Genomic DNA, 57,440 nt, shown 5'->3' with positions numbered 1-57,440 from the left:
GCTGATATTGGGATAGTACATACAGCAGCAGTAATGGCTTATGTGGTGCACGCTGATCGCCTTTGCGCCACATAGTCAGATGAGAGATGGCGGTTTGCAGTTCCTGGCTGGTTTTCATCGGTGCATCCTGCGGACAAAGGTAAAGGTTGCGATCATGCTCGCAAAACGAAAGGGATTCAACAGCTTCTAGGCAAGCATCAGCCGTTCAGCTTCCACCTTACTGACTTTCTGACAGGGGCAGCGGGAGTCTTTATTTCAACGCGTGATCGGTTTGACAAGCTGCCATTCGGCCCTCAGCCTGATGGCATGTCTGGCATTGGTCACACCCATCTTTTTCACAATATTGCCGATATGGAATTTTATCGTACGGATCTTCACGTCTAAAATAATGGCAATTTCCTGGTAGGTTTTACCCATGCTGGCCCAATAGAGCACTTCGTTCTCCCGCGTTGTCAGGGGATCTTTTTCTACGCTGGAGTTATCGCGATTATTTCGCGCGGTTTCCCGGTGCCGGGTGGTGATCCTTTCGTGGACGTTAGCCAGCAACATCTGCAAACGGGCCTTGTTTGGGTGTATTTGGTCCTCTATATCGATGGATTTGTTATCATTAATCGTTAGCGTCAGCATCGCCAAATTATGATCTTGGTCATGCAATACAAAGGTATAGCCAGTGGTAATATTATAGTTCTTTGCATGGCTGAATATATCTGAGGGCTTTAGACTTGGATTTATTGGCGTGCTTTCATCCCAGGGAAATGGCGAGACTCTTTGCAGGGCGCAGAGCACCACGGGATCGATGCATTGGTAGTTCCTTTCTTTATAGATATCAATCCATTGGCTTGGGTAGCTGGAGGTTATCACTGTCTCCATAAGGTCTTTCTTGTTAAGTATCATATAGGCGTATTTGAAATCGCCAAATTCCGCTATTTCTTTATCCAGATGGTTTTTAAATGCATTTTTTTCATCGTGGCTAGCAGAAAACAATGTAGACATCAAATTACCTCAGCCTGAAATAATAACGCTACTAACATAACTTGTGGAACAATAGTCTAGCCTAACCGTTATTGAACACCAGATAATATACTGGCTTGCCGGCGATTTTCGACAAAATAGTAAAAAAAAAACCTGACCTCGTTGGGTCAGGTTGCCACATTGGCCAACACCAGGGAAATTTTTACTGCCATTATCTTAAAGCCATTTTCTTGGTTGAGGCAAGCGCTCTATGCTGGATTTTGGCTATCTATCACCATTATCCGGTCTAGGATTAGTATTGCCTTACGTTGATCATTGCAGCGACATGGTATCTGCATTGATATTCTTGCTGCTAACTCTTGGCATTATCTGAGAGGGTTACTCAGAGTTGCGTTGGTCACTTACCACTATTTGATCATTATTTGATCAGTCTTGGGCCTGCTGTTATAACGAAAAACGCTTGTAAGACCTCAATATAACCATATTGAGTCCGCATTATTGCCGTTTACAGCCTGCTATAAGACGCTAATCGAGCTGTTGATATCATTGGGTAGAACAGGTTCGTCATGCAGGACTTCTCTGGATACATTCTGTATCTACAAAAGCAGGTGGGGCTGGCTCGTGCCGAAGGGGAGCTGTGCTATGCAGCCAGCCGTTGATTTTTCCTTGTTCCCGAGTGGAGGAGGCGTCTGGCATCTCTTGTCGGGTGAGATCATTGTGTTGCTCAATAGATTGTTGTCACGGTAATCCGAAGCTTGATCTTCACCGATAGCTAAAAATTGAGGTCTCAGCAGTGGGCTGGAGGCCTTGAAACCGCTCTCAGACGGGTTCTCATGAGATAAAACGGATTTTTTTCAAAGAAAAAGTGATGATAATCACAAATAAACACCCTTAAATCGCTCATTAAATGGTCATTCTGTTGCCATTATGTTGCATTGTCGTGTCTGGTAAACGGGAGAGGGTGAGACTATTCTGGTTCATGAGCTAAGCAACACGTTATAGCGCTCCTTTTATGGAAATGTTCTTGATCATCCTTGCGTATTATTTGCCCGTTAATACCCTTTATCTACTGCTGCGTCAGCATTTTTTAAGATAAAGCTTATTTGTGATGCGTGGATTATTGAAGAATATTCTTAGTCCGTTGCGAGCTTCCTAATTAACGTTTTAAACTAAAATATATACTGTTAATCCTAGGAATCGTCAGAATGAATAATAACAACTTGATAGGTATTATCGATGAATATGGTCATTCGCGATCGTTTTAACCGATTTTGAATAATTGTTTTTAGCCATTAATATTGTTTTGGAAATTAAGAAATAACTTAGTTTCAGTAAATGGTATTCTGCTCATCCAACGGCGTAATGGAGTTGGTAAATGATGAAGAAAGGAAGGGAGTCTTATGCTAAAGATATTAGATTGTGGGTATCCACCACAGAGCGGTGCTCGCTCCAAAAGACCTTTAACCTGGCCAGATACCAATAAGTATTTCCGTGAAGGTATCGTAGGCTACTGTGACTCAGTTAATACTTCCCCAGAGCAGCTAAAAGTCGTATTTATTGACTTTCAATTGGCTAACCTGCGCCTTTTTCTGGAGCAGGACTGGCTAATGTATTCTGCTTGTAATCGCATTGTGCTGGTCACCGATAGTTACCTGTTACCCTTGGCAAATTACTATAAGAGCATGTTTCGGCAGGTTGATTCTGTGATCCAGAGAACGGGGGCATCCAGTGACATTTTTGCTAAAATCGATCATGTTATTGCCGGGGAGCGGGTTTCTTCAACATCGCAAGTCAGGCTGTCTTCGCGTGAGATATGTTTATTACGCACTCTGATCCATGGTGTCACCGTGGGCGATCTCGCCAACAGGTTGCGTCTTAGTCCTAAAACAGTTTATGCCCTGCGCCATAATATTTTGGGCAAAATGGGGTTGACTAAAATGAATGATATCTTCACTCGTGCCTATCACTCTGTTAGATAAACTATAAATACCTATTGTCATAGGGTTATCTAAAGGAAATAAAATATGCGGTGATTTTATATCGCAGGATTTTCATTATTTAATTGCCGTAGGACCTTTTCGAAAATGTTAGTTTTCGAATGCGCCCTTGTGTCGCATTTATTGTGCCACGCCAGTAAATATTGGCGGGAAATTAATTGATATAAATAAAGGAAGAAATTTTATGAAGAAGTTAGCTCTGGCTTTGATTGCAGCTTCAGCGTTGGGAACAATTAATCTGGCTAATGCGGACACTCGTACTGCGAACGCGACAGCGTCTTGGGATGCAAAAGCTATTAAAGATACCAGCAGTATGCTGGTTGTTACCCCGATAAAGTCACTGACCTTTAATTACGCAGAAGGTCTGGAGCGTTTTAACTCTCAAGACGGCGCGTTCGATATCACCATCGCTGGCCAGTCTGGCGCGAGTGATTTCAAACTGACCTCTAAAATCATCTCCAACACCCTGAGCCGCGCAAGCGATGACTCTGCACTGACCGTTGGCGTTAAGTGGAACGGCAAAGCACTGTCTGAAAGCAGCGAGATGGTGATGATCGATACTTCTGCAGGTATCAGCGCAGGTCTGTCTGCACTGGCCGTACCAGGCGCTTATGCTGGTGCTAACCGTACCAGCACTCAGGGCGTGTTCGCCTTTGAGATCGCTAAAGCAACCGTTGCCGGCACTGACACTGCATTCAAAGACCTGACCGACGGTTACTGGGATGGCAACGTAAACGTTGAATTCACAGCGACCTGGGACGGTACTTTCTCCACCCTGTAAGCGATTTTGTAGTCTTAACGTAGTCAGGATCGGGGTGAATAGCCCCGGTCCTTATGGAACGCATGATGAACAGATGGTTTCCTACGCTGATGTGCTCAGCACTATTTTATTGTACTCACGCCGGTGCAATTAACGTTGGCGAGATTACATCAATCATTTCCCCTGGCCAGAGCGTTATCGCCAAGGAGGTGATTAATACTGTGGATGATGCCCGTCTGGTCAGCCTGAGGGTCGAGCGTATTTCCTCCCCGATGGAAGGTGGCAAAGTGATCCCAATGGAGAGCAAGCAGGAAATAATGGCCACGCCATCCAACCTGATTTTGCCAGGCAAAGGTAAAGATGTTTTCCGCGTTTTCTATTCCGGGCCGAAGGACGATAAGGAGCGTTATTACCGTTTAATCTGGAATGATAATCCGGTTACCGAAGAGGGGCTGTCAAAGACCCAAAAAGCCGCTTCGGCAACCACCTCGGCAACCATAAGTACCATTATGGTCGTCACACCACGGAGGGACAAGTTCGATTATCAGTACCGAGATGGTGTTGCGTATAACACCGGTAACAGCTCTTTCCGCGTGGTGGCATTTGGCCCCTGTAAGCAGGCACAAACCAGTGAAGAGAAAACGAAAGGATGCCGTGAGCGTTATTACGTCATGCCAGGACTCGGCGTGCATTTGAAATTTGTTGATATCAATAATCAAAAACTCAGCGTTGGCATTTGGCACAACGAAGATTATATCAACGTGAAATAGCCTCTTTACCCATTGCCTGCATCGTACGTGTTTTCCAGGTGTGGAGTAGGGAAGCTATTTGGGGAAGCAAATGGGTAATAATTTCATCTTAAGGACAAGAACCAAGGCCGTAGCGCTATGTATCGCTGCGGCTCTGATGTCTATGCAGGCTAACGCCAGAAACCTACAGGATGTTCGTTTAGGAAATTATCTTATCCCGGGGGTATTTGGTCAGGCGCTGACCGAAGGTATGACCATTCCTGTACTGCTACGTTACAAAGGCGGCGATCAACAAGAAAAACAAAAGGTAGCGGATGCGCTGGTGGTGCTGGAAAAAGGCCGCCTGATGATAAGAGATATTACGCTGGCGGAAGAGTCTGAAGGGGCAACCTTGGCGGAGACGACCCAGACATTGATCCGCGGTCTGAAAGATCGTTTCTTTGATCAAAATACCCATATTGCCGTTTCGTCCGATGCCGATCTGAACCTGAATATCCGTTCATTTGTACTGACGCTGGACGTGAGTGAAAAAAGCTTGGGGACTTCCATTATCCCAAGAACGAGTTTGCTGGGGATCTCTTCGGTGCCGCATTTCAGTTCGGTGCTGAATTACGATCTCGGTGTTTACCGCTCGCAGTTAAAAAAGGGTGAGAACACCTCGAATAACTATTTGACCCTCGATAATACCTTTGGCTTCGCGGAGCATCATTTCAATGTGAACGGCTCGTTTTACGGTATTGGGGAGTCTCAACAGGATTCTCAGCTTTATCGTGCCATGTATGAACGGGATATGAGCGGGCGCCGTCTGGCATTTGGCTTGGTTGACACCTGGAACCTGCAATCGTTGGGGAGCCTGTCGGCACTTAACTCCAGCAAGGTGTATGGCGTCACCTATGGCAATAAGTCCGCTACCAAGATCCAGAATACCCAATATTCGCTAACGCCAATTACCGTATTCTTACCTAGCGCGGGTGAAGTCCATATTTACCGGCAAGGGCGTCTGTTGAACATCCAGAACTTCCCGATGGGCAGCTTTGAGGTCGATACCAGCCGCCTGCCGTATGGGATTTATGACGTTGATGTCGAAGTGGTGATCGACGGCAAAACCCAGTCGCGTATGCGCCAGACAATCAACAAAGCCTTTTCTGGCAATAATGGCGTGGCGCAAGAACTGAACTGGCAGCTATATGGCGGATATGTTAATTACGACAACCGCAATAACCGCACCAACGACAGCACCACCAACGAAACCTATCTGGCTGGGGCGTCGGCGGCGATGTCGATCCCGGAAATTCTCAAGATCGCCTCGGTCCCGGCGATATTTGGCCTAGCAGTGCAAACCTCGACCTATACCTTCGACAAGAAGGTGGTGAATGAAACCTCGGTTAACCTCAACGTGAACCAGTTCGCGAGCTTGGGCTGGCAGGGGTTGCTGTCACAGGGCGGGCGTTACCGCAATATTTTAAGCGCCAGCCTGATGCTACCGAAAGGCTTCGGCAGCGTGTGGGCCAACCGGGAAAAGAGCCATATCGGTAAGGGGTTGCCGGTCTATGAGTCGGACAGCTATTCCTATGGCGGCACCCTTAGCCTGAGCCGGTTCTTTGAACGTGGTGGTCAGCTTACGCTGAGCCGCACGGTAGATAAGCGCGATCGCAGCACCTCTAACAACCTGGAATACTCCACGGCGCTGTTCTCCGGGCGTTATGGCACGGTCAACCTACGCGCCGGTATCCAGCGTTATCGCTATGATTACCAGTCCAACAGCACCAACCAGCGCTATATCTCGCTGGACTTCTCGTTGCCGCTGGCCGCCTGGTTAAGCACCGGTGTGTCTTCCAACAATGGCAACGTGCGGGCCAATCTGGCCGCCAACAAGAGCTTCGATGACTCGGCGTTTACCTCTGCCGGTTTCAACCTGGCCAAGCTGGTCAAGGATAAGCACAACGGTGACAGCGCTTATTCGGCCTCTGGCTATGCCGCCTTCGATACCAAATACAGTGTGGGCACGTTGTCGCTCTCACGGCCGGACAACAATCGCCTCAATGGCAACCTGACTGCGCGCGGTGCGGTGGCCTACAGCGATAAGAACTTCGCCGCCAGCGGTATTCAGGAGAAGTCCGGGGTGTTGGTAAAAACCGGCTTCATCGACGATGCGGTGCTGTCGGCTCAGATCGATGGCCGCAGCTATCCGCTGAGCGGTGCGAATAACTTTATCCCGTTGCCGCCGTACTCAAGCTACAAGGTTGAACTGATGAACGACAAAAACTCGATGGACAGCTTTGACATCGTCAAGGGGCGCACCCGCAACGTCACGCTGTATCCGGGCAACGTCGCCGTTTATGAGCCGGAAGTGAAACAGTTAGTGACGGTGTTCGGCCGGATGACCATGGAGAATGGCCGGGCGATCGCCAATGCCGCTGTGCGTAACCACATCGGTAAAACCATTACGGATGCGACGGGCGCCTTCCAGATGGACGTTGATAAACGCTACCCGAGCGTGTCATTGACCATGCCAGATCATGGCATTTGCGAGGTCGATCTGGATTTGGCCAAGGCCAAGGGCGTGAAGTGGGTCGGCGATGTGGTGTGCAACGTGCAGACCATTCTGGCACAACGATGAGGAAAGGGTTTGACATGAAACGGCGTAATATTTGCCAGTTGGCTGGGGTGCTGATGTTGGTTTCCTTCTCTAGCCAGGCGGCCAACGTGAGCAACAGTTATTTCTTTATCGAAAATCAGGTGGATGGAGAGTATTTCATCACGCCTCAGAGCACCGATCCCCGTTTCAGCGGTGCCAACGCATTTACCAAATATGCGTCAGGCGATCAACGCAGTTTGGGCTATATGGGCTATACCGGGCTGATCCAGACCAATTCGTTCGCCGATATCTGGCTGGAGGATTCTCCCATCGCTCGGCCATTTATCGGTAACCGCTGTATGAATAATGGTAGTGCTTGCCCCTCGAACGGTTATCTGCCGGGCTATATTGGAGATAATGGTGTTTATCACGTGGCGGTTAACACCAGCAACGGCGAAGCGCGTTATGGGCGTGGTATTTTCTCTGATTCGGCTTATGAGTATTTTAAAAATGTGTCGGTAGGCTTGACTGAGACGTATAAATACCGTTTTTGCTCTACCCGCACGGACTACAACCCTGCCGCAGGGCAAAGCTGCGTCAGCGTTGGCGGCTCGCAGACCAGCCATGAGTTCACCATCACCAAAGCGGGTAATTTGCGGTTGGAATCTACCAACGCACTGCAGGAAATTTTTATCGACAGCAATGGCAATCCGGTGATGGGAACGGGTTCTCAGTTCTGCTCTGTGGGCTACATTGGCTCACTGAGCGGCGCGATCTGTAAGCTGGTGTTTTATCAGATGCAGGGGAGTACCCTTTCGCCGATGCGCATGAACATGAAGCTCAACACTGCTGCGCTTGGGTTTACGCCTGCGGCAAATGCCATTCGCCTGAGTGCCGATGGTGCCAGTGGTTGGGTGAACTACAGCGCCACGACCAACGCGGCGAATTTGATCAAAGCCGGTAACGGCGGTATTTATGTCTTTTTATCGCAGACTTTCCTGAAGAACCTGATCGATCGGGGAGTGGATCTGAGCCACAGCAAGGATTTCTTCACTTTCCTGTTCACCAGTACGGTGGCACCGCAGTCAGGATATTACGAATTTTCGCCTTCGAACACTATCTTGCTGGTTCCGCGCGATTATGGGATTAGCATTATCTCCAAGGACTTGGTACTTAATCCCAAGCGTGAAGGCAAAGTCGGCAGCACAGAACCGCCGATCGTGTTCGACTATATTTTGACTACCTCTGGCCCAAGGCAGGCCGATAGCATTACCGCGCAGGTTTACGGTCCGGCAGGGCAGGTTAATGGGCGCCCGTACTGCGTCTTTTCCTCCACCGACGGTAAGCTTAGGGTGCCGTTCTCGGCCTATCTGGCTTATACCGATAACGTCGGGCAAGTGGTCCGCACGCGTGCCAGCTGTGATGATGTTCCTATCAGCCTGGATGCGGCGCGTTGGGTAAGAACCGCCTGGCCGGTTCCCTCACAAAACGACGGCAGCTTCTATCGCACCGAGTTGTCTCTCAGCTTCCCGATGAATGAGGGCAATTCGATGTGGACCCTGGATGGGCGGGATTGGATGGGGATTGTCAGCGCCACCGGTGAGGTAAGGGTCAGGGCGGTCTGGACCGGCCCTGATATCCATTAGGATTGAAAATGACGATAAGACTAGGGGGGTGGCTAGCGGGGCTGATGCTGGCGTTCCCGGCGCAGGCGGTTTATCTCTCTTCCGGCGTATTTACTCTGGAGAGCGATCGTCCCTTCTTCTCGCGCCAGTTTGTTAACAACACCAAAGAGACCAATCTGTATGTGATCGGCGCCTATCGGATAGCCAAACCGGGGGTTGACGAACAGCCTCAGCCGCTAGAACAGGGCGAACTGCTCTATACCCCACTGCGCAAAATACTGGAGCCGGGGGCGTGGGAATATTTCAAGATCTTCTATCGCGGCCCGGCGGACGAGCGCGAGCGCTATTATCGCATAGTGATCCAAGAGATCCCGGCCAACTTAATGGAGATGCAGGGGGAAGACAAGACACCGCTGGTATCCCCGACCATGGCGCTAGATACCATCATGGTAGTTCGCCCGCGCAAGATGCGTTTCACTTATCACTATGATCCGCAGGCCGGGGTGTTGAAAAACACCGGCAATACCTATTTCCGCGTGATGATCCATCAAGGCTGCGACGGGCAGGATGACACCGCCAAGGTGTTCAATCTGTTGCCGGGGGAAAGCTACAGAGGTGCCGATCTGCGTGGGCAGAATCGCAAGTTTATTGTTGGCTTTAACAAGTACCTACGGCTGGGGGAGCAGTGCTTCGAACAGGGGCAGGGATAGTACCCCCACCCCAGTTCACCACCAAAGCTAAACTTCCTTGCGCCCCAAATAGCGCTCTTTCATCAAAGAAACGCCAATCGCAATATCCAGCACCGGGGAAGGCGGCAGGTAATTTGCCTTACCGAGTTCCTGCATCGCGCCAATCAGCGGATGGTCGATCCCCAGCGCATAGTCCGCCAATAACGTCCCGGCAATGGTTTGCTTGGACACGCCTGCGCCGTTACAACCTCCGGCGGTATAAATACCTTTCTTCAACTCGCCCCAAACCGGCGCGCCATTGCGGGTGACGCTGATGGTGCCAGACCAGGTACTTGTCAGCGGCACATCCCTCAGCTGCGGGTAAATCTTGTTGAAAATCTGCTGATGTAACAGGGTTGCCTGATAGGTCTGCGCAGCGGTGATCCGACCATTCAAGGCTGGCGTCACATGTTGGCGGATCAGGAAACGGTGATCCTGGGTATAGCGCACCGTTGCCCCGGCGATTGCGTTGACCGGCGTTAGCCCCCAACTGCTCATGGTTGGCAGCTTTTGGCGTTGCTCTGCGGTTAATGGCGCGGTGATACTGGCGAAGGTGGCCATTGCCGCCTGCTGACTGGTGACCGGGGCCAGCTCTCTGGAGAGGGCGTTGGTGGCTAACATCACGTTGGCCGTTCTAATCGTGCCAAAGGAGGTGACTACGTGTTTCACGCTACCGTGGCGGATCGCCATCACCGGGGTATGGTTATACATCGTTACGTTGTCCGGCAGATTATTTGCCAGGCCAACGATCAGGCTGGCAGGATTAACCAGGATCGAGCTTGGGGTATAGATGCCCTTATTATAAAAACGCGTGCCCAATTTTCTATACAGCGCTTCCTTATCCATTATTTGATAAGGCTCGTTCATGGCATCGAGATTATCGGTGTACTCTTTGAGCACCCGCTGATTAGCGGCATCAACCTGGCAGTGATATTTCCCGGCATTCTCCCATTCACATTCGATCCCCTGTTGCTCAATTTGCTGGGTTAATTGATTGATCCCTTCTTGTAATAAAGATCGATACGACTGGGCTTTTTTCAACTCCGCCGTCGAGCTGCCAATATTATGAGGTAAGCCGATAATAAACCCTGAATTTCTGGCCGAAGAACTTTCCGCCGCACAGGCCGCATCAACGATGATGATTTTCAGTTTGGGATCGTGGTTAGCCAGCCTTCTGGCGAAGGAAATCCCGGCGAAACCGCAGCCTACCACTACCCAGTCGGCCTCGGTATCGCCGATCAGCGTTGGGTAAACGGTGGGGCGCAGATCGGGTTTTAACCAACCATTTTGGTTTTGATTTAACGGTACCGATGCATATTTCAAACTCAAGGTCCTTTTCAAAATGTTTGCCACTCAAGGTCACTAAATAGGGTTATAAAACATTTCGCTAGCCTGAACCAGCAGATTCAGCCGTTGGTCATTTACTCCCTTTTATTGACGGTAAGTTATTTATAAGCAACCGTTAAGCATTGAGGCGCCTCATTGGATTGCCGCAGTTTGCCAATTGGCCGGAGAGTACAATCTGGGCGAGCCTCTATGGCAGAAATTAAGGTCACTCAGCAGATTTATTTCTGATTTTTTCCTTTATTCCCCAGCCATAGCTGTTTAGTATCGGAATTGGTGAGAATGACCCATTTTCTGAGGTTTTGTTCTGAAAATCGGCTATCCCTTCCCAAAATAGCAGAGTTGTTAACTACATTATCATTGTAACTTAGTGGATTTAACTATCCTAAACGGATTTCTAAAAAATATAAGAACGGAAATATTCTATGTCACAGATGTTAGCGCTTTTGATTGTAATGGTGATTTTATACCTGGGAGATGCGGTATCCGTGCGTACTAAAGCCTGGATCCCTTCTGTATTTGTCTGTGCGGTGTTGTTCCTGTTCGGCTACTGGACGTTTTTCCCGAAGGATATCGTCAGCCTGGCCGGTATCACACCGGCGGTAGCGGTGATGCTGATGTATCTGCTGATCACCAACATGGGGACGCTGCTCTCGGTGCCTGAGCTGATGCGGCAATGGAAAACCATTGTGATCTCGCTATCGGGGATCGCTGGCATTATCGCCGCCGTGTTTGCGGCCTGTATGCTGATGTTTGATATGAATACTGCCATCGTGACCATTCCACCATTGGTTGGCGGCATCGTTTCGGCGTTGATCATGTCGAAGGGGGCAGCCAGTGCGGGCCTGGTCGATCTCTCGGTATTCGCTATCCTGATCTACGTAATGCAAGGGTTTGCCGGTTATCCGTTAACTGCCATCATGCTGCAACGGGAAGGTAAACGCGTGCTGCAAAAATATCGCAATGGCGAATGGCACGAGTCTGCCACGCAATTGCCAGCCGATAAAATGCCAACCACGGTCAGCGCGGAAGAAAAAATGCCGCGTATGTTTGGCCTGATCCCGGCCCATTACAATACCAGCTACTTCAAGTTTCTGCGCCTGGCGCTGGTAGGCTATCTGGCTTATCTGGTATCAGACCTGCTGGCCCCGGTGGTCACCATCAGTCCGTTCGTGCTGTGTTTGCTGTTTGGCGTAGTGGCCGCCACGATCGGCTTCCTGGAAAAACAGCCGCTGCAGAAGGCCAACGGCTTCGGATTTGCGGTGATGGGGCTGATGCTGTTTATCTTTGACACCCTGAACAGAGCAACCCCGGAAATGCTGCTGCGGCTGGTATTCCCGATGCTGGTGCTGATCGCCGTGGCGGTGGTGGGCATGTTTATCGTCTCGTGGATTGTGGGTAAATTCCTTGGCGTCAGCATGGAGATGGCCTTCGCGATCTCCCTGACGGCGATGTATGGCTTCCCGGCGGATTACATCATCACTAACGAAGCGATAACAGCGCTGACCAAAGACGAAAAAGAGCGTGAGATCCTGACGCACCATATGTTGGCACCGATGCTGGTCGGCGGATTTATTTCCGTGACGATGGTTTCCGTGGTGCTGGCGGGCGTTATGGTCGGTTACATCACCCCAATCGCAGGATAAGTCATGAGCTATGCAAATCAGCTGCGTATTCAGCAGCACCTGGAACAACTGGCCGAGTTCACCGCTACGCCGGGCGAAGGCACGACGCGTATGAGTTACAGCCCACAAGGCCAACAGGCGCGGGCTTATATCAAGGCGCAGATGGAGGCGGCGGGCCTCAGCGTACGTGAGGATGCCATCGGCAATATCTTCGGCAAGAGTCAGGCGCAGGACCCGGCATTACCGAGCGTGATGATCGGCTCCCACTTTGACTCGGTGCCTAACGGTGGTGCTTTCGATGGCCCTGCCGGAGTGGTGATGGGGTTGGAAGTGGCCAAGCTGTTCCAGGAGCATCGATTATTGCCGCGTTACCCGCTAGAAGTGGTGGCGCTGGTGGAAGAGGAAGGGGCCAGCTTTGGTCGTGGCCTGCTGGCTTCCTGTGCGATTGCAGGTAAGGTGGATGCTGCAGAGTTGCACCGTCTACGCGATAGCCAGGGGCAATCGGCGGCACAGTGCATGGCCCTGGTGGGGTTTGATGCCGATCGGGTAGCCAGCGTGGTGCGGGAAACGCAAACCCTCAAGGCGTTTATCGAGCTGCATATTGAGCAAGGGCCGGTGCTGGAACAGGAAGGGTTAGACGTTGGCCTGGTAGACGTGATCGTCGGTATCACTCAGTTGGTTGTCACCATCACCGGTAAGGCCGGGCATGCAGGCACCACGCCGATGGATCGCCGCCACGATGCGCTGGTGGCCGCCAGCCAGGTGATCGCCCGCGTTGGCGATTTTGCCCGTGAGGCCGGTGATGAAACGGTCGCCACTACGGGGAAAATACAGGTGTTCCCTAACGGCGCGAACGTGATACCGAGCAAGGTGATTTTCACCGTCGACATCCGTTCCAAGCGCTTGGATAAGCTGCAACAGGTGGTCGAGCAGACCAAAGCCTGTATCCAGCAGCAGGCCGGGGCGGGGATTGCCTGCCAGATTGAACAACCGTTGCTGGTAGAGCCAACGCGTCTGCACAGCGGTATCCACAGCCAGCTACAAAAACACAGCGAAGCGCTGGGTCTGAGCCACCGGACCATGGTCAGCGGAGCCGGGCATGATGCAATGATTTTTGCCGGGATCACCGACGTGGGGCTGGTGTTCGTGCCCAGCAAGGACGGCCTGAGCCATCACCCCGATGAGTGGACCGACTATGAGCAAATTCAGAAAGGTATCGACGTTATTTTTCAGACAGTAAAAGAGATCACAGAGGCCAGCAGTTATGACTAATCAAGCTATCGCGCAATCCATAAAAGCCCACGTGGAGGCGATGATTGCGTTCCGTCGCGATCTGCATGCTCACCCTGAACTGCCTTGGGAGGAGGTGCGCACCACTCAGAAGGTGGCGCAAGCGCTGGAGGAGATCGGTATTCCTTATCGCCTGACGACGCCAACGGGCGTGATTGCCGAGATTACGGGTGGGCAGCCAGGCAAGACTGTGGCCTTACGCGCCGATATGGATGCGTTGCCGGTGCAGGAACTCAACGACTCATTAAGTTATAAATCGCAGACCGACGGCAAGATGCACGCCTGTGGCCACGATGCCCACACCGCCATGCTGCTGACGGCGGCGAAAGCCCTGTATGAAAACCGTGAGAGCCTGCGTGGCAACGTGCGGTTGATTTTCCAACCTGCCGAAGAGATTGCTCAAGGCGCGCGTGAAATGGTGAAGCAGGGTGCAATCGAGGGCGTGGATAACGCGTTTGGCATGCATATCTGGACCACCAGCCCATCGGGCAAGGTGTCTTGTAATGTCGGCTCCACTTTTGCTTCTGCGGATTTGCTGAAGGTGAAGTTCAAAGGGCGCGGCGGCCACGGCTCAATGCCAGAGGCCTGTGTGGATGCTGCGGTTGTCGCTTCTGCCTTCGTGATGAACGTGCAGGCGATCGTTTCCCGTGAAACCTCTCCGCTAGAGTCAGCGGTAGTGACCATTGGCAAAATGGAAGTCGGCACCCGGTTTAACGTGATTGCTGAAAATGCGGTGCTGGACGGCACGGTGCGCTGCTTTAACGTCGAGGCACGTGAGCGTATCAAGGCGGCGATTGAGCGTTACGCCGAGCATACCGCGGCTATTTATGGCGCGACCGCACAGGTGGAATACACCTACGGCACTTTGCCGGTGATCAACGAGGAGCGCAGCGCGTTGCTGGCACAATCGGTGGTGCGTTCGGCCTTCGGCGACGAGGTGCTGTTTGCCGAAAAACCGACGACCGGCGGTGAGGACTTCAGCTTCTTTATTGAAAATATCCCTGGCTGCTTTGCCCTGTTGGGCTGCGGCAACCCGGAGAAAGGCACCGATTGGGCGCACCATCACGGCTGCTTCAATATCGATGAAGACGTGATGTCGACCGGCGCGGAGCTGTATGCGCAGTATGCCTGGAGTTACTTGCAGCAGGATGCGTTTTAAGCCCCTTCGCTTTATTGGGCAACATTGAGTGCGGTGATTGCCCCTCACCGCACTTATCAATCCTCCGGTCCGCTCATCTCGCCGATAAAGTCCATTCTGTCACTGAGCCAGGTGTTCACTATCGCATCTGCGGCTTTGGCCGCATCGCTGGCAGAGAAATGCTTCTCGGTTTGCAACCAGCCCATGGTCGCCAGACGTGCTGGTTCAATGGCGACAAGCAACTGCTCGCGTTGTTCTTTCGGCCAAACTTTATCGTCAGACCAACTGCGGATTAGCTGTGCAGGATCGTCCGTGGCTGGCGTGCGCTGGCTTGGCTTAAGGAAATCCTCGGGGGAGACGGTGGCGCGCAGGCGGAACATGGCCCAATCGGCATAGCTGGCAAAGCGGATGGTACCGGAATTCTCACTGGCCTTGCCAATCATCGGTTCTATTGATTTGGTCAGTTGCTGCCAGGCTGGTCGTTCAAACAGATCGCCCTGCGGTGAACAAATGGGGGCCTGTGAATCACGAGACGATCCATATAATGCCCCAAAGGCTTCATAAGCCGCTGCGCCCTGCTGTTTGAAGATGAAACAATGCACATAGGGGCGGCCATCGGCATTTTCATACCCGGCTCGTTCAATGGTCATGCGCAATAGCGTTAAAACCGCAACATCATGGCCGGTTTTGGGATCGTTTTCGATATCACGTAACACTGATTGGGAGAATGTATCGTCGTTCATCGCCTTGATCACGCTTTGATGCCTGGTTTCTACTTCGGCATCCGTGACCTTGCTGGTGGGGGCAAACTGATGCAGGTAAATCAGCCAGGCGGAGGCCAGCGGGCCGCGATACTGCTGCAACTGCTGTGCCGCTGCAGCCGGGTCTGCCGGAATGCTGGCAATGATGTTATCTAGTGCCGAGGCGGCCTGCTTGGCGGTGTTCTGCAACTGGGCGGCGCGTTGGCTAAATAAATCGCTCAGGCAACTTTCCTGACCGTTGCAGGTATCCCGCTGCTTCAACCAGCTACGCTGCTCGGTGCGTAATGCGTCGGCCTGATCACTTGGCAGGCTTGCCATTGCTAACCGGTAATTTTCGGTCAGTTGGTTATCTAGGCTGCTCAGGTCTGGGCTATTGCAGATGCTATGCTCGATATCGCTGGTGGCTTTCTCACAATCGAAAGAAGCGGCTTGCACCGCCGTATTGGCCCCGAACGCCAGGCTCAGGCAGAGCAACAAGCGCGATAAAGGATGGCCGGCGAATGTTGTATCACGGAGAGAGTTAGCGCGTTGAAGCCTGGCGATCATGCTGAGTTCCTTTTGGTTGGGTCTTTAACTTTGCTCCATATTACTTTATTGCATCTATACAATATATTAGGTGTGCTTTTATTATGTTTATGCAATAACTCCATGGTAAGAAAGACAGCGTTGGCAGTTCTAACACCCAACATCGTCCCCTCAACTTTCAACCCAGCGCAGCAAACCCAGAGCGGATTTCATCTTCCGGCAAATCGATGCCGATAAACACCATCGTGCTTTTGCACTCTTCTTCCGGCAACCATTCACGGTCCCAGTCGGCGTTATACAGACGCTGCACGCCCTGGAACAGCAGGCGGCGCGGTTCGTCCTTAATCGACAAAATCCCTTTGTAGCGCAGCAGGTTATCGGCGAACTTCAATAATAAGCCTTCCATCACTTCGGAAATTTGCATCAGCTCCAGCGGTTGGTCGTGGTACACCACGATCGACTGGATGTTGTTCTGCGCTTGCGGAATGCGGCGGAAAAGCGGGGTAGGCGCTGCCACGTTGAGCTTGTCGTTAAGCACAAAGCCTTCGATATCAAATAGCACGCCGAGATCGATATCACCGTGTGTCACCTTATATACCGGTGCGCGGGCGTTCATCAGTTGCAAACGCTGGATCAGCGCTTCGTTATCCGTTGCCACATCGGTCTTGGTCAGCAGGATACGATCGGCATAACCCACCTGGGCCTGCGAGATAGTGAACTGGTTCAACTGCTGATCGGCATGTACCGCATCCACCAGCGTGATAATCCCGTCCAGCAGGAAGCGTTGGCCGATGACTTCGTGCGAGAAGAAGGTCTGAGTGATCGGGCCGGGATCGGCCATGCCGGTGCATTCAATAATCAGCCGGTCAAACTCCAGTTGCCCCTGATCGACGCCGTCCAACAGATCCAGCAGCGCGTCTGCCAGTTCGTTGGATTTGCTGCAACAGATACAACCGTTGCTGAGGGTAGTGATGCGGCTGGCGCGGTCGCCAATCAGCGCGTTATCGATCGGCACCTCACCGAATTCGTTCTCGATGACGGCAATCTTGTAACCGTGGTTTTCATTCAGAATGTGGCGCAGCAGGGTGGTTTTGCCCGCGCCCAAAAAGCCCGTCAGGATGGTGACTGCAATGGGTTTCATGCCTGGTCCTTGTACTTACTTAACTAGCAACAGCGCATACCGCCTTTGCCATCGCCACCGTAGCGGGCATCCTGGCGTTCGCGGAAAAATTCTTTATAGGTCATCACCGGCTTGTCCGGATGGTTGTCTTTCATATGCTGGACGTAGGTATCGTAGTCAGGCACGCCCACTAACATGCGTGCAGCCTGCCCGAGATATTTACCCGCCTGGCCGAGGTTTCCGAACATGGGTTCACTCCAAAGAAAAATACCCTACATAACGTATTATCATTATGCAGGGTATCCATCAAATCACCATCAGTGGTGCGACGAAACTTTGACGCCACCCTCAGGAACCGGCACGTATGGTGTCTCCTGATCGGTGCGTTTCGGGTTTTTGTGCGCCGCCATGGCGGTTTTAATACCGAAGAAGATGATGCTGTACACCACCAGCAGGAACAGGATGCTCAAACCGGCGTTGGTGTAGTTGTTCACCACGATATGGTTCATGTTGGCAACCTGCTGTACGGTCAGTTCAGCACCGCCCTCGGTGATTTTGTTTCTGTACAGGCTAGCCTGGTAGAAGAAGCCTTCCAGCTGCGGATTGTCGCTGAACAGCTTGAGGCAAATCGCGTAGGTGGTACAGATCAGCAGCCAAACGGCTGGGATCACGGTCACCCAGATGTACTTGGTGCGCTTCATCTTAATCAATACTACGGTGCTCAGTACCAGTGCTACGGCAGCCAACATCTGGTTGGAGATGCCGAACAGCGGCCACAGGCTCTTGACGCCGCCCAATGGATCGACCACGCCTTGATACAGCAGGTAACCCCAAAGCCCAACGCAGCCGGCAGTACCGGCAATACCGGCCACCAGTGAATCGGTTTTCTTCAGGAATGGCACGAAGTTACCCAGCAAATCTTGCAGCATAAAGCGACCGGAACGGGTACCTGCATCCAGAGCGGTCAGGATGAACAGCGCTTCGAACAGAATACCGAAGTGATACCAGAAGCCCATGTTCGCGCCAGGGATGACCTGATGGAACACGTGAGCGATACCGACTGCCAGAGTTGGCGCGCCACCGGCACGGTTCAGTACCGAAGGTTCGCCGATGTCTTTGGCGGTTTGCAGGATCTGCTCTGGGGTAATCACAAAGCCCCAGGAACTGACGGTTGCGGCAGCATGCGCGGAGACATCACGCAGAGAGGCCATGATCATCGGTGCATCTTCGGTGCCCAGACGGTGCAGGTCTGGCATGGTAATGCCCAGTGCCGCTGGTGGGGTGTTCATGGCGAAGTACAGGCCAGGCTCGATGATAGAAGCCGCGACCAGTGCCATGATGGCAACGAAGGATTCCATCAGCATGGCGCCATAACCGATAAAGCGGGAGTCCATTTCGTTGGCCAGCAGTTTCGGTGTGGTACCTGAAGCGATCAGCGCGTGGAAGCCGGAAACGGCACCACAGGCAATGGTAATAAACAGGAACGGGAACAGGGTGCCTTTCCAGACCGGGCCGGTGCCGTCAATGAACTGCGTTACCGCAGGCATTTTCAGCTCAGGGTTGAGGATCACGATACCGATCGCCAGCCCGACGATCACGCCGATTTTCAGGAAGGTGGCCAGATAGTCACGCGGAGCCAGGATCAGCCATACCGGCAGCAGGGCAGAAACGAAGGCATAACCAATCAGCGTATAGGTGATGGTGGTGTCTTTAAAGGTCAGCGCCGGGCCCCAGTATGGGTCGTGGGCAATCACGCCGCCGAACCAGATGGAGGCGATCAACAGCACGATACCGATGACCGATACTTCACCCACCTTGCCAGGGCGCAGGAAGCGCATGTATACGCCCATAAACAGCGCAATTGGCACGGTAGAACAGACGGTGAACACGCCCCATGGGCTTTCGGCCAAGGCTTTCACTACGATCAGCGCCAGCACCGCGAGGATGATAATCATGATCAGGAAGCAGCCAAACAGCGCGATAGTGCCAGGGATTGGGCCCATTTCCTTTTTGATGATCTCGCCCAACGAGGCACCGTTACGGCGTGAGGAGATAAACAGCACCATAAAGTCCTGTACCGCCCCCGCCAGCACCACGCCGCCTAGCAGCCACAGCGTACCGGGCAGATAGCCGACCTGTGCTGCCAGCACTGGGCCAACCAACGGACCCGCACCGGCGATTGCTGCAAAGTGGTGGCCGAACAGCACGTTTTTATTGGTGGGGACGTAGTTCAGGCCGTCGTTGTTTACCACCGCCGGTGTAGCGCGGGTGGCGTCCAACTGCATCACCTTGGTGGCGATGTAGAGGCTGTAGTAGCGATAAGCCACCAGGTAGACCGCTACCGAAGCAACGATGATCCACAGTGCACTAATACTTTCGCCACGGCGCAATGCGATGACACCCAGGCAGGAAGCCCCGAGTATCCCCAGCAGCATCCATGGGAGGTGTTTTAAAATCCCCTCGCGTTTCATGAGGTATCCTTATCCTATCTGCAAAAATTGAGTGATAAATCCGATTCTTAGATGTCGGACATTTAGCTGTAGCGTCTTCCCCTGGTTAGGGTCAGGTTTAGGAACAGCTCATCATTGCCAGGCTGGATAGGGAAAGACATCTGAATTTCAGCCAGCGGTTTTATACGCTGGCGAACGGTTGGAATGGCGGGGTGAGTGGTTTAGGCAGAAGTGTGAGTGGCGAAGGCGATCAGGTTTTGCTCCGTTTTGGCATTCGTCAACTGCTGCCCCATCCAAGGGCTGAAGGCCCAGGGGGCTGCCGTTACCGCAGCGATCAACGCGCGTAAATCAACCCAGTGGAAGTCCATCACTTCATCTGCTCTGGCTGCAACGGCACCCGTAGCCAATGCCGCGTAAACCGGGCAGATTTCGTTTTCCATAATGCCGGAGGCGTCTGTCTCGCAGTAGCGGAAATCGGGGTCGATGGCGGTGATCTGTTCCACGCTCAGGCCCACTTCATACAAACAGCGTTGCTCGATAGCGTGTTCGGTGCTCTCCTGCCACTGCGGATGGCCACAGACCGAGTTAGTCCAAACGCCTGGCCAGGCTTTTTTGCTCAGCGCTCGGCGGGTGATCAGCAACTCGCCTTGCGGGTTGAAGATCCAGGAGGAGAAAGCCAGATGCAGGGGCGTTTGTCGCTGGTGGGCCGCATATTTTTCCATCACGCCGGTGGGTTGACCTTGTTCATCAAGTAAAACGACATGCTGCTGGGTCATGAAAATTCCAATTTAATCGCGATGTACGACTATTACTATAACACCCGTGTCTTAATGTAGGGGGCACTTCATGCTGCGTCCATTCAGCCTCTATTTCGCACCTCGTCCCAACTCAGACCGAAGCGCGCCAGGTATTTACGCAGCCGGTCTGCATCGTTGGGCTGCTTTTTCTGCTGGCGCGAGACGGCAAACAGCTGTCTACCCGCTTCGGAAAGTGATGTGGAAGCTCGGCACACGTTAAGCACCGTCTCCAACTGGCTTTGCTCGAACAGATCGATATCGGCAAGCTCGACAGGTAATTGCACGCTGGTGTTCCCCTGCCAATGGGATTTCAGCCGGGCGATTTCTTCATCGACCAAAGGCTGGTTGATGCGCCCTTGCTCTGCCAACGTTGCCATGCGTGCGATGGAAGATCCCAGCTCACGGAAGTTGCCGCGCCAGACCGCCTGTGGAGAACGGGCAAAAGCCAGGTAACGCTGTCTGGCGTCTTTATCGAAACGGACCTGCGTCTGGTTACTGCGAGCAAAGCGTTGTAATTCGTAATCGATGTTCGGCTCGATATCTTCGCGGCGTTCAGCCAGGCCGGGCAGTGGGAAGGTCCACATATTGATACGGGCGTATAAATCCTCACGGAAACGGCCTTGAGCTATCCAGTCGCGCATATCACGATGGGTGCCTGCAATCAGCTGGAAGTCGCTGCTGGCTTCTTTATCGGCACCAAAGGGGAAGAAGGTTTTTTCCTCGATAGCTTTCAGTAACATCGCCTGTTCGTCTAACCCCAGCTCGGCGATCTCATCAAGGAACAGTACGCCGCCGTCGGCTTCACGCAGTAGGCCTGCTCGTGCCTGCAACGCACCGGTGAACGCCCCTTTCACATGGCCGAACAGGGTCGACATGGCGTTATCGCCGCGAAGGGTGGCACAGTTCACCGCGACAAAACGGCCTTTTACCAGATGGCGAGAATGCCGGAGTTGATAGATACGCTCGGCCAAAAAGGATTTCCCGGCTCCTGTGGGGCCGGTGAGCAGCATGGGCGCATTTGAACGCAGGGCGACGCGTTCAATCTGGTCGATCAGCGTGTTAAAGGTAGCGTTGCGCGTTTCAATACCGGCTTTGAGGAACGACACCGAGCGCTGTTGCTCATGCAGGAATCGGCTGGTGAGGGCGGTATAGCGGCTGAGATCCAGATCGATCACCGAGTAAATCCCTTGGGGAGACGGGCGATCGGCTTTGTCACCGGGGGCAGTTTGCAGTAGTTGAGCAGGCAGGTATCGTGCCTCTGTTAGCAGGAACCAGCAGATCTGTACCACATGGGTGCCGGTGGTGATATGCACCAGATAGTCTTCGTTCTCGGTATCAAACGGATAGCGGCTGGCGAAATCCAGAAAGGCGCTGTACACCTCTTCCAAATCCCAGGGATCTTTAAGAGCCACTTCCTGTAACACCACCTGAGTGGCTGGCGAAACCGCTACGATATCTTCCGCCACCTGCTGCGCCATGCCTTTATCGCGCGGCTGATGCAGCAGCTCCAGGCGATCGATCGGCAGATCGGGCTGCTGGCACAGACCCACCGTTGGCCGCCATTTGCTCCAGCGGTTTTCCCGTTTGCCACGTTTATCCAGCGTGGTGCCCAGCACTCCAATCACAACCCTGCGCTTCATATTATCCCTTGCGATAAAATACTATCCTGAAAGATAAAATACCGGCTTGTTGGCAACATCGCCAGTCATCTGTGATTAATTATTTATTGGTTAAATATCAATTAATTGTATTTTTAATGGGTGTTTTTGACCGAGTTGGCACGCCTTTCGCTATATCCACTACGTCAAAAGAAAAAGGATGACTAAAGAATGAAGAATAATTATGAGTTGATGGCACCGGTTAATAGCGCACCGATCAAAATGTGGACACAGGGCGTGCCCGTAGAGCCAGAAGCGCGTGAGCAGTTGCTGAATACGGCGAAAATGCCGTTTATTTTTAAACACTTGGCGGTGATGCCGGATGTGCATTTGGGTAAGGGGTCCACCATTGGTAGTGTGATCCCTACCCGTGGCGCGATTATTCCGGCGGCCGTTGGCGTGGATATTGGTTGCGGCATGATTGCGGTGCGTACTTCGCTGGTGGCCGCCGATCTGCCGGATAGCCTGGCTGGGCTGCGTAGCGCCATCGAACAGGCAGTGCCGCATGGCCGTACCTCGACCCGTTCAAGAAGAGATAAAGGGGCCTGGGAAACTCCACCGCAAACGGTCGATCAGCATTGGGCCACTTTGCTGCCACGCTTTAAGCGCTTGACCGACAAATATCCGCAGTTGCTGAAAACCAACAATTATCAGCATCTGGGAACGCTGGGAACGGGTAACCACTTTATCGAAGTCTGCCTGGATGAAACGCAGGTGGTGTGGGTGATGCTGCATAGCGGTTCCCGTGGCGTGGGGAATGCCATCGGTTCGCTATTTATTGCTCTGGCGCAGCAGGATATGCAACAGCATATCGCTAACTTGCCGGATCGTAACCTGGCCTATTTCGAGGAAGGTAGCCAGCATTTTGACGATTACATGGAAGCCGTGGGTTGGGCACAGGATTTCGCCCGCCATAACCGGGAAGTGATGATGGAGCACGTGCTGGCGGCGCTGTCGCGTATCGTGACCAAACCGTTCACTACCCAGCAAGAGGCCGTGAACTGCCACCATAACTATGTGCAGCGTGAGACGCACTTTGGTGAGCCGGTGTTGGTGACGCGTAAAGGGGCCGTGTCTGCGCAGAAAGGCCAGATGGGGATCATCCCTGGCTCTATGGGGGCGAAAAGCTTCATCGTGCGCGGATTGGGTAACGAAGAGAGTTTCTGCTCTTGCAGCCATGGCGCAGGCCGCACCATGAGCCGTACGGCGGCAAAAAAACGCTTCACCGTGGCCGATCAGATCCGGGCAACCGAACATGTGGAATGCCGTAAGGACAGCGAGGTGATCGATGAGATCCCAATGGCTTATAAAGATATCGATGCGGTGATGGCGGCACAGTCCTCACTGGTGGAAATCGTCCATACCCTGCGTCAGGTGGTATGCGTAAAAGGATAACGTGATGGAACAGCGAGTAAACGGCGTGGATAGCTCCATGCGGGAAAGAGTCCGGCAGGTGCTGGGTGAGGTGGAAAAGCGTTACGACGTGCGGGTGCTTTATGCCTGCGAATCCGGTAGCCGCGGCTGGGGCTTTGCCTCGCCGGACAGCGATTACGACGTGCGCTTTTTGTATGTCCACCCGCCGGAATGGTATTTACGGGTAGAGCCACAGCGGGATGTGATCGAACTACCAATCGATCATGAACTGGATGTCTGTGGTTGGGAATGGCGTAAGGCGCTTGGTCTGCTGAAGCGGGCCAACCCAACGTTAATCGAGTGGTTGGATTCACCTGTGGTATATCAGGAAGCCCCTGAGAGTGTCGCGGCGTTGCGAGGCGTAGTGCCTGAATGGTTCTCCGCGCAGCGGGCGCGTTGGCACTATCTGTCGATGGCCAGGAAAAACTTCCGTGGCTATTTGCAGGGGGAGCAGGTACGGCTGAAGAAATACTTCTACGTGCTGCGCCCGTTGCTGGCGGTGCGCTGGATAGAAGCGGGCAAGGGCGTGCCGCCGATGCGTTTTGACCAACTGTTGGCTGACACGGTGGAGGATCCGCTGCTGTTGGCGGAAATCCATGCATTACTGGCGGCGAAACGGCGCGCAGGCGAGGCAGAGTACGGCCCTCGTAGGGAAAGGATCCACGCGTTTATCACGCAGGAACTAACGGCGGATGCCCGGCAGGAAGCCTTGCCCGACAGCCCGGCCCGCAGCGACAAATCGCTGGATGAACTGCTTTATCGCACGGTGATGGTGTAATCAACCGGGGAGAAAGAAGGCTCCCCGGTAATGCAAATGTTAGTAGGGACCGCTCATGTTCGACCGAAGGGGCGCTGCATGATATGTCCGTTTAACAATATGCTGGCGAGCCGATGAATAAATGTCTGTAGTCTCGGGAGTCTGCGGATTTTGCCAGGGATTAACGGCGTCCGGGATGACCTTTTCCATGATCCTTCCCATACCCATGTTTATCACCGCCCTTGTGGTCACCTCTATTACCATGCTCCTTGCGGGGTGGCACTTTATGACCCTTATCGTCGTCACCATCACTTAGCAGTGCCAATGCGACCAGTGCACCTAGCCCGATCACCACACCGGTGATCGCGACCTCATCGTTGGTCATATTGGCACAACCCACCGTCGACAAACACAGCAAACCAATCAGCGGATTTCTCAAAGAATTAACCATGATCATTGATCCTTCTTACGGTCAGTTAGCTATCCATTCAAACTACCGATACCGTAGGACATCGCGATCGCGAGCTCAAGATAAGCTCAGGTAAATTAAGTGATAAGCTTCGTCAAGGAGCTTGACGTGGATTGACATTAGCGGGAGCCAAAGGATAAAAAAGCCAGGTTGCCTGCAGACAACATGACACTATTCTTCCCTCACCCCAGCGGTGTGGCGGTCAAACGCAGGCGTAAACCGTAGCACGTTCGATTCCCTCTCCTTGGGGAGAGGGTTAGGGTGAGGGAGAATAACGCTATTATTTCAACGCAATGCGGATCACGTCATCTGGATCGGTGGCTTCTTTTTCACGGCTTGAAGCCTGCTTCACGCTCACGTACAGCGTCTTACCATCTGGTGACAGTGCCAGGCTGTTCGGATGCGTTGGTGTCTTGATGGTTTCCAACAGCTTGTAGCTCTTGGCGTCGATCACGCTCACGGTGCCCGCTTGGCGATGAGTAACGTACACTTCATTGCGTGCTGGGTTAAACAACACGGCCAGGGATTCCGGCACGTCGATCTTCTGCAGAATGTTGCCGTTGTTGGTATCAACAACCAGTACCTGCGGCTGCTTGGAATCGGTGATGAATGCACGGTGGGTTGCCGGATCCAGGCTGATATTCAGGAAGAAGTGCTCCTTCGACTCATCCAACTTCTTACGTGACAGCACCTTGTTGGTTTTGGTATCGATAGTCACCAACTCGCCATCGGCATTGGTCACATACAGGCGGCTTGCCGCTGCATCCAGCGCCAGGCCGGTACCGTATTTACCGGTTTCGGTGATGGTGGTGCGCAGAGTCAGATCCTTGCCATCCACAACCCAAACCACGCTGGACTCGCCCAAGCCGGTGATATAGACGGTGTCTGTGGTCGCGTCTGCCACCAGCTCACGTGGGGCCAATGGTTTCACGGTATCAGAGCGTTTACGCGCATCCAGCACCAGGCGGCCTTTCACTTCGCCGGTTTTGCCGTCGATCGCGGTCAGCGAGTTACTGGTGGTGTTACCAAAATAGAGAGTATCGGTCTTGGTGTTGATGGCGGCACCGAACGGTTTGATATCGTTATGAATGATCTGTGTGATATCCAGCGTTTGTGGGTCAAGGCGATAGACGATGCCGCCCTTATCCAGCTTGCGGCTCTGTGAAGTTGCCAGATACAGCGCATTCTCGCCCTGGCTGTACACCATCTCGTAAGCGCCTTTACCTACCGGCTTACGCAGCAGTTCCGTTTCTGTCTGTGCCAGTACAGAGGTGGAAAACATCAGGCTGCTGAGAAGCAACAGAGGGTAAACCGCACGTCCGCCAAACTTACGGCTGGTGGTCATCATAGCGTTCATAAAAGCTCCATTTGATCAAAATACAGGCCGCCACCGGGCTGCTGCTCGGTGGCTAAATCGGGCTCAACATTGAATCGAAAGCAAAATCTGGCCGGTCATGTCATTGCATGCGGCTCACTATATTTGTGAATGATAATCATTATTCTTACGGAAGGGGAGCACTTTTGTTGCTTGGGGCGATAAGAGTCACGTTTAGGGCAATCAGAGAGAAGAGAATATCCGGCCAGTGTCTACTCTTCGGTCAGGATCAGGCCCAGACGCTCGGCGGTCTTTTGGATAATTTGGCCAATGGCTTTATGGCTGAGGAGACGGCTTGAGGGTTCGGCTATCGAGAGTTCACTATCCATGACCCGTTGGCCACCAAACAGGATCATGGCGAAATGATCGTCATTTCTTTTTGAGTACCACTTCATTCCGTCAACGTTATGATGCTGTTGATAAATAGCCTGTGACCAGGCTCGGGTTTGCGAGTATTCGAGCTGGGTACTGCCGATCAATTCATCGCGATCGATGCCCATATAGAGACAATCCTGTGCTCGGCAACTGACGACGTTCAGATCCCGCTCCAGTTTCAACTGGATGTAATGCATATGGGTAAATGGGCGTAAATCGAAAAATTCTGTTTTGCCGGTGGCGACCACATCGTGAAAAACCGATTCCGCGATAGCGGCTTCGCAACTGCTGGCTAGGTACATGGTGGGGATCAGATCCAAAGCTGCATCCCTGATAGGGCTGAAACGGGCTCCGTACTCATGGGGAAGCAATATTTTGCCGGGATTAAAACTGTCTCCGGGGTACTGCGCATCATGGCATCGATGTAACACCGTGCCTTTGGGAATGACTTCGATTCTTACCCGCAGGGTCTTGCCAGGGGCGGCTATCTTGCGGCCAAGAAAAACGGGTGAACCAAAATCTTCCTTTTTGGGCTCACCCTTCTGTTTAACTTTGTTCTGCTCCATCGACGATCCTTTTCGCTTCATATTCCGCCGCCGCAATCACATTGGCCGGATATGACTGCAACATTTCCATGGGGCGGCGGCCAGCCAACAGGTTGTTTGACGTCGCGAACCACTGGGCAAGCCCCCAGCCGTGTTTCAGGTTTTTAAAACTGGCGAGTAACACTGCCATCACGGGGAGAGGACGATAGTTATCATCCAGCGCATAACGGGGAAAGAGTTGTGTTGCCCCTTTCTTCAATGAAAATATGCGGTTATGACTCTTCCATTTGCTTGGCTGGGCCGAGGGATTCTCGGTAGCAAAGCCTGCCAGATGGGAAATCTGCTCTGCCGTGAGCCATTCGCTGGCTGCCAGGATATGCTCACGCCCGCGCTCCACCCTGGAAATATCAACCAGCCCGCTGTGGTTGACGGGCTCTTGCGTATCCCGCGGAAGAATTATCCTGGCAGTGTCATCTGGATTGATCTGTTGCTCCAGGCTATGAAACATGGCTTCAAAACGTGTCTCGTCGATGTGGCAAACGTCGCCATGATCATTTTCAGCTTCTCTAACCTGGCGGAGAGTTTGCAACATGATTTTCAGGTGTTCTTCAACCACACCGAGAGACGTTGAGTTGTCTATATCAACTTTCAGCTGAAAGAAAGGCTTCTGCGCCTTCATTTTCCTTTTACTGATGACCATCTGCAGCCCATCTTCCCTGATCCTGAGGCCATCTCTGTTGATGTCGATTTCTCGGGCCAGCATTCTCTTCTCCTGTTAGCTAAAGCTAACCGTTTTAACTATTCTAACCAAACTATCCTCAGTTATAGCAGGTTGTGTAAGAATTAACCAGATCAGTTGCAGCAATATGATCGGCCGAAGTGCGGGCTTACAGTCTTATCGCACCAGCAAGCGCCTGGTCTGCGGCGGCTTTTTCCGCCAGATAACGGGCCGGAGGCTTACCTACCGCTTTACGGAACATGGTGACAAAACCGCTGGCGCTCTCGTAGCCGAGATCTAACGCCACGGTCTGGACGCTTTCCCCCTGCGTTAAGCGTTGCAGAGCCAGCATCACATGTAACTGTCGCCGCCAGTGGCCAAAGCTCATGCCCATCTGCTGTTGCAGCGTTCGGCTGAGCGAACGCTCGCTCATGCCAATGCGTTGCGCCCACTGGCCCAGAGTGGATTTATCGGCCGGGTTGGCCAGCAGTTGCTCGGTCAATTGGCGGATGCGGGCATCATTGGACACCGGCAGGTGCAGGTTCTCCAGCGGCGCGGCGGCCAGTTGATCCAACAAAACCTGCGCAATGCGGCCTTCCGGGCCCTCTTCCGGATAGAGAATATCGAACTGGCTGGCCTGCAACAGCAGTTCTCGCAGTAATGGAGATACCGTCAAGGTGCAGCAGTTTTGTGGCAAACCAGGGATGGCATCCTGCTCAACGAAGAGGCAATAGCACTCGCTTTGGCTGGTAGCTCGCGCGTTGTGGCTGACGTTACTTGGCATCCACAAGGCACATTGTGGTGGCACCAGCCACAGGCCATTTTCAACCTCGCAGCGGATCATGCCGCGCACCGTGTAAATCAATTGCGCCTTGCGGTGGCGATGATGGGTGCATTCCCAGTCTTTCTGCACGCTTGATGCCTGAACCGCGAAGATGGCGCGGGGCACGTTATCGATATCGGGTCTGGGATCCTGGCAAGTGGCTTTCATGAGAACAATTATCATATTGGCGTATTTGAGCAATATTATGTCTTGATTGTGCAATGTGGTCTAGCGCCAACGTCGATAGAGTAAGCGCCACTGGCGTGTTTTGTGGTAACACGCTCATGACCGACAACGCAGAGGAGAGGCCATGCATCAGGAAAATGTTATCAGTCAGCTTCTGGCCTGGATTGAGCAAAGCCTGGATCAGCCCTTGACGCTGGACAGCATCGCGGCTAAATCCGGCTATTCCAAATGGCACCTGCAACGGATGTTCAAGCAGCACACCGGCGAAGTGTTGGGGACCTATGCCCGGCGCAGAAGGTTGACGGCGGCGGCGCGTGAGTTGCGCCTGACCAGCGCCACGGTGGCCTGTATCGCAGATAAATACCAGTTCGATTCCCAGCAGACCTTCACCCGTGGATTTAAAAAACAGTTTGGTTTGCCACCGGCGGCTTATCGTCGCAGCGTGGACTGGCCTAGTTATGGCTTGCAACCGCCGTTGAATATGACCAACGAGCCAATGCCAGAGGCGGAGATTATAGTGTTGCCTTCGATGAAACTAGTCGGCCATACGCAGCAGGGTAGCTGCACGTTGGGGCAATTAGGGCCCTCGAAGAAGCTGCTACGTCAACACGCCTGGCGGCATTTGTTGCATCCGGAACAGGGATTACCCGCCGTCGCGTATGGCCTGATGAGCCTGAAGGCGGACACCCAGCAGCGGGATCGTCAACAGATGGTGTATACGGCGGCACTGCCAGAGGAAGAGGCGGCAGGTGAAACGGTGACGATCGAACCCGGAGAGTATGCCCGCTTTGCCTATCAGGGGCAGGTTGCAGGGCTACAGAACTTTATCGCCCGGCTGTATGACACGGCCATTCCGCAGATGAATGCGGTACGGCGGCCAGGGCAGGATATTGAGCGTTTTTACCCGGCATTGGGCGTTTGTTACGGTGACGATCAGGCGGCGATCAGCTGTGAATATCTTATCCCGATCCGCCGTGGCGAAGAGGGCAGTGGGCTACGCTAGGGCAGGAATTTACCAAAAGGACACTATTCCCTACATCCGGCTACAAAAAAGTGAGGTATTTGCGCTAGTAATGTTTCCATCTTGGCGGCAAGTGCACATATAATGCGCATCCGGTCAAACCAGGCCGGGCAGAACACATACCATTTTTAGCCAGTGCGGCCACCACTTTACTACGAAGATGAAAATGAGCATTCGCGCGTTATTAACCCTGTTTACCGCTCTGGTTGCATTCAGCCAGGCTGCCTTCGCCGTTGTATACCCTTTGCCCGCCAAAGACAGCCGTCTGGTTGGGGAAAATATTCAGATCACCGTGCCTGCAGACAGCAAACTGCCGCTGGAGAGCTTTGCGGCTCAATACCAGATGGGCTTGAGCAACATGCTGGAAGCTAACCCTGGCGTTGACCCGTTCCTGCCGCTGCCAGGCAGCACGCTGACCATCCCACAGCAGTTGATCCTGCCTGACGCCCCGCGTGAAGGCATCATCATCAACAGCGCAGAAATGCGTCTGTACTACTACCCGAAAGGCACCAAGACCGTCGTGGTACTGCCGATTGGTATCGGCCAGTTGGGTAAAGATACGCCGCTGAACTGGGTCACCACCGTACAACGCAAGAAAGCGGGCCCAACCTGGACGCCAACCGCTAAAATGCGCGAAGAGTACGCCGCCGATGGTGAAATCCTGCCAGCGGTATTCCCGGCAGGCCCGGATAACCCGATGGGTCTGTACGCCCTTTATGTTGGCCGTCTGTATGCGGTCCATGGTACTAACGCCAACTTCGGTATCGGCCTGCGCGTGAGCCACGGCTGTGTGCGTCTGCGTGCTGACGACATCAAATACCTGTTCGACAGCGTGCCAGTAGGCACTCGCGTGCAGTTTATCAACGAGCCAGTGAAGGTTTCCGTAGAGCCAGACGGTTCACGTTACCTGGAAGTACACAACCCGCTGTCTGCCAACGAAGATGAGCTGAAGTCGAAAGAGCCAGTGCCAATCACCATCACCGCGCCGGTTGGCAAAGTGCTGATGGATCCAGCCGTTGACCAGAGCGTCGTGGACGCGGCCATCAAGGCACGTTCCGGTATGCCGGTTAAAGTGAACTGATTTTTGCTATTGTGATAAAAAAGACGCTCTCGGGCGTCTTTTTTTATGGGAAAAACTCAGCGTATCCGCTTGGCCACCAGGGTGAACTTGTAATCTTCGCTTTTAAAGAAGTTGCGGCTGAACTCAAACACCGTGCCGTCGTTGAGAAAACCGGTGGAGACCTTCTCCAGGATCGGTTTCTGCGGATCTATTCCTAACGCCTTCACCACATCTTCGCTTGGCATTACCGGGATGATCTCCTGCTCGCTACGGTCAATGACCCGCTTTTTGACCTGTTCGATGTAGTGATATTTGGATTTCTGCATCACCTCATAGCTGAGGTCGGGGAACAGTGCCAGCGGCATCCAGGTCTCTTCCAGCGTCACTGGTTTTTGCTTGATATAGCGCACCCGTTTGACGTAATACACCTTGTCTTCAGTGGTCAGGTGCAATGCTTCGGCGATGGTTGGGCTGGCTTTGGCGACTTCAAAGATCAACACGTCGCTGTGGGTTTCCACGTTGCGATCCGCCAACTTTTCATAAAAGCTGGTGAGCTGATAGATATCGTAATTTACCTTCTCTTCTTTGACGTACCAGCCGCTGCCCTGAATGCTCTCAATCACCTGTTCTTCGGTCAGTAATTTCAACGCCTGACGCACCGTTACCCGGCTGACGTTGTACTGTTCGCGCAGTAAAGCCTCGGTCGGTAACGCATCGCCGGGCTTGAGTTCACCATCGGCAACCTGTTGGCGCAGGGTATCCGCAATCTGGCGATAAATAGGCTTTTTGCTCACGCTTTGGTGTCCCCGGCTGGTTGTTGGATCTGCTGTGCGCATTCTAGCCCCAGGCCAGGGATAAACAAACCAATAACGCCATACCTCGTTAAGTTGTCCTTAAATTGAATTAATACAAATTTAATACAAAAATAGCGTTGATTTGAAATTGATCACAAATTGGTGTGGATTGTCTTGGTATGATCGCCGCCTGTTTATTGACGGAGCCGCCCTGGCTTCAGCGTGAGGATAAAGATGGACCTGAGCAGCCTGACCCACCCCAGCCTGATAAACCTGCAAGTGGCCTTTGCGGGGCGCGATCAGGCCATTCATCAGCTTGCCGACCAACTAGACGTGCAAGGCAAATTGCATGACAAAGCGGCGTTTCTCCGCGAGGTCTTTGCCCGGGAAGCGCAAGGCCCTACCGCGTTGGGGGAAGGGCTGGCGGTGCCCCATGGTAAAAGCGATGCGGTAAAGGAAGCGGCATTTGCCGTTGCCACGCTGAACACGCCGTTGGAGTGGGAAGGGATCGATGGGCCGGAAAGCGTCAACCTGATCTTCCTGCTGGCGATCCCGCAGGCACAGGCCGGTACCACGCATATGCAATTACTGACCAGCCTGACGACGGCGCTGGTGGATGACGACATCCGCGCGGCAGTTCTAAATGCTCGTACGCCGGAACAGTTGTTGGCTCTGCTGGCTGGAGGGACGCCGGAATCTGCACCCAAACCGCAGGATGATACTCGGCCTACGGTGGTGTGCGTCACCGCGTGCCCGGCCGGTATCGCCCATACCTATATGGCTGCGGAATATCTTGAAAAGGCGGGGCGCAAGCTCGGCATCAACGTGTATGTTGAGAAACAAGGGGCTAACGGGATCGAAGGCCGCTTGACGGCGGAACAGCTAAATAGTGCGACGGCCTGCGTGTTCGCTGCCGAAGTCGCGATTAAAGAAGTGGAGCGCTTCAACGGTATTCCCCGTATCGAAACGCCGGTCGCCGAGCCCATCAAGCACGCAGAACGCATTTTGCAGCAGGCATTGGCTGTGGGCCAATCCGCTAACGGTGCTGCACGGGTGCAGCAGAGCGAAGTACCGGTGCAGAAAAATAGCGTGAAGACCGAACTCAAACAGGCGTTACTCAGCGGCATCTCTTTTGCGGTACCGCTGATTGTGGCGGGGGGCACGGTCTTGGCTGTTTCAGTTTTGCTGGCACAGATCTTTGGCCTGCAGCATCTGTTTGATCAAGAGAACTCCTGGTTGTGGATGTACCGCAAGCTGGGCGGCGGCATGCTGGGTATCTTGATGGTACCGGTGCTGGCGGCCTACACGGCTTATTCGCTGGCGGATAAACCGGCTCTTGGCCCAGGCTTTGCGGCCGGGTTGGCGGCAAACATGATTGGCTCTGGCTTCCTTGGCGGTATTGTGGGCGGCCTGATCGCCGGATATCTGATGCGCTGGGTGAAGAACCATGTGCGCCTCAGCCCCAACTTCAACGGCTTCCTGACGTTTTATCTTTACCCGGTGATTGGCACGCTGGTAGCGGGCAGCCTGATGCTGTTTGTGATCGGGGAGCCGGTGGCCTGGTTGAACAACAGCCTGACCGCCTGGCTTAACAGCCTGTCTGGTACCAACGCGTTGGTGCTGGGAGCGATCCTCGGTTTTATGTGCTCGTTCGACCTCGGCGGCCCGGTGAACAAGGCGGCTTATGCGTTCTGCCTGGGGGCGATGGCCAACGGCGTGTTCGGCCCCTATGCGATCTTTGGCGCGGTCAAAATGGTTTCGGCCTTTACGGTCACCGCCTCCACCTTGCTGGCTCCACGGCTGTTCCAACAGTTCGAGATTGAAACCGGTAAATCCACTTGGTTGCTTGGCCTGGCAGGCATTACCGAAGGGGCAATCCCGATGGCGATCGAAGATCCCGTGCGGGTGATCGGCTCCTTCCTGGTGGGATCGCTGGTGACCGGCGCGATCGTCGGTGGGATGGGGATTGGCCTTTCGACGCCGGGCGCGGGGATCTTCTCGCTGTTCCTGCTGCACGATAATGGCCTCGGTGGCCTGCTGTCGGCAGCCATTTGGCTGGGGGCGGCGCTGCTTGGTACGGCGATCTCCACATTGGTGCTGATCCTTTGGCGGCGTCAGGCGATGAAGCAGGGCAAATACACCCTCATTCAGCCGCAGTAAGTTGATTTCCCCTCACCTTAACCCTCTCCTTTAGTGAGGGGGAACTGATCGAGTGGATCTGAAAATTCGGTGATGCACCCTGGATAAGGGGGCGATCGAGTTTGCTGAGATTACCGCTTTGCTGCCAAAAGGGCAGGAGTCATCAGCTCCCTCTCTCTGGGGAGAGGGTTGGGGTGAGGGGCTTGGTTACGTCATCTTAGGAATTGATTATGAAAGCTGTATCACGTGTTCACATTACGCCGCATATGCACTGGGATCGTGAGTGGTATTTCACCACCGAGGAGTCACGCATCCTGCTGATAAACAACATGGAAGAGATCCTGACCCGGTTGGAAACCGATGCCGAGTACCGTTTCTATGTGCTGGATGGGCAAACGGCGGTGCTGGAAGACTACTTCGCCATCAAGCCAGAAAATCACGAGCGGGTGAAAGCGTTGGTGCAGGCTGGCAAGCTGATCGTTGGCCCGTGGTATACCCAAACCGATACCATGGTGGTGTCAGGGGAATCGATCGTGCGCAACCTGATGTATGGCATGCGCGACTGCCTGTCCTTTGGCGAACCGATGAAGATCGGCTATCTGCCGGACTCTTTCAGCATGTCTTCGCAGTTACCGCATATTTTCAACGGGTTCGGTATCACGCGCGCCATGTTCTGGCGCGGCTGCTCCGAGCGCCACGGTACCGACAAGACTGAGTTCCTGTGGCAAAGCAACGACGGCAGCGAAGTTGCGGCACAGGTGCTGCCGCTGGGTTACGCCATTGGTAAATACCTGCCCGAAGATGAAGCCGGGCTGCGCAAACGGCTGGACAGTTATTTCACCGTGCTGGAAAACGCCTCGGTTACCAAAGATATCCTGTTGCCGAACGGCCACGATCAGATGCCGCTGCAACAGAATATCTTCCAGGTGATGGCCAAACTGCGCGAGATTTATCCACAGCGTGAGTTTGTCATGAGCCGTTTTGAAGAGGTCTTCGAGCGGATCGAAGCCAGTCGTGAACGTTTGGCGACGCTGAAGGGGGAATTTAACGACGGTAAATACATGCGCGTACACCGCACCATCTCGTCAACCCGCATGGATATCAAGATCGCCCACGCCGAGATCGAGAACAAGATCGTTAATATCCTCGAGCCGTTGGCGGCGATCGCCTGGTCACTGGGCTTTGAATACCATCACGGCCTGCTGGAGAAAATGTGGAAAGAGATCCTGAAAAACCACGCCCACGACAGTATCGGCTGTTGCTGTAGCGACAAGGTACATCAGGAGATCATGACGCGCTTTATTCTGGCGGACGACATGGCGGAAAACCTGGTGCGCTTTTACATGCGCAAGATTGTCGACAATATGCCGGTACAGCACGCAGATGCCGACAAACTGACGTTCTTCAACCTGCTGCCTTACCCGCGTGAAGAGGTGATCAACACCACCATTCGTATTCGTGCCCAGCAGTTCTCGCTGATGGATGAACAGGGCCAGCCGGTGGAGTATTTTATCCGCGCCGCGCGGGAGATCGATCCTGGGCTGGTGGATCGCCAGATTGTGCATTACGGCAACTACGATCCCTTTATGGAGTACGACATTCAGCTCTGTCGCCCATTGCCCGCGATGGGATATTGCACCCTGCATATTCATGCTAATCACGCAGGCCAGCAACGCCAAGCTGCGGCGCAACCGGCAGAACTGTTGGAAAACGAGTATTACCGCATTGCCCTGAATGCCAACGGTACGTTGGATATTACCGATAAACAGAGTGGCTATCTCTATCAGCAGGTGTTGCAACTGGAAGATGGCTCTGACGATGGTGATGAGTATGACTATTCGCCTTCCCGTGAAGAGTGGTTGATCTATTCCACGCAAAGCGCAGTGGCTACCTCCATCAAACATGAGGCTTGGCAGAGTATCGCCACACTGGAACTGCGCATGGCATTGCCCGCCAATCTGCAACAGCGGGCGGAGCGGCGTAGCGACGGTTACCTGGATGTACAGTGCCAGGTGACGTTGGCGCACAACAGCCGCCGCATCGACATTGAGATGTGGCTGGATAACCAGGCCGACGATCACCGCGTGCGGGTATTGATCCCAACGCCGTTCGCCAGTGAAAGCGTGCTGGCGGATAACCAGTTTGGCTGCATTACTCGCCCGGTGGACGATCCGGCCATGGCCGTTTGGCAGCAAGAGGGCTGGAAAGAGGCGCCGATCCCGGTGTGGCAACTGATGAACTTTGCCGCCTTGCATGACGATCTGCATGGCATGGCATTGTTTACCGAGGGGTTGCGTGAGTTCGAGATTGTGGGTGAGCGCCGCGATACCTTTGCCCTGACGCTGTTCCGCTCGGTAGGCGTGCTGGGTAAAGAGGAATTGCTGTTGCGGCCGGGTCGCCCTTCCGGCATCAAACTGCCAACGCCAGACTCCCAGATGCGTGGCAAATTGCATTGCCGGTTCAGCCTGTTCAGTTTTGCAGGAGATCCGCACCAGGCGGGCGTGATGCAGCAGGCGCGGGCCTACGTCACTCCGGTGCGCTGTTACAACAAAATCCCGTTTGATGCGATGAAGCTCAATCTGGCGGCCTTCCGCACGCCGCTGCACTTTAGCCTGCTTTCGATGCCAGAATCAGGCCCAGTATTGAGCGTGTTGAAGAAGGCTGAGGATGCCGATGCTTTGATTATTCGCGTGTATAACCCTTCGGAGCAGGTGTCGATCGGCGGAGCGTTAACGTTGGCGGCTCCAGCGCAGGAATGGCTGGAAACCGGTATGGATGAGCAACCGTTGCCACAGCAAGGTATAGCAAAAGGGGATTTCACTACCTTGGCGCCTTGCCAGTCGAAAACCTTCCGTTTTATCCGATAAGTACAGGCCAGAGGCGTGGATTGCCACGCCTCTGGATGTAACTATAAATTGAATTGGCGCGCTAGCTGGTCGATAGCAGCGCGCTGGAACTGGTTGAAGGCCTCGCGGGGTTGCTGTTGCTGAATGAATTCCAGCATTGGGTCCTGCACCTCGGTGCGTATGCCGCTCAATTCTTCCATTACCGCCAGGCCGCAAAACGGCACATAAGCTTCGGCATAGCCTCCTTCGTGCACCATCACCAGCTTGCCACCGCAGAGCCTGTCCGCAGTGCTTTGCACCTGGGCGGTCATGGCTCGGAAGCTGTCGCTGTGTAACTGCATCCGCGCCAGTGGATCGATGGCGTTAGCATCGTAACCGCAGGCGATGATGATCATCTCTGGCTTAAACTGTTCTAGCGCTGGAATGACGATTTGCTGCATGGCGTATTGATAGCCGTCGTCTCCGGCCCCGGCCAGCAGCGGAATATTGATGTTGTAACCCGCTCCGGCTCCCTCACCGCGATCTTGTTCACCGGCGTAGCCCGCCGGGAAACAGCCGTCTTGATGCAACGAGATGGTCAGCACGTCGTCGCGCTGCCAGTAAATGTGCTGGGTACCGTTGCCGTGGTGCACGTCCCAGTCGATCACTGCCACCTTGCCTAGCCCGAAGCGGTCTTTGGCGCGTTCGATGGCAATGGGAATATTAGCCAGGAAGCAGAACCCCATCGATTGATCCGGCAGGCAGTGATGGCCCGGCGGGCGTGAGAGGGAATAGGCGTTGTCCAGTTCGCCCTTCAGTACCGCCTCTACCGCAGCACAGGCCAGCCCAGCGGAAAGTTTGGCGATCTCATAGCTGCCAGGCCCCAAAGGTGCCTCTTCCCCCAACATGCCGCCGCCGTTATCACTCAGCTGTTTGAAACGCTGCAGGTAATGTGCCGGATGGATACGCAGTAAATCTTCCTCATCGGCCAGCTCGGCGCTCAGCAGCTTGAGCTGACGCGACAGGCCGGAAACGTCCATCAGGTTTTTCATCCGCCGCTTGGTTTCCGGCGACTCGGCATGCCCGGCTCCAGATGGCGGTTGCACCCAGCCGCCCACCGGCAGCGTGGTGGCATGTAAGCCGGTGCTATGCCAGAAACAGCGTTCATCGAAGAAAAAGCCGGTTGTTCTTTTCACCTTATGACTCCTGTTAAACGGCGCGGCGCGCGCGGTGAAGCCAGCGAGATCAGCAGCAGTGACAGCAGCGCACAGCTCAATGCGCCGATCAGCAATGCGTTGATCCCGCCGGAAGATTCGATCAGATAACCCGCCAACGTAGGGCCAATGGCCATGCCGCCGCCAATCACCAGATTGATGCTGTTCATCAGCTTGCCGTTGTTATCCAGCACCGAAACGCGCGCCAGAATAAAGGGCAGCACAAAGGTCCAGGTAAACTTGAACATCACGGCGGCGAGGGTGAAACGAATGAGTAGCGGGTTGCGGCTCAGCAGCAGGACGCTGGCAATCAGCAGGCCGTAGCCGACCCACAACAACGGCTTGTGGCTGCGTCTTGCGCCAACCAGTGCCGCCCCGCCAGCCCCAATGATGCCAAACAGGGTGGCGGCTGCCAGCACCTGCCCGCTGTGCACCGGTGAAAGGCCCGCGGCTTCGGCGATAGTGCCGATAAAGGTCCAGACCGCACTCAGGCTGATGTAAAAGGCCAATACCGCCAGCACGGCAAACAGTTTGTAGATGGGGGGGCTTGGAGGCATCTGACTGGCCGCGCTGTGGCTATGGCGGAAGCCGCTGGGGAATGCACTTAGTAACGGCAGGCAACACAGCATGATCGCCGCCAGGATAAGGTAAACCGCCATCAGGCCGAAATGAGCAAACAACGGGGGCAATGCCAGCAAGCCGAACACGCCTAGCAGCAGTTGGCCCAGCACCCAAAAGGCATAGACTCGGCTGGGGTTGGCGGTACCTGCCGCACAAGAAATGCAGAGGATCATCAGCGTGCCACCGGCCAGTGAAGCGATAAATCGCAAGACCAATAGCAGACTGAAATCAGTGACCATGGCCGAGGCCAGATTGCCGATCAGGAACACCACAGCCGCCAGCGCGGCTATCTTGCGCCAGTTGATCCGGCTGATCCACCACCAGGCAGGCAGCGTGGCAATGCTCATGGCTCCCAGTTCGGTGGAAAACAGATGGCCGATCTGGCCAGGTGTGAGGTGCCACTGGCTGGCTAACTGGGCAGCGACGGCGGGAGCGGTCATCAGGATCCCCGGCGCGATGGCGGCAAACACGATAATCGCCGTTAACAGCCTGGGTGGGCAGGGGAGCAAGGCCCCGGTAGAAGGCACAGAAACTGCATCACTGGACATCGTCGTTATCCTTGAGTTTCGTCAATCGTTACCCTCCACGCTTTTTAAGCATGGGGAAGCCGCGCCAGCATTGGCGGATGGTTGATTGTTGCTGCTTTAGTCAGGATCAGCCGTAGGCAATAAAACCGCTGGAGACCAGTTCGGTGCGGTTGACCACGGCGGTTTTGGCAAAGATGTTGCGCATATGGGTTTTCACCGTCGATAGAGAAATGCCGAGCTTCAAGGCGATACGCTTATTACTGGCCCCTTCACGCACCATATTGACGATCTCCTGCTCTTTGGCGGTGAGCAACTGGGCTTCACTGTCTGGCAGCAGATCGCGGGTGGCCAACTCGATCAACGGCAGCACCGCACGTAAGCGGCTGCGCTCCAGTTCGGTGAACGGCGTATCGCGGATCAGAGAAACCCCGGCAATAATCCGCTTACGCTGGCGGATAAAAATCTCCGTCATGTCTCGCATGCGATTGGGCAGCATGAAGTCGTGATAATAGTGGCGGTTATTGGCGATCGCCGCTGGCGTCATGTTCACCATCTGGATGTCTTGCTGGTGGAAGTTGGCCGGTTTTAACGGGTCCAGCTGTTGAAAATGGTCCAGATATTGCTGATGGGTATCATCGCTAATACCATGAAGAATGTAGTGATCTGGCCGCAGGTCCGGGTCCACCAGATAAAAAACCCCGGCTGAAACTGGGATCAGATGCGCAATGGTATTCAGACAGCTTGAGATAAAAGCGTCGTTACGCATGAAGGATGATGTGGTGGTCATAATGCATTTTCCTCCGTTGATCGCTCAGTACCCTGAAGGACACCTGCAAAGGTATCTGGACAATATGTGAACGATACAAGCATAGGTGTAGCAATTATGCAACACAACGAAAACATATTAACAACGTGAGCCGGATTGCAATAAAATACATTAATAACAACATCCCCATGCTGAGTGGTGGAGTATCCAACAGCCGATGAGTAGTGGTTTCATTAATACATTAATGAATGATATTGACGGTTGCTGCTGAATTTAAAGTGATTTCTCGTTTCTCCCTCTTCTGCTCCGCGCCACGCCCTTGCCATTTTCGCTCTCCTCCGGGCTAGTCCTTAAGGACGATAGCCAAACTTTTCGATGACTTACTACACTGCAAAACTTGGCGTTCTACACCAGATAAAAAGATGAGGCCTGACAGTGATGAAGAAAAAGACCTTGGCGGTGGCATTGAGCAGCGCATTATCGGGCATGGTTCATGCGGCAGACGGTGAGCGGCCTAACGTGTTGATCATTATTGCGGATGATATGGGTTACTCCGATATCAGCCCATTTGGCGGTGAGATCCCCACGCCCAACCTGCAAGCTCTGGCGGAACAGGGGGTACGTATGAGCCAATATTATACTTCGCCAATGTCTGCACCAGCGCGCTCGATGCTGATGACCGGCAACACCAACCAGCAGGCTGGCATGGGTGGCATGTGGTGGTACGAAAGCACCGTCGCCCGCCCCGGTTATGAGATGCGGCTGACCGATCGGGTTACCACCATGCCGGAACGGTTTAAAGATGCTGGTTATGCCACCATGATGGCGGGCAAATGGCACCTGGGCTATACCGACGGAGCCGGGCCAACCGATCGCGGTTTTGAACGCGCCTTTGCCTTTATGGGTGGTGGTACCAGCCATTTTGACGACGCCGTACCCCTGGGAACGGTTGAAGCCTTCCATACTTTCTATACCCTGAACGGCAAGCGCGTTTCCCTACCGCAGGATTTTTACTCCAGCAAAGCTTACGCCACACAGTTGGAGCAATGGATCACCGACACGCCAAAAGACCAGCCGGTATTTGCCTATCTGGCGTTTACCGCGCCACACGATCCGCTACAGGCTCCTGACGACTGGATCGCCAAATTTGACGGCAAATATGATGCGGGTTATCAGCAGGTATACCAGCAACGTATCAACCGCTTGAAGGCGCTGGGGATTATTTCCGACAGCACGCCAATGCCGCATTTGGCACTGGAAAAAGAGTGGCAGGCCATGACGCCGGAACAGCGGAAATATGCGGCCAAAACCATGCAGGTGTATGCGGCGATGATCGCCTATATGGACGATCAGATCGGCGGGGTAATGAAAACACTGCAACAGACCGGGCGTGATAAGAACACCATTATCATCTTTGCCACCGACAACGGTGCCAACCCGGCCAGCGGTTTTTACTACGGCTCCAAACCTGAATTTTGGCAGCAGTTCGACAACAGTTACGCCAACCTGGGCCGCAAGGGATCGTTTATTTCTTACGGGCCGCACTGGGCCAACGTCAGCAACGCGCCTTATGCCAATTACCATAAAACCACCAGTGCGCAGGGTGGGATCAATACCGATTTCATCATTTCTGCCCCGCAGTTGAAGCAGCGAGGTGGCATCGATAAAACGCCGATGGCGGTCTACGATATTGCGCCAACGCTGTATGAGTTTGCCAATATTGATACCAGCAAACCCCTGAAGGCCAAGCCTGCCATCCCGATGATTGGCGTGAGCTTTAAACGCTATTTCAGCGGTGATATCGCCGCCGCGCCGCGTTCTACCTATGGCGTAGAGCTGCATAACCAGGCGGCTTATGTCGATGGCATCTGGAAGCTGCGGCGGTTAGTCGCCGGTGGGCCGCAGGCGAATATGGCGGCGTGGGGGCTGTTCAATCTGCAAGACGATCCGTTGGAAACCCGCGATCTGGCGGCTAGCCAGCCCGATCGAGTTAAACGCCTGAGTGGCGAATATCAGCAGTATGCCGACAAGGGCATGGTGATTGAGGCGGCAGGTAAAGAGATCGACTATCTGGGCGTTGATCTACAAACCCATCGCTACATCGGTTTAGATCCTGTGACCCAGAAGCCAGTATTGCAGGCGGCAGAGTGAATATTGCCTTGCTGCGCGCGCAGCAGATCCCGGTGAATGCTGTGCCGCGCGCCAGCGTGCCTTTTCATATGTTGGTCAAGCCGATCGGTGCAGGCTGTAATCTGGCCTGCAACTACTGTTATTACCCGCAGCGGGACCAAGCGCAGAAGATGGATGAGGCGCTGCTGGAGAGTTTTATCCGCCAGTATATCGCCAGCCAGCCGCGCTACAGCCGGGAAATCAACTTTGTCTGGCAGGGCGGTGAGCCGTTGTTGGCGGGGATCGGTTTCTACAAACGGGCACTGGCGTTACAACAAAAGTATGCGCCGCCGGGCGTATCGATCAGCAACAGTCTGCAAACCAATGCCACTCTATTGAACGCGGCCTGGTGCCGCCTGTTTAAACAGCACCAGTTTATTATCGGCGTCAGTCTGGACGGCGACCGCCAGATCCAGGATATCCATCGACCGGATAAACGTGGCAACAGCAGCTATGATGCGGCTCTGCGTGGTATTGCGTTATTGCAGCGGCATCAGATTGAATTCAATTTGCTGGTGGTGGTACATGATGGTGTAGCTGAGCGGGCACAGGAGATGTACGACCATTTTGTCGCGTTGGGTGTGCGTTACCTACAGTTTCAGCCACTGATGCTGGAAGGCGATGCCCCGGCGGCAGGTTATGGCTTGAGTGCCGCCAACTGGGGGCGTTTTATGGTGGCGATCTACCGCCGCTGGCGTGGCCAGGGCCATCTCGGCCAGGTTTTTATCATGAATATTGAGCACGTTTACGCGCAGTATTTCACCCACGTCAGCCCCAACTGTGTCCACTCTGCCCGCTGCGGTGGCAATCTGGTGATGGAGCCGGACGGCAGTGTGTATGCCTGCGATCATCTGATCGACGCCAAGCATAGGTTGGGCCGTTTTGATCTTGCCAGTCAGTTTGCCGAGTATGTGGATACTGCCATCGAGATGGAGTTTGGTAAAACCAAGAGCCTGCGGCGCGAATGCCAGAGCTGTAGCGTGAAGATGGTGTGCCAGGGCGGTTGCCCGGCGCATATCGGTAAGGATCGCTACAACCGACTGTGTGCCGGTTACTACGCTTTCTTCTCTGAGGTGCTGGCACCGTTACGTAGTTTTGCCAGAACGTCGCAAGGGGCGATGATGTGGCGCTCCAGCGTGATTTCTGCCACAAGTTAATCAACCTCGTCCTTAAGGACGATAGCCAGCCTTTTGCTTTCCTTCCTATAGTGAGATTACCGCCCTTGGCGGCTACAACACCGGGTCAAAACCACTATAAGAGGAAATACCATGAACCTGTCGTCGCGGCTCAATGCCCAGCTAGAACGGGGCAAGGTCGGGTTCCCCACCACGTTAGCCAGTTCGGTTGGGGTGATCATGGCCAGCCCGGTGATCCTCACCGTTACCAGCGGTTTTGGTATCGGCGGTGACACCTTCGCGCTGGCGATGCTGATCGCCTTTATCATGATGCAAGCCCAGCTCACCACCTTCTCCGAAGCGGCGGCAATCCTGCCCACCACCGGCTCGGTATATGATTATATCTCCTGCGGTATGGGGCGCTTTTTTGCCATTACCGGCACCCTGTCTGCTTATCTGATCGTCCATATCTTTGCCGGGACCGCCGAAACCATTCTTTCCGGCATCATGGCGTTGGTGAACTTTGAGCATCTCAACACCTTGATGGAGAGCAATAACAGCTCATGGATGATCGGCGTGGGGCTGGTGATCATTTTCGGTATTCTGAATGCGTTTGGCATCGAAGCCTTTGGCAAGGCTGAGGTCGTGCTGACGTTCTGCATGTGGAGCACCTTGATGATCTTTTCGATCGCCGGGCTGTTGCTGCCGCATGCCGTACCGCTGGAAGGCTGGTTTGGCACCACGCTGGATGTCGGCGATCCCTTTGCGGTGTTCAGCCTGGTCGGCATGGCGATGTTTATGTTCGTCGGCTGCGAGTTGGTGACGCCGATGGCGCCGGAGATTAAACGTTCGCACCGGGTGATCCCACGGGCCATGTCTTTGGGGTTGTGCGGTGTGGCGCTGTGCATGGCGTTATACGGTGCGGCACTGAGCCACCAGGTGGAAAACGTGGTGGTGGATGCGGCCAATAACGTGCACCTGCTGGATACGCCGATGGCTATCCCGGCATTTGCTGGTCAGATCATGGGTAACTTCGGTAAATACTGGCTGGGCATCGGGCTGCTGCTGGCCGGGGCGGCCACCATTAACACCCTGATGGCGGCGGTACCACGTATTATCTACGGCATGGTGTTGGATGGCGCTATGCCACGCATCTTCGCCTATCTGCACCCGCGCTTTAAAACTCCGGTAGTCGCGATTGCCGCTGCGGTGCTGATCCCCTGCGTTCATGCTTTTGCCATTCAGGGCAATCTGGACCGCATTATGCCGATGGTGCTGGCCGCCGTATGTGCCTGGGGCGTGGCTTACCTGCTGGTGACCTGCTCGGTGGTGATCCTGCGTATCCGCCGTCCGGATCTGCCACGCGCCTATAAATCCCCTTGGTTCCCGTTGCCACAGATTGTCTCCAGCGTCGGTATCGTGCTGGCGATTTTCTACATCACACCACCGGGCATGAACCCACGCGATGTCTACATCCCCTTTGGCATCATGATCGGCCTGACTTCCGCCTATGCGCTGTTCTGGACCCTGTGCGTACAGAAGGTGAATCCGTTTAAACCGGTGCCGGTGGAAGAGGTGCTGGAGAGTGCCTTCAACAAGGCAGAAGCTGCGGAGGTGGAATTTGATCGGCTTACTTCCCTCACTTAATCGTTATTGGCACCGCGATCCTTCGGGCTATCGGCCGGGAACGACGATGGAACGCCTGACCAATAACCTGCGGCCTTACGCCTGTGAACGGGTGGCTGCGACTCAGTTACGCCTCACCTTGCCACAAGGGCCGGTGATCGAGGTGGCCGAACAGGTGCAATCACTGTTTTTGGCGCATATCGTCACCCACCGTTTTCGTTTGCAAGGGAGTACCCGCTTTACCGAACCGTTGGTGCTCAACATCATCACCGGCGGCTGGTTGCGCCGTAATGGCGTGATTTATCGCACCAAGGCCAAACATGATGGCGCTCGGCAGTTGATCGCCGCGTTGCAGCAATACCCACAAATCGGTGAGACGCTAGCCAAGCTCGATTTTCGCCGCGCCACGCTCACGATAACAGAGGGCCGCTGGCAGTTGGATATTGAGCATTTTGCCGCTTCCGAAGTGGTCAGCCGCCTACCCGCCAGCCGTCGCTATCTGCGCTTGGAGGCCGAGCAGCGGCGCTTGCTGCTGAGTAGTTTCCTGATGATCGGCCAGTTGATGGAGAAATGTAATGAGTAGAGTGGTGGTCATTACCGGCGGCGGAACCGGCATTGGCGCTGCTTGTGCGCGTTTGCTGGTGCAGGAGGGGGACCAGGTGTTTATCGTTGGTCGCCGCCGCGAACCCTTGAACGCCTTGGCTGCGGAGATTGGAGCACATGCCGTAGTTGGGGACGCCGCCAGCGGAGCCAGTTGGCACACCGACATTCTGCCAGCGATTTTACAGCAGGCCGGACGTATCGACTGCCTGATCGCCAGCGCTGGCGGGATGGGGTTGGGCCGTATTACTGAAGTCACTGATGCCCAATGGCAGCAAGCGCTGGACAGCAACCTCAATAGCGCGTTTGCCAGCGCCCGGGCCTGTTTGCCGGAGCTGGTGAAGCACGGCGGCAATCTGCTGTTTGTGGCTTCGATTGCCTCGTTGGCCGCCGGGCCGGAGGTATGTGGCTATGTCACCGCCAAACACGCGTTGATTGGGCTGATGCGTTCCATCGCTCGTGATTATGGCCCACAGGGCGTGCGTGCCAACGCCGTTTGCCCCGGCTGGGTGACAACGCCGATGGCCGATGAAGAAATGCAGCCGTTGATGGCGGCACATAACTTAACGCTCGAGCAGGCCTATCAACATGTCTGTCGCGATGTGCCGCTGCGCCGCCCGGCCAGTGCGCAAGAGATTGCCCAAGTGTGTCGTTTTCTCTGCTCAACGCAGGCGTCAATTATTACCGGCGCGACGCTGGTGGCCGATGGCGGCTCCACCATTGTCGATGTGCCGACCTTAGCTTTCACTTCCCTGTAAGGAGATTGTCATGAGTTCAGAAGCGGTATTTATTCAGGTTGGCGCATTGGCGGAAGGTTTCGCTCCTCACAGTCATACGCTGGCACAGCAGGATTTAGCCGGTACTACGCTGGCGTTCCATTTTGCCGAAGGGGAAACGGTGCACTGCAGCTTTAACGACGATCAAACCCTGCAGTGGGGAGATCAACGGGTTGATTACCGAGCCACCGGCATTCGTCCGGGGATCCTGTTTATCGATTTCCTCGATCCGCAGCGGCCCAGCGGCAGCGTTACGCTGGTGTGCGATCGTCAGCAGGGTAACTTTACCGCCGTCTATGGTCAGTTACCGGATGAGTCACAGGCGCGGCTGGATGCCTTTAGCCGGGTGGAGCAGGGCTTGCCGCTGACTGCGGTGAATGCTGAATTCCGCTTTGGCCGCCTGGACAACAGCGATGCACCGTTGCCACAGTTTACCGACGAACTGATCGGGATGCGTAATATGTATACCTACAGCCCGACGGAGCGCTATGAGCATATTTATCTGAACAATAATTTCTACGCCTGGCAGTGTTTGGACGGGGTCGAGAAAGGGCTGGCGGATGTTGATCGCTGCCATTACGTCAAAGTGGCGGAAAAGCTGTATCTGTTCGTCTGGCGCGAAAAAATCATCCCAACGCTGGGCGTGGTGATGATCGATCTGCAAGAGATGCGCACCGATGGCAAGATCCTCGGCTATCAGGGCAGTGATTTCAGCAGCCTGAGCAACTTTGCCGTGGGCGCTCACGCGCAGATCCTTAACACCACGCATTACCCAAAGGCCTGAGCCGATGACGGCGATTTATGCCAGTGATGCGTTTACCGGGCAGGTGGTGCTGGTGACCGGCGGTGCGCAGGGCATTGGGCTGGCGATCGTCAGCGCCTTTGCTCGTTTGGGGGCCAAGGTGGTGATGGCCGATCTACAACGGCAAAAGGCGCAGGAGGTGGCTGAAAGCCTGTGCCAGCTGGGTTGGCAAGTGCAAGCCGCAGGTTGTGATATGGCTGATGCAGGGCAGATTGCCGAGCTGGTAGAACTGACAGCGCAGCAGCATCAACGGCTGGACGTGGTGATCCACAACGCCGCTTATTTTCCGCTAAGGCCGTTTAGCCAGATAGATGCCGAACTGCTGCAACGTACGTTAAGCGTCAATTTGATGGCCCCGTTCTTTCTGGCGCAGGCGGCATTGCCGTGGATGAAGCGCCAGGGGGGCGGACGCATTCTGGTGACCTCGTCGGTCACAGGGCCAAGGGTGGCCTACCCAGGGTTGGCGCACTATGCGGCTTCCAAGGCGGGAGTTAACGGCTTTATTCGTGCTGCTGCGTTGGAACTGGCATCTGACAATATCACGGTGAACGGCGTGGAGCCGGGGATGATCCGCACGCCCGCGATGGCAAATCTGGGCGGGGACGCGGTGAACCAGGCGATTGCCTCTGCGGTGCCGTTAGGCAGGCTGGGGGAGCCGGAGGATATCGCTGCCGCAATGGTCTTTTTAGCCTCACCGGCTGCGAGCTATATCACCGGCCAGACGTTGGTGGTGGATGGTGGTGCGCTGTTGCCGGAAGCTCAACCTGCTAGTCTCTGAGGATGCCCCCTCACCCTAACTCTCTCCCACAGGGCGAGGGGACCGATCGAGTGGGTTTGAAAATTCGGTGACGCACCTTGTATTAGGGGGCGATCGAGTTTGCTGAGATTCCCCTCTTTCTTCCAACAGAGCAGGGACTGTCAGTTCCCTGGGTTGGGGGCTGGGCTATTTGTGAGCAACCACGTTGTTGGCATGTTGATTCCCCAAGCGGATCAACTCGTCGAGCAACACCATCAACTGCTCCATCTTCTGCTTCGAGAATGCCGCTTCTATCTCCCCATATCCCTGTTCCACCTGGTGGCGTGCCAGTTCATACAACTCCTGACCCTGCTGGGTCAAGGACACGTACAGCTTGCGCTGATCGTTAACCGGCTTGAGGCGAAAGATCAGCTTATCCCGCTCCATGCGCGACAGGATGCCGGTCAGGCTGGGGCGCAGGATGCAGGTTTCTGCGGCCAACTCATGAAACTCAATGGAACGGTTATCGGCCAATACGCGAATGATGCGCCATTGCTGTTCTGTCAGATTGTGGCTTTTCAGGATCGGGCGGAAGAACCCCATGGCGGTTTCACGCGCCTGCAACAGGGCGATGGTTAACGATTCATGCATGTCGATGGCCTTGGCTTAATTTTATTAACAACTTAATAGTAGCCAATTTTTGACCAGCGGAGAACGGCAAAACGCGATCCGTCACGTAAAAATCCTGCAAAAAAGGTTAATCTGCTGATTAATAACGCTAATGTGCATAATTTGTGAATATTTCGTTATCACGATCACAAATTAAATTAACAACGTTGCGTAAATGCTGAACAGCGTATAAAAGTATTCATTAACATATTAATGATTGGCGAACCGTAGAAGGAGTCTGCATGAAAGGCACCGTATTTTCCGTAGCACTTAACCACCGCAGCCAGCTTGATGCCTGGGATCAGGCGTTTCGCGCCGCCCCTTACCAAACGCCGCCCAAGACGCCGGTGTGGTTTATCAAACCGCGTAATACCTATCTTGCCAACGGCGGCAGCATTCCGTTCCCGGCCGGTGAAACCGTGCAAAGTGGCGCAACGCTGGCAGTCGTGATTGGTAGCACCGCCCGCAAGGTGGCGGCGGATAAGGTGGCCGATTATGTGGCCGGTTATGCCTTGGCTAACGACGTCAGCCTGCCGGAAACCAGCTTCTATCGCCCGGCGATCAAGGCCAAATGCCGTGACGGTTTCTGCCCGCTGGGAGAGGTGGCTTCATTGGCGAGCACCCGCAATCTGGAAATTATCACCGAAATCAACGGCGTGGAGCAGGATCGCTGGTCAACGGCCGATCTGGTGCGTTCGGTGCCGGAACTGATCGCCGCCATCAGCGATTTTATTACCCTGCAACCGGGGGATGCGGTGCTGATTGGCACGCCACACCAGCGGGTTGAGATCAAGCCGGGTGATCAAGTGACGGTGCGGGCCGCAGGTTTGCCAACCCTTACCAACCAAGTGACGCAGGCAGGAGAATAACCATGAGACATGCTCGTATCCGCCATCATGGCCAGATTGTTAACGTCACCGTAGACGACCAGTTAAGTGTTATCCTGCCCGATGGCAGCAAGCTCGATGAGCACGATGTGGAATGGCTGCCACCGGCGCAGGGCACGATATTTGCCCTCGGCCTGAACTATGCCGATCACGCCAGTGAGCTGGAGTTTAAAGCGCCGGAAGAGCCTTTGGTGTTCCTCAAAGGGCCAAACAGCCTGAGCGGTCACCGCCAGGTTTCCGTGCGACCGGCGCAGGTGGAATACATGCACTACGAAGCCGAGCTGGTGGCGGTGATCGGTAAAACTGCGCGTAACGTCAGCCGTGAACAGGCGATGGATTACGTGGCCGGTTACACCCTGTGCAACGACTACGCCATCCGCGACTACCTGGAAAACTACTATCGCCCCAACCTGCGGGTGAAAAGCCGCGACACTCTGACGCCTATCGGCCCCTACATTGTCGATCGTGACGATGTTGCGGATCCGCATAACCTGACGCTCAGCACCTACGTTAACGGTGAGCTGCGCCAGCGCGGCACCACCGCTGACATGATTTTCGACATCCCGTTCCTGATCGAATACCTGAGTGAATTTATGACGTTGCAGCCTGGCGACATGATCGCCACCGGCACGCCGAAAGGGCTGGCCGACGTGCAGCCTGGGGATGAAATTGTGGTGGAGATCGAAGGCATTGGCCGCTTGGTTAACCACATCATCAGTGAAAAAGATTACGAGGAGAGCAAGGGATGAAAACCATCAACCATTGGATCAACGGCAAAAACGTCGCCAGTAAAGAGTATTTCACCACCACCAACCCGGCTAACGGCGAAGTGCTGGCGGAAGTGGCGTCCGGTGGCCAGCTCGAAATCGACCAGGCAGTCGCTGCGGCAAAAGAAGCCTTCCCGAAATGGGCCAATACGCCGATGAAAGAGCGGGCACGTCTGATGCGTCGCCTGGGTGAACTGATCGACCAGAACGTACCGCAGATTGCCGAGATGGAAACCGCAGATACAGGGTTGCCGATCCACCAGACCAAAAACGTGCTGATCCCACGCGCCTCGCACAACTTTGAGTTCTTTGCCGAGATCTGCCAGCAGATGAATGGCCGCACCTACCCGGTAGACGACAAGATGCTCAACTACACGCTGATCCAACCGGTGGGCGTGTGTGCGCTGGTGTCGCCGTGGAACGTGCCGTTTATGACCGCCACCTGGAAAACCGCGCCTTGCCTGGCGCTGGGCAATACCGCAGTGCTGAAAATGTCCGAACTGTCGCCACTGACGGCGGATCGCCTGGGTGAACTGGCGCTGGAAGCCGGTATTCCTGCCGGGGTGCTGAACGTGGTGCAAGGCTATGGCGCAACGGCGGGAGATGCTCTGGTACGCCATAAAGACGTGCGTGCGGTGTCCTTCACCGGGGGGACCTCAACCGGCCGCCGCATTATTGAAAGCGCCGGGCTGAAGAAATTCTCGATGGAGCTGGGCGGCAAATCACCGGTGCTGATCTTTGAGGATGCCGATATCGAGCGGGCGCTGGATGCTGCGCTGTTCACCATCTTCTCGATTAACGGTGAACGCTGCACCGCAGGTTCACGCATCTTTATTCAGGAAAGTATTTACCCGGAATTCGTCAAACGCTTTGCCGAGCGTGCCAACCGCCTGCGCGTGGGCGATCCGATGGATCCCAATACCCAGGTCGGTGCGTTGATCAGCCCGCAGCACTGGGAAAAAGTCTCCGGCTATATTCGCTTGGGTATCGAAGAAGGAGCCACTTTGTTGGCTGGTGGCCCGGACAAACCGGCCGGATTGAGCCATGGCAACTTCCTGCGCCCAACGGTGCTGGCCGATGTTAACAACAGTATGCGTGTCGCGCAGGAAGAGATCTTCGGGCCGGTGGCCTGCCTCCTGCCGTTCAAATCAGAAGAAGACGGCCTGCGCATGGCCAACGATGTGGAGTACGGCCTGGCGTCGTACATCTGGACGCAGGATGTGAGCAAAGTCTTGCGTCTGGCCCGCAATATTGAAGCGGGTATGGTTTTCGTCAACACCCAGAACGTACGCGATCTGCGCCAGCCGTTTGGCGGGGTGAAATCCTCTGGCACCGGCCGTGAAGGCGGTGAGTACAGCTTCGAAGTGTTTGCCGAGATGAAAAACGTTTGTATCTCCATGGGGGATCATCCGATCCCACGTTGGGGAGTGTGAGATAGCTCCGTGCCCTTTAAAACAACAACCAAGGACTAGACCCGATAGATATCAGCCTGCGGCCAGCCGTGCTGCAGGCTGAAAGATAAAGGGGATAGGAGGACATATGGGTAAATTAGCATTAGCCGCAAAGATTACACACGTTCCTTCGATGTACCTGTCTGAATTGCCAGGAGAACACCATGGCTGCCGTCAAGCCGCCATTGATGGTCACAAAGAGATCAGCGCCCGCTGTCGTGAAATGGGCGTCGACACCATTATCGTATTCGACACCCACTGGTTGGTGAACAGCGCCTACCACATCAACTGTAACTCGCATTTTAAAGGGCTTTACACCAGCAACGAGCTGCCGCACTTCATTCGTGACATGACCTATGAATACGACGGCAACCCGGAGCTGGGGCAGATGATTGCCGATGAAGCCCGCAAGCTTGGCGTACGTGCCAAGGCCCATGAGATCCCAAGCCTGGAGTTGGAATACGGCACGCTGGTGCCAATGCGCTACATGAACAGCGACCGCCACTTCAAGGTGATCTCCATTTCTGCCTTCTGCACCGTGCATGACTTTGCCGATAGCCGCCGCCTGGGCGAAGCGATCAAAACTGCGATTGAGAAATACGACGGTACCGTGGCGGTATTGGCTAGCGGCTCGCTGTCACACCGCTTTATCGACGATCAACGTGCCGAGCAGGGCATGAACAGCTACACCCGCCAGTTCGACCAGCAGATGGACGAACGGGTAGTGAAACTGTGGGAAGAAGGGCGCTTCCGCGAGTTTTGCGAAATGCTGCCGGAGTACGCCGATTACTGCTATGGCGAAGGCAATATGCACGACACCGTGATGTTGCTGGGCCTGCTGGGCTGGGACAAGTACCAGGGCAAGGTGGAGTTCGTTACCCCGCTGTTTGCCAGTTCCGGAACCGGCCAGGTCAACGGCATATTCCCGCTTCCCGCTCAAGCCTGAGGATACCCAATGCCCCATTTTTACGCTGAATGTACCGACAACATCCGCCGGGAGGCGGATTTGCCAGCGCTGTTCGAGAAGGTTAATCACGCACTGGCGGAAACCGGCATCTTCCCGCTGGCTGGCATCCGGAGCCGCGCCATCTGGCTGGATACCTGGCAGATGGCCGACGGCAAGCAGAACTATGCCTTTGTGCATATGACGCTGAAGATAGGCCACGGCCGCAGTCTGGAAAGCCGCCAACAGGTGGGCGAAATGCTGTTCATCCTGATCAAGGATCACTTTGCAGCGCTGATGGCCAAACGCTATCTGGCCCTCTCTTTCACCATGGAAGAGCTGGATCCGGTGCTGAATTACAAGCAAAACAACGTTCATGCGCTGTTTAGCAAGGACTGAACAAGGGGTGGTAAATGCTGGATAAAGACGTACTGAGCCGAGCCGTGCAGCGCCTGCATCAGGCCGAGCAGAGCCGGGAACAGATCCGCGCGTTATCGCTGGATCACCCGGAGATCACTATAGAAGATGCCTATGCTATCCAGCGCCAATGGGTTGAGCTGAAGATCGCCGAAGGGCGCACGCTGAAGGGGCATAAGATCGGGCTGACCTCGCGAGCCATGCAGGTCAGCTCGCAGATCACCGAGCCGGACTACGGCGCGCTGCTGGACGACATGTTCTTTAACGATGGCAGCGACATTCCGATCGATCGCTTTATCGTGCCACGCGTCGAAGTCGAACTGGCGTTTGTGCTGGCGAAGCCGCTGCGTGGGCCGAACTGCACGCTATTTGATGTCTATAACGCTACCGACTATGTGATCCCGGCGCTGGAGATCATCGACGCCCGCAGCCATAACGTCGATCCGCAAACCCAGCGGCCACGCAAGGTGTTCGACACCATTTCCGACAATGCTGCCAACGCCGGTGTGGTGATGGGCGGCAGGCCGATCAAGCCTGATGCGCTGGATCTTCGCTGGATCAGTGCCTTGCTGTATCGCAATGGCGTGATTGAAGAATCTGGCGTGGCGGCGGCGGTGCTCAATCACCCGGCCAACGGCGTGGCCTGGCTGGCTAATAAGCTGTCCCCGTATGACGTGGAGCTGGAGGCCGGGCAAATCATCCTTGGCGGTTCCTTCACCCGCCCGGTGGCGGCACGGCGCGGCGATACCTTCCATGCCGACTATGGTCCGATGGGCTGCATCAGCTGCCGGTTTGTCTAAGGAGCAACACGATGATAACTAACCATTTCAAACAGGCCTTGCAGGAAAAACGCCCGCAGATCGGCCTGTGGCTGGGGCTGTGCAGCAGCTACAGCGCAGAACTGCTGGCCGGCGCCGGGTTCGACTGGCTGCTGATCGATGGCGAACATGCGCCTAACAATCTGCAAACGGTATTGGGGCAGTTGCAGGCGGTGGCGCCTTATCCCAGCCATCCGGTGGTGCGTCCGGCCTGGAACGATCCGGTGCTGATCAAGCAACTGCTGGACGTTGGTGCGCAAACCCTGTTGATCCCGATGATCCAAAACGCCGAACAGGCGCAGGAGGCGGTGCGGGCTACCCGCTATCCACCAAACGGCATTCGCGGGGTTGGCAGTGCGCTGGCTCGCGCCTCGCGCTGGAACCGGGTGCCGAATTACCTGCATCTTGCCGACAGCCAGATGTGTGTGTTGGTACAGATCGAAACCCGAGAGGCGGTGAAAAATCTGGATGCCATCCTGGAGGTGGAAGGGGTCGACGGCGTCTTTATCGGCCCGGCGGATCTGAGTGCCGACATGGGCTTTGCCGGTAATCCGCAGCATCCCGAAGTGCAGCGCACTATTGATGATGCCATTGCCCGCATCCGTGCCGCAGGCAAGGCACCGGGCATCCTGATGGCACAGCAGGAACTGGCGCAGCACTATCTGGCATCCGGGGCGTTGTTTGTTGCCGTTGGCGTGGATACCACTCTGCTGGTACGGGCGGCAGACTCCCTGCTCAGCAGTTTCAAACAGGATAAAGCGGCGGAGCCACCTCCATCCCAGAGCGTTTACTAATCGGAGTCATCATGAGCAACGTCGATTCGCTCAAGCCACTGAACCCGGCAGAGCAACATAAAGCGTTAACCGCCACCGAGCAGTCGGTGATTAAAAAGTTATTTCGGCGCCTGATTATTTTCTTATTTGTGTTGTTTGTTTTCTCGTTCCTTGACCGTATCAACATCGGGTTTGCCGGTTTGACCATGAAGCAGGACCTCGGTCTTAGCTCCACCATGTTCGGCCTGGCCGCAACGCTGTTTTACGTCACCTACGTGATCTTCGGCATCCCCAGCAACATGATGCTGAGCAGGGTGGGGGCACGGCGTTGGATCGCCACCATCATGGTGCTGTGGGGCATTGCTTCTACCTGCACCATGTTTGCCACTGGGCCAACCAGTCTGTACGTGCTGCGGATGATTGTCGGTATTACCGAGGCGGGCTTCCTGCCGGGGATCCTGGTGTATCTCACCTACTGGTTCCCGGCGTTCTACCGCGCCCGGGCCAACGCTTTGTTTATGATTGCCATGCCCGTCACGATGGCGGTGGGTTCGTTGGTGTCCGGCTATATTCTGGCGCTGGACGGCATGATGAACCTGAAAGGTTGGCAATGGCTGTTCCTGCTGGAAGGCATTCCTTCGGTGATCCTCGGCGTGGTGGTGTGGTTCTATCTGGACGACACGCCGGCCAAGGCCAAGTGGCTGACCAGCGAAGAGAAGGCCAGCCTGAAGGCGATGATGGAAGCCGACAAACTGCAACTGGTGCAGCCGGAAGGGCCAAGCAGCCACCGGGCGTTGCAACAGCGCAGCCTGTGGCGTGAGGTACTGACACCGGTGGTGCTGATGTATACGCTGGCCTATTTCTGCCTCACCAATACCCTGAGCGCCATCAATATCTGGACGCCGCAGATCTTGCAGAGCTTCAACCAGAGCAGCAGTAACATCATGATCGGTTTTCTGGCGGCGATCCCGCAAATCTGTACCATCGCCGGTATGATCTGGTGGAGTAAACGTTCGGATCGCCTGCAGGAGCGTAAGTTCCACACCGCACTGCCTTATCTGTTTGCCGCGGCGGGTTGGCTGCTGGCTTCGGCGACCAATCACAGTATGGTCCAACTGTTAGGGATCGTGATGGCGTCGGTCGGCTCGTTTACCGCGATGGCGATCTTCTGGACCACGCCGGATCAGTCAATCAGCTTTGAAGCTCGAGCGGTGGGGATCGCGGTGATCAACGCCACCGGTAACATCGGCTCGGCGGTCAGCCCACTGTTGATCGGCTGGTTCAAGGATGTGACCGGCAGCTTTAACTCCGGGCTCTATTTTGTCTCGGCGTTGTTGATTATCGGGGCCGTGCTGGTATGGCGTATCCCGATGAAGGATTCACGCCCACGGGCCACGCCATAAACTTTGGATATTGCTTCAGGCGACGCCCCCTCTCCTTTTGGGAGCGGGGGATTTCCTTGTCTTATTTTCACCGGAGGACAGCGTGCAGAAAAGTACCGGCTTTATCGCCAATATCGATATTGGCAAAGAGTATGACGCGCGTTACGCCGCTGATGAGGTGCACTACGAAACCTTTGCCGGGCTGGCGGCGTTTTTTGGCCGGGATATGCAGGTGCACTGGCACGACCGTTTCTTCCAACTGCATTATCTGGCCACCGGCAGGATAGAGCTGCAGCTGGACGATCAACACTATTCGGTGCAGGCTCCGCTGTTTATCCTCACCCCGCCTTCGGTGCCACACGCCTTTTTCACCGAACCAGACAGCGACGGCCACGTGTTAACGGTACGCCAGGAACTGATCTGGCCGTTGCTGGAGCGCCTGTATCCGGGTAGCAATCTGGCGCTGGATATGCCGGGGATTTGCCTTTCGCTGGCCGCAGTGCCACAGGAGTTGGCGGCGCTTGGGCATTATTGGGAACTGATCGCCCGCGAGTTTAGCCAAAAGATGGCCGGGCGCGAGCAGACGTTGGCATTGCTGGCCCAGGCGGTCTTCACGCTGATGCTGCGCAATACCTCATTGGATGATAAGGCCGCCAGCGGCGTGCGCGGTGAACTGAAGCTGTTCCAGCGTTTTAACAAGATGGTGGACGAGCGTTTTCGCGATCACCTGTCGGTGCCGGAATATGCCCAGTCGCTGGGGGTCACGGAATCACGCCTCAACGACCTGTGCCGCCGCTTTGCCAACCGGCCACCCAAAAGGCTGATCTTCGATCGCCTGTTGCGTGAAGCCAAACGGCTGCTGCTGTTCAGCGCCTGCACGGTGCATGAAACGGCCTACAGCCTGGGGTTTAAAGATCCCGCCTATTTCGCTCGCTTCTTCAATCGGCTGGAAGGCTGTTCACCTTCCGCCTATCGCGCTACGCAACATGTCCTGTCGTAAGTGGGATCGGCTTAGCCTTTATTCGCCACCAAATCCGCGACCAGCCGGTTGACCGGATCGCTCATATTGGTGAATTTGGTCAATTCCGAGCGGGTAACGACCACGAACACGCCGATATTTTGCTGCGGCACCATCGCCATATAGGTGATGAAGCCGCCGCCACCGCCGGTTTTCTGGATGATCCCCGGCAGGCCGTCTTTCGGTGCCATATATACCCAGCCCAATCCTAAAGCAGAGGCTTCACCCGGTACATCCATGCCTTTTAGTGACGCCAGATCTTTGCGCTGGAAATACATGGTTTGTTCGGTCAAGGCTGTTGGCTTGCGTGCGCCAGATACGTTGGAGGAGAGGAACTGCTGCATCCAGCGTTGCATATCGCGCGGCGTTGAGTAAACGCCACCGCTGCCTCCGGCGGCCGTGGTGTCGCGGCAGGCACTTGGCCCAGAAGCGGCCACCATCAGGCGTGAGCACTGCTCTACGCTTGGCGTCAGTGTGGTATCAACCATCCCCAGTGGACCCGTGACTTTCTCACGCAGCAAGGCGTTATAAGGCTTGCCAGCGGCACGTGACAACGCATCGGCCAATAGGTCGTAGGCCAGGTTGGAGTAGGCCGCCCGCACGCCCGGTGGCACGGTAATGGTGGCATGAGACAACCATTGCCAGCGCTGTGCCTTGGTGGGCCAGGTAAACACCGGCGTTTTCGGTGGCTTCTTACCGGGTTGCTCACGCGGTAGGGCGCTGGTGTGCGTTGCCAGGTTCAGCAA

50 protein-coding genes and 1 pseudogene (1 of these 51 cut by a window edge) are annotated in these 57,440 nt (G+C 54.7%); 31 read left to right on the top strand and 20 right to left on the bottom strand.

Features of this window, described 5'->3' with window-relative positions:
• A pseudogene (locus tag ACKWMY_RS08130) lies at window positions 1–118 on the bottom strand (restriction endonuclease); the annotation flags it as partial.
• Between the two features lie 137 nt (window positions 119–255).
• Window positions 256–993, bottom strand: a complete 738-nt coding sequence (locus ACKWMY_RS08125) for a LuxR family transcriptional regulator (protein ID WP_409486147.1) — start codon at window positions 991–993, stop codon at window positions 256–258.
• 1,379 nt (window positions 994–2,372) lie between these two features.
• Here ACKWMY_RS08125 and ACKWMY_RS08120 point away from each other — a divergent pair.
• The 6 genes from ACKWMY_RS08120 to ACKWMY_RS08095 all read left to right on the top strand — a co-directional run bounded on the left by ACKWMY_RS08120 (window position 2,373) and on the right by ACKWMY_RS08095 (window position 9,391).
• Window positions 2,373–2,951 carry a LuxR C-terminal-related transcriptional regulator gene (locus tag ACKWMY_RS08120; protein ID WP_196062181.1) on the top strand — a complete coding sequence of 193 codons (579 nt, stop codon included), beginning with the start codon at window positions 2,373–2,375 and terminating at the stop codon, window positions 2,949–2,951.
• A 202-nt stretch (window positions 2,952–3,153) separates the two neighbouring features.
• Window positions 3,154–3,750, top strand: a complete 597-nt coding sequence (locus ACKWMY_RS08115) for a common pilus major fimbrillin subunit EcpA (protein ID WP_024530872.1) — start codon at window positions 3,154–3,156, stop codon at window positions 3,748–3,750.
• Between the two features lie 65 nt (window positions 3,751–3,815).
• Window positions 3,816–4,499, top strand: a complete 684-nt coding sequence (locus tag ACKWMY_RS08110) for a hypothetical protein (protein WP_409486148.1) — start codon at window positions 3,816–3,818, stop codon at window positions 4,497–4,499.
• A 70-nt stretch (window positions 4,500–4,569) separates the two neighbouring features.
• The gene (locus ACKWMY_RS08105; RefSeq protein ID WP_065683681.1) at window positions 4,570–7,098 is read left to right on the top strand and encodes a CS1-pili formation C-terminal domain-containing protein; all 2,529 of its coding nucleotides are present in this window, start codon (window positions 4,570–4,572) and stop codon (window positions 7,096–7,098) included.
• Between the two features lie 14 nt (window positions 7,099–7,112).
• Window positions 7,113–8,702, top strand: coding sequence for a fimbrial protein (locus tag ACKWMY_RS08100; RefSeq protein ID WP_409486146.1), 1,590 nt, complete (start codon window positions 7,113–7,115; stop codon window positions 8,700–8,702).
• Window positions 8,703–8,710: 8 nt separating this feature from the next.
• The gene (locus ACKWMY_RS08095) at window positions 8,711–9,391 is read left to right on the top strand and encodes a hypothetical protein (protein ID WP_029711913.1); all 681 of its coding nucleotides are present in this window, start codon (window positions 8,711–8,713) and stop codon (window positions 9,389–9,391) included.
• Between the two features lie 27 nt (window positions 9,392–9,418).
• On the opposite strand, the gene ACKWMY_RS08090 is transcribed toward ACKWMY_RS08095, so the two are convergent.
• Window positions 9,419–10,732, bottom strand: a complete 1,314-nt coding sequence (locus ACKWMY_RS08090; RefSeq protein ID WP_211134685.1) for an FAD-binding oxidoreductase — start codon at window positions 10,730–10,732, stop codon at window positions 9,419–9,421.
• 446 nt (window positions 10,733–11,178) lie between these two features.
• Between ACKWMY_RS08090 and ACKWMY_RS08085 the strand changes: the two genes are divergently transcribed.
• Genes ACKWMY_RS08085 through ACKWMY_RS08075 form a run of 3 tightly spaced genes read left to right on the top strand, consistent with a single transcriptional unit; the run spans window position 11,179 to window position 14,827 of the window.
• Complete coding sequence (locus ACKWMY_RS08085; RefSeq protein WP_074028415.1) at window positions 11,179–12,399, top strand: hypothetical protein; 1,221 nt, start codon at window positions 11,179–11,181, stop codon at window positions 12,397–12,399.
• Window positions 12,400–12,402: 3 nt separating this feature from the next.
• Window positions 12,403–13,650 (top strand): Zn-dependent hydrolase, encoded by a 1,248-nt coding sequence (locus tag ACKWMY_RS08080; RefSeq protein ID WP_409486145.1) that lies wholly within the window; start codon window positions 12,403–12,405, stop codon window positions 13,648–13,650.
• Window positions 13,643–14,827, top strand: a complete 1,185-nt coding sequence (locus tag ACKWMY_RS08075) for a M20 family metallopeptidase (RefSeq protein WP_409486144.1) — start codon at window positions 13,643–13,645, stop codon at window positions 14,825–14,827. Before ACKWMY_RS08080 ends, ACKWMY_RS08075 begins: the two co-directional genes overlap by 8 nt.
• A 56-nt stretch (window positions 14,828–14,883) precedes the next feature.
• Here the strand turns inward: ACKWMY_RS08075 and ACKWMY_RS08070 are convergent, their stop codons facing one another.
• From ACKWMY_RS08070 to rtcR, 6 genes are all read right to left on the bottom strand, one after another.
• Complete coding sequence (locus ACKWMY_RS08070) at window positions 14,884–16,113, bottom strand: lysozyme inhibitor LprI family protein (RefSeq protein WP_409486143.1); 1,230 nt, start codon at window positions 16,111–16,113, stop codon at window positions 14,884–14,886.
• A 157-nt stretch (window positions 16,114–16,270) separates the two neighbouring features.
• On the bottom strand, window positions 16,271–17,233 hold the full coding sequence (gene yjiA, locus ACKWMY_RS08065) for a GTPase (protein ID WP_409486142.1): 963 nt from the start codon (window positions 17,231–17,233) through the stop codon (window positions 16,271–16,273).
• Window positions 17,234–17,256: 23 nt separating this feature from the next.
• On the bottom strand, window positions 17,257–17,460 hold the full coding sequence (locus tag ACKWMY_RS08060; RefSeq protein ID WP_021179159.1) for a YbdD/YjiX family protein: 204 nt from the start codon (window positions 17,458–17,460) through the stop codon (window positions 17,257–17,259).
• Between the two features lie 69 nt (window positions 17,461–17,529).
• Window positions 17,530–19,683, bottom strand: coding sequence for a carbon starvation CstA family protein (locus ACKWMY_RS08055; RefSeq protein ID WP_024531182.1), 2,154 nt, complete (start codon window positions 19,681–19,683; stop codon window positions 17,530–17,532).
• A 200-nt stretch (window positions 19,684–19,883) separates the two neighbouring features.
• Window positions 19,884–20,438: an isopentenyl-diphosphate Delta-isomerase gene (gene idi / locus ACKWMY_RS08050; RefSeq protein WP_211135786.1), complete on the bottom strand. Its 555-nt coding sequence runs from the start codon at window positions 20,436–20,438 to the stop codon at window positions 19,884–19,886.
• A gap of 83 nt (window positions 20,439–20,521) precedes the next feature.
• Window positions 20,522–22,099, bottom strand: a complete 1,578-nt coding sequence (gene rtcR, locus ACKWMY_RS08045) for an RNA repair transcriptional activator RtcR (protein ID WP_074028418.1) — start codon at window positions 22,097–22,099, stop codon at window positions 20,522–20,524.
• Between the two features lie 189 nt (window positions 22,100–22,288).
• Here rtcR and ACKWMY_RS08040 point away from each other — a divergent pair, with 189 nt between their 5' ends.
• Both ACKWMY_RS08040 and ACKWMY_RS08035 read left to right on the top strand, forming a co-directional pair.
• Window positions 22,289–23,512: an RtcB family protein gene (locus ACKWMY_RS08040; RefSeq protein ID WP_409486141.1), complete on the top strand. Its 1,224-nt coding sequence runs from the start codon at window positions 22,289–22,291 to the stop codon at window positions 23,510–23,512.
• 4 nt (window positions 23,513–23,516) lie between these two features.
• Window positions 23,517–24,308: a DNA polymerase beta superfamily protein gene (locus ACKWMY_RS08035; RefSeq protein WP_409486140.1), complete on the top strand. Its 792-nt coding sequence runs from the start codon at window positions 23,517–23,519 to the stop codon at window positions 24,306–24,308.
• A gap of 160 nt (window positions 24,309–24,468) precedes the next feature.
• Here the strand turns inward: ACKWMY_RS08035 and ACKWMY_RS08030 are convergent, their stop codons facing one another.
• The 5 genes from ACKWMY_RS08030 to ACKWMY_RS08010 form a co-directional block, all read right to left on the bottom strand.
• A complete protein-coding gene (locus tag ACKWMY_RS08030; RefSeq protein WP_178380883.1) occupies window positions 24,469–24,738 on the bottom strand; it encodes a hypothetical protein in 270 nt (89 codons plus the stop codon).
• A gap of 298 nt (window positions 24,739–25,036) precedes the next feature.
• The gene (locus ACKWMY_RS08025) at window positions 25,037–26,113 is read right to left on the bottom strand and encodes a YncE family protein (protein ID WP_074028422.1); all 1,077 of its coding nucleotides are present in this window, start codon (window positions 26,111–26,113) and stop codon (window positions 25,037–25,039) included.
• A 230-nt stretch (window positions 26,114–26,343) separates the two neighbouring features.
• Window positions 26,344–27,072, bottom strand: a complete 729-nt coding sequence (locus tag ACKWMY_RS08020) for an RES family NAD+ phosphorylase (RefSeq protein ID WP_409486139.1) — start codon at window positions 27,070–27,072, stop codon at window positions 26,344–26,346.
• Window positions 27,053–27,814: a hypothetical protein gene (locus tag ACKWMY_RS08015; protein ID WP_309047510.1), complete on the bottom strand. Its 762-nt coding sequence runs from the start codon at window positions 27,812–27,814 to the stop codon at window positions 27,053–27,055. Before ACKWMY_RS08015 ends, ACKWMY_RS08020 begins: the two co-directional genes overlap by 20 nt.
• Before the next feature lie 124 nt (window positions 27,815–27,938).
• Window positions 27,939–28,760: an AraC family transcriptional regulator gene (locus tag ACKWMY_RS08010; RefSeq protein WP_024485477.1), complete on the bottom strand. Its 822-nt coding sequence runs from the start codon at window positions 28,758–28,760 to the stop codon at window positions 27,939–27,941.
• A gap of 142 nt (window positions 28,761–28,902) precedes the next feature.
• Between ACKWMY_RS08010 and ACKWMY_RS08005 the strand changes: the two genes are divergently transcribed.
• Both ACKWMY_RS08005 and ACKWMY_RS08000 read left to right on the top strand, forming a co-directional pair.
• Window positions 28,903–29,781: a helix-turn-helix domain-containing protein gene (locus tag ACKWMY_RS08005; protein WP_409486138.1), complete on the top strand. Its 879-nt coding sequence runs from the start codon at window positions 28,903–28,905 to the stop codon at window positions 29,779–29,781.
• Between the two features lie 178 nt (window positions 29,782–29,959).
• Window positions 29,960–30,880, top strand: a complete 921-nt coding sequence (locus ACKWMY_RS08000) for a L,D-transpeptidase family protein (RefSeq protein ID WP_223665014.1) — start codon at window positions 29,960–29,962, stop codon at window positions 30,878–30,880.
• Between the two features lie 56 nt (window positions 30,881–30,936).
• Here the strand turns inward: ACKWMY_RS08000 and ACKWMY_RS07995 are convergent, their stop codons facing one another.
• The gene (locus ACKWMY_RS07995) at window positions 30,937–31,653 is read right to left on the bottom strand and encodes a GntR family transcriptional regulator (protein WP_024527265.1); all 717 of its coding nucleotides are present in this window, start codon (window positions 31,651–31,653) and stop codon (window positions 30,937–30,939) included.
• Between the two features lie 234 nt (window positions 31,654–31,887).
• Between ACKWMY_RS07995 and mngA the strand changes: the two genes are divergently transcribed.
• Both mngA and mngB read left to right on the top strand, forming a co-directional pair.
• Window positions 31,888–33,813: a PTS 2-O-a-mannosyl-D-glycerate transporter subunit IIABC gene (gene mngA / locus ACKWMY_RS07990; RefSeq protein WP_074028427.1), complete on the top strand. Its 1,926-nt coding sequence runs from the start codon at window positions 31,888–31,890 to the stop codon at window positions 33,811–33,813.
• A gap of 209 nt (window positions 33,814–34,022) precedes the next feature.
• Window positions 34,023–36,659 (top strand): mannosylglycerate hydrolase, encoded by a 2,637-nt coding sequence (mngB, locus tag ACKWMY_RS07985; RefSeq protein ID WP_308871314.1) that lies wholly within the window; start codon window positions 34,023–34,025, stop codon window positions 36,657–36,659.
• Between the two features lie 41 nt (window positions 36,660–36,700).
• Here the strand turns inward: mngB and ACKWMY_RS07980 are convergent, their stop codons facing one another.
• The 3 genes from ACKWMY_RS07980 to ACKWMY_RS07970 all read right to left on the bottom strand — a co-directional run bounded on the left by ACKWMY_RS07980 (window position 36,701) and on the right by ACKWMY_RS07970 (window position 39,766).
• A complete protein-coding gene (locus ACKWMY_RS07980) occupies window positions 36,701–37,813 on the bottom strand; it encodes a class II histone deacetylase (protein ID WP_074028429.1) in 1,113 nt (370 codons plus the stop codon).
• Window positions 37,810–39,000, bottom strand: a complete 1,191-nt coding sequence (locus ACKWMY_RS07975; protein WP_199061273.1) for an MFS transporter — start codon at window positions 38,998–39,000, stop codon at window positions 37,810–37,812. The genes ACKWMY_RS07980 and ACKWMY_RS07975 overlap by 4 nt, the downstream gene beginning before the upstream one ends.
• A gap of 106 nt (window positions 39,001–39,106) precedes the next feature.
• Window positions 39,107–39,766 carry a helix-turn-helix transcriptional regulator gene (locus tag ACKWMY_RS07970; RefSeq protein ID WP_024485482.1) on the bottom strand — a complete coding sequence of 220 codons (660 nt, stop codon included), beginning with the start codon at window positions 39,764–39,766 and terminating at the stop codon, window positions 39,107–39,109.
• 417 nt (window positions 39,767–40,183) lie between these two features.
• Here ACKWMY_RS07970 and ACKWMY_RS07965 point away from each other — a divergent pair, with 417 nt between their 5' ends.
• From ACKWMY_RS07965 to ACKWMY_RS07935, 7 genes are all read left to right on the top strand, one after another.
• Window positions 40,184–41,896 carry an arylsulfatase gene (locus ACKWMY_RS07965; RefSeq protein WP_409486137.1) on the top strand — a complete coding sequence of 571 codons (1,713 nt, stop codon included), beginning with the start codon at window positions 40,184–40,186 and terminating at the stop codon, window positions 41,894–41,896.
• Complete coding sequence (locus ACKWMY_RS07960; RefSeq protein WP_409486136.1) at window positions 41,893–43,071, top strand: anaerobic sulfatase maturase; 1,179 nt, start codon at window positions 41,893–41,895, stop codon at window positions 43,069–43,071. The genes ACKWMY_RS07965 and ACKWMY_RS07960 overlap by 4 nt, the downstream gene beginning before the upstream one ends.
• A 111-nt stretch (window positions 43,072–43,182) precedes the next feature.
• On the top strand, window positions 43,183–44,676 hold the full coding sequence (locus ACKWMY_RS07955; protein ID WP_309205891.1) for an APC family permease: 1,494 nt from the start codon (window positions 43,183–43,185) through the stop codon (window positions 44,674–44,676).
• Window positions 44,651–45,238, top strand: coding sequence for a DUF3156 family protein (locus tag ACKWMY_RS07950; RefSeq protein ID WP_074028433.1), 588 nt, complete (start codon window positions 44,651–44,653; stop codon window positions 45,236–45,238). Before ACKWMY_RS07955 ends, ACKWMY_RS07950 begins: the two co-directional genes overlap by 26 nt.
• Complete coding sequence (locus ACKWMY_RS07945) at window positions 45,231–46,013, top strand: SDR family NAD(P)-dependent oxidoreductase (protein ID WP_261458557.1); 783 nt, start codon at window positions 45,231–45,233, stop codon at window positions 46,011–46,013. Before ACKWMY_RS07950 ends, ACKWMY_RS07945 begins: the two co-directional genes overlap by 8 nt.
• Window positions 46,014–46,023: 10 nt before the next feature.
• Window positions 46,024–46,815 carry a MoaF C-terminal domain-containing protein gene (locus ACKWMY_RS07940; RefSeq protein ID WP_065683654.1) on the top strand — a complete coding sequence of 264 codons (792 nt, stop codon included), beginning with the start codon at window positions 46,024–46,026 and terminating at the stop codon, window positions 46,813–46,815.
• Window positions 46,816–46,819: 4 nt separating this feature from the next.
• Window positions 46,820–47,611 carry an SDR family oxidoreductase gene (locus ACKWMY_RS07935; protein WP_211135799.1) on the top strand — a complete coding sequence of 264 codons (792 nt, stop codon included), beginning with the start codon at window positions 46,820–46,822 and terminating at the stop codon, window positions 47,609–47,611.
• Window positions 47,612–47,776: 165 nt separating this feature from the next.
• Here the strand turns inward: ACKWMY_RS07935 and hpaR are convergent, their stop codons facing one another.
• Window positions 47,777–48,220, bottom strand: coding sequence for a homoprotocatechuate degradation operon regulator HpaR (gene hpaR / locus ACKWMY_RS07930; protein ID WP_409486135.1), 444 nt, complete (start codon window positions 48,218–48,220; stop codon window positions 47,777–47,779).
• A 260-nt stretch (window positions 48,221–48,480) separates the two neighbouring features.
• Here hpaR and ACKWMY_RS07925 point away from each other — a divergent pair, with 260 nt between their 5' ends.
• The 9 genes from ACKWMY_RS07925 to hpaA all read left to right on the top strand — a co-directional run bounded on the left by ACKWMY_RS07925 (window position 48,481) and on the right by hpaA (window position 56,676).
• On the top strand, window positions 48,481–49,107 hold the full coding sequence (locus ACKWMY_RS07925) for a fumarylacetoacetate hydrolase family protein (RefSeq protein ID WP_074028437.1): 627 nt from the start codon (window positions 48,481–48,483) through the stop codon (window positions 49,105–49,107).
• Window positions 49,108–49,109: 2 nt separating this feature from the next.
• Window positions 49,110–49,874 carry a fumarylacetoacetate hydrolase family protein gene (locus ACKWMY_RS07920; RefSeq protein ID WP_409486134.1) on the top strand — a complete coding sequence of 255 codons (765 nt, stop codon included), beginning with the start codon at window positions 49,110–49,112 and terminating at the stop codon, window positions 49,872–49,874.
• Window positions 49,871–51,325 (top strand): 5-carboxymethyl-2-hydroxymuconate semialdehyde dehydrogenase, encoded by a 1,455-nt coding sequence (hpaE, locus tag ACKWMY_RS07915; protein ID WP_024527250.1) that lies wholly within the window; start codon window positions 49,871–49,873, stop codon window positions 51,323–51,325. The genes ACKWMY_RS07920 and hpaE overlap by 4 nt, the downstream gene beginning before the upstream one ends.
• 106 nt (window positions 51,326–51,431) lie before the next feature.
• A complete protein-coding gene (gene hpaD / locus ACKWMY_RS07910; protein ID WP_024485491.1) occupies window positions 51,432–52,289 on the top strand; it encodes a 3,4-dihydroxyphenylacetate 2,3-dioxygenase in 858 nt (285 codons plus the stop codon).
• Window positions 52,290–52,298: 9 nt separating this feature from the next.
• Complete coding sequence (locus tag ACKWMY_RS07905; protein WP_074028439.1) at window positions 52,299–52,685, top strand: 5-carboxymethyl-2-hydroxymuconate Delta-isomerase; 387 nt, start codon at window positions 52,299–52,301, stop codon at window positions 52,683–52,685.
• 14 nt (window positions 52,686–52,699) lie between these two features.
• A complete protein-coding gene (hpaH, locus tag ACKWMY_RS07900) occupies window positions 52,700–53,503 on the top strand; it encodes a 2-oxo-hept-4-ene-1,7-dioate hydratase (RefSeq protein WP_021808005.1) in 804 nt (267 codons plus the stop codon).
• A gap of 11 nt (window positions 53,504–53,514) precedes the next feature.
• Window positions 53,515–54,315 (top strand): 4-hydroxy-2-oxoheptanedioate aldolase, encoded by an 801-nt coding sequence (gene hpaI / locus ACKWMY_RS07895; protein ID WP_409486133.1) that lies wholly within the window; start codon window positions 53,515–53,517, stop codon window positions 54,313–54,315.
• Between the two features lie 11 nt (window positions 54,316–54,326).
• Window positions 54,327–55,697, top strand: coding sequence for a 4-hydroxyphenylacetate permease (hpaX, locus tag ACKWMY_RS07890; protein WP_024527247.1), 1,371 nt, complete (start codon window positions 54,327–54,329; stop codon window positions 55,695–55,697).
• Between the two features lie 82 nt (window positions 55,698–55,779).
• Window positions 55,780–56,676, top strand: a complete 897-nt coding sequence (hpaA, locus tag ACKWMY_RS07885) for a 4-hydroxyphenylacetate catabolism regulatory protein HpaA (RefSeq protein ID WP_024485495.1) — start codon at window positions 55,780–55,782, stop codon at window positions 56,674–56,676.
• An 11-nt stretch (window positions 56,677–56,687) separates the two neighbouring features.
• Here hpaA and ampH read toward each other — a convergent pair whose 3' ends face one another.
• Window positions 56,688–57,440: the 3' portion of a D-alanyl-D-alanine-carboxypeptidase/endopeptidase AmpH gene (gene ampH / locus ACKWMY_RS07880; protein ID WP_024527246.1), read on the bottom strand. Its footprint extends 390 nt past the window's final position; the window shows 753 of its 1,143 coding nt (coding positions 391–1,143); its start codon lies off the right edge, out of view; it ends in the stop codon at window positions 56,688–56,690.

Source organism: Serratia sp. J2, assembly GCF_046269175.1.
GTDB classification, from domain to species: Bacteria; Pseudomonadota; Gammaproteobacteria; order Enterobacterales; family Enterobacteriaceae; genus Chania; species Chania fonticola_C.
This window is presented reverse-complemented; position numbering and strand designations above follow the sequence as displayed.

What these genes read in the sequence shown, in the direction of transcription:
- ACKWMY_RS07975 (WP_199061273.1), bottom strand. Translation starts at nt 39,000, where the DNA reads ATGTCCAGTGATGCAGTTTCTGTGCCTTCTACCGGGGCCTTGCTCCCC.
- mngA (WP_074028427.1), top strand. Translation starts at nt 31,888, where the DNA reads ATGGACCTGAGCAGCCTGACCCACCCCAGCCTGATAAACCTGCAAGTG.
- ACKWMY_RS08020 (WP_409486139.1), bottom strand. Translation starts at nt 27,072, where the DNA reads ATGGAGCAGAACAAAGTTAAACAGAAGGGTGAGCCCAAAAAGGAAGAT.
- ACKWMY_RS08095 (WP_029711913.1), top strand. Translation starts at nt 8,711, where the DNA reads ATGACGATAAGACTAGGGGGGTGGCTAGCGGGGCTGATGCTGGCGTTC.
- ACKWMY_RS08120 (WP_196062181.1), top strand. Translation starts at nt 2,373, where the DNA reads ATGCTAAAGATATTAGATTGTGGGTATCCACCACAGAGCGGTGCTCGC.
- hpaI (WP_409486133.1), top strand. Translation starts at nt 53,515, where the DNA reads ATGATAACTAACCATTTCAAACAGGCCTTGCAGGAAAAACGCCCGCAG.
- ACKWMY_RS08000 (WP_223665014.1), top strand. Translation starts at nt 29,960, where the DNA reads ATGAAAATGAGCATTCGCGCGTTATTAACCCTGTTTACCGCTCTGGTT.
- ACKWMY_RS07905 (WP_074028439.1), top strand. Translation starts at nt 52,299, where the DNA reads ATGCCCCATTTTTACGCTGAATGTACCGACAACATCCGCCGGGAGGCG.
- ACKWMY_RS07955 (WP_309205891.1), top strand. Translation starts at nt 43,183, where the DNA reads ATGAACCTGTCGTCGCGGCTCAATGCCCAGCTAGAACGGGGCAAGGTC.
- idi (WP_211135786.1), bottom strand. Translation starts at nt 20,438, where the DNA reads ATGACCCAGCAGCATGTCGTTTTACTTGATGAACAAGGTCAACCCACC.
- ACKWMY_RS08030 (WP_178380883.1), bottom strand. Translation starts at nt 24,738, where the DNA reads ATGGTTAATTCTTTGAGAAATCCGCTGATTGGTTTGCTGTGTTTGTCG.
- ACKWMY_RS08105 (WP_065683681.1), top strand. Translation starts at nt 4,570, where the DNA reads ATGGGTAATAATTTCATCTTAAGGACAAGAACCAAGGCCGTAGCGCTA.
- ACKWMY_RS08010 (WP_024485477.1), bottom strand. Translation starts at nt 28,760, where the DNA reads ATGAAAGCCACTTGCCAGGATCCCAGACCCGATATCGATAACGTGCCC.
- ACKWMY_RS07965 (WP_409486137.1), top strand. Translation starts at nt 40,184, where the DNA reads ATGAAGAAAAAGACCTTGGCGGTGGCATTGAGCAGCGCATTATCGGGC.
- hpaX (WP_024527247.1), top strand. Translation starts at nt 54,327, where the DNA reads ATGAGCAACGTCGATTCGCTCAAGCCACTGAACCCGGCAGAGCAACAT.
- mngB (WP_308871314.1), top strand. Translation starts at nt 34,023, where the DNA reads ATGAAAGCTGTATCACGTGTTCACATTACGCCGCATATGCACTGGGAT.
- ACKWMY_RS07935 (WP_211135799.1), top strand. Translation starts at nt 46,820, where the DNA reads ATGACGGCGATTTATGCCAGTGATGCGTTTACCGGGCAGGTGGTGCTG.
- hpaD (WP_024485491.1), top strand. Translation starts at nt 51,432, where the DNA reads ATGGGTAAATTAGCATTAGCCGCAAAGATTACACACGTTCCTTCGATG.
- ACKWMY_RS08060 (WP_021179159.1), bottom strand. Translation starts at nt 17,460, where the DNA reads ATGTTCGGAAACCTCGGCCAGGCGGGTAAATATCTCGGGCAGGCTGCA.
- ACKWMY_RS08015 (WP_309047510.1), bottom strand. Translation starts at nt 27,814, where the DNA reads ATGCTGGCCCGAGAAATCGACATCAACAGAGATGGCCTCAGGATCAGG.
- ACKWMY_RS08040 (WP_409486141.1), top strand. Translation starts at nt 22,289, where the DNA reads ATGAAGAATAATTATGAGTTGATGGCACCGGTTAATAGCGCACCGATC.
- ACKWMY_RS08085 (WP_074028415.1), top strand. Translation starts at nt 11,179, where the DNA reads ATGTCACAGATGTTAGCGCTTTTGATTGTAATGGTGATTTTATACCTG.
- ACKWMY_RS08005 (WP_409486138.1), top strand. Translation starts at nt 28,903, where the DNA reads ATGCATCAGGAAAATGTTATCAGTCAGCTTCTGGCCTGGATTGAGCAA.
- hpaH (WP_021808005.1), top strand. Translation starts at nt 52,700, where the DNA reads ATGCTGGATAAAGACGTACTGAGCCGAGCCGTGCAGCGCCTGCATCAG.
- ACKWMY_RS07920 (WP_409486134.1), top strand. Translation starts at nt 49,110, where the DNA reads ATGAGACATGCTCGTATCCGCCATCATGGCCAGATTGTTAACGTCACC.
- ACKWMY_RS08110 (WP_409486148.1), top strand. Translation starts at nt 3,816, where the DNA reads ATGAACAGATGGTTTCCTACGCTGATGTGCTCAGCACTATTTTATTGT.
- ACKWMY_RS08080 (WP_409486145.1), top strand. Translation starts at nt 12,403, where the DNA reads ATGAGCTATGCAAATCAGCTGCGTATTCAGCAGCACCTGGAACAACTG.
- yjiA (WP_409486142.1), bottom strand. Translation starts at nt 17,233, where the DNA reads ATGAAACCCATTGCAGTCACCATCCTGACGGGCTTTTTGGGCGCGGGC.
- ACKWMY_RS08115 (WP_024530872.1), top strand. Translation starts at nt 3,154, where the DNA reads ATGAAGAAGTTAGCTCTGGCTTTGATTGCAGCTTCAGCGTTGGGAACA.
- ACKWMY_RS08070 (WP_409486143.1), bottom strand. Translation starts at nt 16,113, where the DNA reads ATGATCGCCAGGCTTCAACGCGCTAACTCTCTCCGTGATACAACATTC.
- ACKWMY_RS08125 (WP_409486147.1), bottom strand. Translation starts at nt 993, where the DNA reads ATGTCTACATTGTTTTCTGCTAGCCACGATGAAAAAAATGCATTTAAA.
- ACKWMY_RS07945 (WP_261458557.1), top strand. Translation starts at nt 45,231, where the DNA reads ATGAGTAGAGTGGTGGTCATTACCGGCGGCGGAACCGGCATTGGCGCT.
- ACKWMY_RS07940 (WP_065683654.1), top strand. Translation starts at nt 46,024, where the DNA reads ATGAGTTCAGAAGCGGTATTTATTCAGGTTGGCGCATTGGCGGAAGGT.
- hpaE (WP_024527250.1), top strand. Translation starts at nt 49,871, where the DNA reads ATGAAAACCATCAACCATTGGATCAACGGCAAAAACGTCGCCAGTAAA.
- hpaR (WP_409486135.1), bottom strand. Translation starts at nt 48,220, where the DNA reads ATGCATGAATCGTTAACCATCGCCCTGTTGCAGGCGCGTGAAACCGCC.
- ACKWMY_RS08100 (WP_409486146.1), top strand. Translation starts at nt 7,113, where the DNA reads ATGAAACGGCGTAATATTTGCCAGTTGGCTGGGGTGCTGATGTTGGTT.
- ACKWMY_RS08035 (WP_409486140.1), top strand. Translation starts at nt 23,517, where the DNA reads ATGGAACAGCGAGTAAACGGCGTGGATAGCTCCATGCGGGAAAGAGTC.
- rtcR (WP_074028418.1), bottom strand. Translation starts at nt 22,099, where the DNA reads ATGAAGCGCAGGGTTGTGATTGGAGTGCTGGGCACCACGCTGGATAAA.
- ACKWMY_RS07925 (WP_074028437.1), top strand. Translation starts at nt 48,481, where the DNA reads ATGAAAGGCACCGTATTTTCCGTAGCACTTAACCACCGCAGCCAGCTT.
- ACKWMY_RS08075 (WP_409486144.1), top strand. Translation starts at nt 13,643, where the DNA reads ATGACTAATCAAGCTATCGCGCAATCCATAAAAGCCCACGTGGAGGCG.
- ACKWMY_RS08055 (WP_024531182.1), bottom strand. Translation starts at nt 19,683, where the DNA reads ATGAAACGCGAGGGGATTTTAAAACACCTCCCATGGATGCTGCTGGGG.
- ACKWMY_RS07970 (WP_024485482.1), bottom strand. Translation starts at nt 39,766, where the DNA reads ATGACCACCACATCATCCTTCATGCGTAACGACGCTTTTATCTCAAGC.
- ACKWMY_RS08025 (WP_074028422.1), bottom strand. Translation starts at nt 26,113, where the DNA reads ATGAACGCTATGATGACCACCAGCCGTAAGTTTGGCGGACGTGCGGTT.